Genomic DNA, 41,549 nt, shown 5'->3' with positions numbered 1-41,549 from the left:
CGGACGGCTCGGACGGCTCGGACGGCTCGGACGGCTCGGACGGCTCGGACGGCTCGGACGGCTCGGACGGCTCGGACGGCTCGGACGGCTCAGCGAGCTGGTCCTGGAGGGGCTTGGTCAACGGTTCGTCCAATCCAGGGCGCTGTCGAGGTACCGGGCGCCCGCCACCAGTGACCGGGTGTACGGGTGGCGCGGCGCGTTCACGATCTCCCTGACAGTTCCCGACTCGACGGCCTCGCCGTCCTTGAGGACGAGGACGCGGTCGGTGATCCCGGAGACGACCGCGAGGTCGTGGCCGATGAACAGCAGGGCCATGCCCCGGGCGGTGACCAGGTCGCCCAGCAGGGCGAGCACCTCCGCCTGGACCGTCACGTCGAGGGCCGTGGTCGGCTCGTCGGCGATGAGCAGCGCGGGCTCGCAGGCCAGGGCCATCGCGATGGCGACGCGCTGGCGCTGCCCGCCGGAGATCTCGTGCGGGTACGCTCGCGCGACCCGGCCGGGTTCGGCGATCCGTACCTCCTGGAGCGCGGCGGCCACGGCGGCGCGCAGGGCGGCTCCGCGCAGGCCCCGCCTGCGCCTGATGGGCTCGGCGAGCTGGCGCCCGACCCTCATGAGCGGGTCGAGTGCCGTCAGGGGCTCCTGGAAGACGACCGACACCGCCCGGCCGCGCAACCCGTTCAGCCGCCGCTCGGGGGCGCCGACGACCTCGGACGGGCCCGTTCCCGGCGGGTCCAGCACGACGCTGCCGGAGGCGGTCATGCCGGACGGCAACAGGCCCATGATCGCGAGGGCGGTGAGCGACTTGCCGGACCCGGACTCGCCGATCAGGCCGAGCCGCTCGCCGGGACCGATCGCGAAGGACAGATCCCTGACGAGGTCGCGGCCCTCGGCGGAGCGCACGCGCAGTCCCGTGACGTCGAGCAGGCTCATCGCGTCCTCCGCCGGGTCGGATCGGCCACATCTCTAAGACCGTCGGCGGAGCACACGCGCAGCCCCACGAAGTCGAGCAGGCTCATCGCATCCTCCGCCGGGTCGGATCCGCCACGTCCCTGAGGCCGTCGGCGATCAGGTTCACCCCGATGACGAGCACGACCAGCAGCACGCCGGGGGCGACGGCGCCGAGCGGCGCGGTGAGCACGGTCGCCTGGGCCTCCTGCAGCATGCGTCCCCAGGAGGCGTTCGGCGGGGGCGGGCCGAGCCCCAGGTAGGACAGGGACGCCTCGGCCAGCACGGCGAGCCCGAGCTGGAGCGCGAGGTTGACCAGCAGCGTCGGCCAGATGTTCGGCAGGACGTGCTCGGTCACCACGCGCGGCCAGGAGGTTCCCGAGGTACGCGAGGCCGTGACGAAGTCCTGGGCCAGCACGCGCTTGACGAGCACCCGGGTCAGCCTCGCCACGATCGCGGACATGCCCAGCCCGATCGCGAGGACCGCCGAGCCGAGCGACGCCGAGCGCACCGCGACGACGAGCATGGCCAGCAGCAGGGTGGGGAAGGCGATGAGGATGTCGAGCAGCGCCGAGACCGTGTCGTCGAGCCACCGGGTGGCGAACCCGGCCGCGAGACCGGCGAGCAGGCCGAGGACACCGCCGAGCAGGACCGACCCGACCCCGACCGTCAGCGCGATCCGCGCGCCGATCATCAGCTGGGTGAGCAGGTCCCGGCCGAGCTTGTCGGTCCCCAGCGGGTGGGCGGCCCCCGGGGGCATCAGCCGGTCTCCCGAGGTGTCGTCCGGGGCGTACGGGAGCCAGAGGAGGGAGACGACCGCGACGGCGAGGACCAGTCCGGCGAGCACGCATCCGACCACGAGCGTCGCGGACCGCCGCGACCGGGCGGGAGCGTCCGGTACGGGGGCTTTCGGCGAGGAGACCACGGTGTTCATCGGGGACCTCCGGAGAGGGTGCCGCGCAGCCGGGGGTCGATGAGCCGCTGGGCGAGGTCGGCGGCGAAGCCGATCAGCAGGACCGCGAATGTGCTGACGAACAGGATGCCCTGGATCACCGGGTAGTCGTGCTGGGCGATCCCCTTGACCAGCATGCCGCCGAGACCGGGCAGGGCGAACACGCTCTCGACGACGACCGCGCCGAGGAAGGTCGTGGCCAGCTCGATCCCGAGGATGGAGACGACGGGCACCGCCGCGTTGCGCAGGCCGTGCCGCCACATCGCCCCGGTGAAGGAGGAGCCGAGCGCCCTGAAGGTACGCAGGTGATCGCTACCGAGTACGTCCAGGGTGGCGGAGCGGACGTAGCGGATGAGCGAGGCCGACATGACGAGGGCGATCGTGACGACGGGCAGCGCCAGCGAGGTGAGGGCCGCGACCGGGTCGGCCCAGTCGTCCCTCGGGAAACCTCCGGCGGGGAACATCCTCAGCCGCAGCGCGAACACCGTGACCAGCAGCATTCCCACCCAGAAGGCAGGGACCGCGATGCCCAGCTGGGACAGCCCGCTGAGCAGGGACCCGTACCAGGTGCCCGCGCGGTGGGCGGCGACGAAGCCGACCGGTACGGCGACGGCCACGGCCAGCAGGAAGGACAGCAGGGTCAGCGGGACGGTGACGACCAGCCGGGAGGCGATCTCCGGGCCGACCGGGAGGGTGCTGACGAACGACTCGCCCAGGTCGAGGGTGACGAGCTGGCCGAGCCAGGTGGCGAACTGCTCGGGCAGCGGGCGGTCGGAGCCGATCCGCTCGCGGGCGGCCTCGACCTGCTCGGGGGTGGCCCCGACCGACAGCAGCGCGTTGGCGGGGTCACCGGGCAGCAGGCGCAGCAGCAGGAACAGCACGACACAGGCCAGCAGGAGCGAGACGACGAGGAACGCCGCCCGCCGCAACAGGTAGGTGACCATGGGCCACGCTCGGCCCGCCACACGGAACGGCGAGCCAGGCGGGTCAGGCGGACCGGACGGACCGGACGGACCGGATGGACCAAGAGGTGGGCCGGGTGGCAGGCCCGACGGACCGAGCGCCGGGCCGGGCGGCAAGCCAGACGAGCCGGACGAGCCAAACGGGCCAGGCGGCGAACCGGGTGCGCCAGGCAGGCCCGGCGGACCGAGCGGCGAGCTGGACGAACCAAACGAGCCAGGCGAGCCGGACGGATCAGGCGGCGAGCCAAGCGGGCCGGACGAGCCAAACGGGCCAGGCGGCGGGCCGGACGGGGCAGGCGGGCCCGGTGTGATGCCGGGCATCAGCCCTTCTTGATGCCGTAGGCGTGGAACTGCGAGTTGAGGCCGTTGACCGGGTAGCCCGACAGTGACGACGAGGCCACCACGATCTGCGGGTAGAGGTAGAGCCAGTCGCTGGCCGCGTCCTCGGCGATCTTCCGGTTGGCCTGCTTGAGCAGCTCGGCCTGGCTCTCGACGGTGTCGGCCTTCTCCGCGTCGTCGACCAGCTTGGTCACCTCGGGGTTGTCGTAGCCCCAGTAGAAGTCGGGGTTGCCGTACCAGACGACGTCGCGGTCGTTGACGTGCTCCTGGAGCGTGGCGGTGAAGTCGCGGTTCTTGAACACCTTGGTGTACCACTCGTCGGCGGTGATGACGTTGATCGTCACGTTGACGCCGATCTTGGCCAGCTCGCCCTTGATGAACGTGGCCGCGGTGGGGTGCGGGTCGTAGTTCGGGGTGTCGAGCGTGACGTCGAACCCGTTCGCGAACCCCGCCTCGGCGAGCTGCCTCTTGGCCAGTTCCACGTCGTAGGGGTCGACCGAGGTGAGGTCCTCGTACCAGGGATCGGTGGGCGGGACCATCGAGCCGATCGGCGTGCCGTAGCCGCCCCAGATGGAGTCGAGCAGCTTGCGGTCGTCGATGGCGGAGGCGACGGCCTTGCGGACGAGCTTGTTGTCGAACGGCTTGACCTTGTCGTTGAAGGCCAGCAGGAGCTTGGTCGTCGACCGGCCGTCGTTGACCTTGTAGTTCGGGTTGTTCTTGAACTGCTCCAGCGCGTCCGGGCTCTGCTCGCTGGTCACGACGTCGACGGCGTCGGTCAGCAGCGCGTTGTTGAGCGCGGTCGCCGAGGTGAAGTAGTGGAACACCACGCCCTTGTTCGTCGGGGCGGTGCCCCAGTAGCCGTCGAACGGCGTCAGGCTCAGCGTGGCGCCGCGCCTCCACTCGCCGAGCCGGTACGGGCCGGTGCCGTCCTCGGACGTCGCCAGGTCCTTCGCCGCGTCGTTGACGATCCAGACGTAGCTGAGGTTGTAGACGAACGAGATCGACTTGTCCTTCAGCTTCACGACGACCGTGCCGTCGTCGGGCGTCTCGATGTCCTTGACGACGGCGAAGCTGCTCTTGCGGGCCGACTGCGACTCCTTCGCGGTGACCCGTTCGATGCTGCTCTTCACGTCGGCTGAGGTGAGGGGGTCGCCGGAGTGGAACTTCACGCCGTCGCGCAGGGTGAAGGTGTAGGTGAGGCCGTCGGGGCTGACCTCGTGGCTCTCGGCGAGCAGGTTCTCGACCTTGCCCTCGTCGGTGAGCCTGAACAGGCCCTCGTAGACGTTGCCGTTGAACGCCTCCGTCGTGCCCTGCCCGCCGCCGCCGGTGTTGTCGAGGTTCTGCGGCTCGTAGAGCGAGCCGACCTCGATCGTCGCGGCCGGGTCGAAGGCGGCGGCCGTCCCCGAGGGCGCCGCGCTCCCCCCGGAGCCGGAGTCCTGGCCCGAGCCCGAGCCGCATCCGGCGAGGACCAGCGCGGCCGCGATCACGGCTCCGATGAACGGCGTCGTCTTCCTGTTCACTGTCTCTCCTGCTGAGTGTCCGCGCCACCGGGCCATACGGGCCGCGCGAGAGACGCGGGACCATTGCGGGCCTGGTTTCGGACAGCTCATTTCGTCGCGGTCGGCGAGGGCTCGCCGGGAGGGTTTCGTACGGTACGTAGCCGACGACAGGCTGGAAACACGTCGTCAGCGCCTTCTCAGCTAACCCTACAGAAATAGTAGGCTTTGTCCAATTTCGGACAAAAAATCGGCTTTACGGACGGCCCCCTACCGGTGAAGTGGTCCGCAGGGCGGACGCGAAACCGGGCGACATCCAGGAGGGGAGAGGAGCCCTCCGTCTTCGACCTCAGCTTCTCAAGGAGGTGGTCGGACACGCGGACGGGCTCGTACGAGACCTCGGCGAGGGGGTCGCACTCGTAGAAGTAGATGAGCGAGACGAGCTCCTCGCCGGGAGCCGGGGGGGCGGGCGGGAGCACGCGGTGCCGTGGAACCAGATGATCGGGGCTGACTTCACTCCTCTCCGATGTCCTCGTTCCACAGGGCGGGGTTGGCGGCGATGAAGGCCGCCATCAGCTCGACGCACTCGGGCGAGTCGAGGACGAGGACGTCCACGCCGTGCCCGGCGAGCCATTCGTGCTGGCCGGTGAAGGTCCGGCTCTCGCCGACGATCAAGCCGGTGATGCCGAACTGGCGGATCAGGCCGCTGCAGTACCAGCAGGGCGACAGGGTCGTCACCATGGTGGTTCCCCGGTAGGTCCGCTGGCGGCCCGCGTTCCTGAAGGCGGCGGTCTCGCCGTGGGCGGACGGGTCGCCGTCCTGGACGCGGCGGTTGCGGCCCCGGCCGAGCAGCCCGCCGTCGGCCGCGAACAGCGCGGCGCCGATGGGGACGCCCCCTTCGGCGTATCCCCGTACGGCCTCTTCGAGCGCCACGCCGAGCATCGCGGCCGGGCTGACAACGTCGCTGGTCATGTCCCCACTATCCCCTTCGGGGGGAGGTTCGGGAACGGGCGGGCCGTCCGCGGGGGGCTCGTGCAAGTGCCGTCGAACCCGCTCTCGCCCGACGCGGCACACCTCGAAAAGCACGGCTCAGCTCACAGGGGCAGGACGCCGCCGGGCTTGAGGCTCACAGGGACAGGCTCAGAGGGGCAGGACGCCGCCGGGTTTGAGGGCTTTCATGGCGATCTGAGAGGTGAGCTTGTCGAGACCGGGCAGGCGGCCGAGCCTCTCCAGGCAGAGCTGGCTGTAGGCGTCCATGTCGGGCACCGCCACCCGCAGCACGTAGTCGGGGCGGCCGAACATGCGCAGGCACTCGACCACGTCGTCGATCTCCATGACGGCGGCCTCGAAGGCGGTGACCGTCTCGGCGTCCTGGCCCTCCAGCTCGACGTAGGCGACGACCTGGAAGCCCCGCCCCACGGCCACCGGGTCGATCACGGCACGGTAGCCGGTGATCACTCCGGTCTCCTCCAGGTTGCGGACCCGGCGCAGGCACGGCGAGGGCGTGAGCCGCACCCGCTCGGCCAGCTCCAGGTTGCTCAACCGCCCCTCCACCTGCAGGAGACCAAGAATTGCGCGATCTGTCACATCCATGACATCGGATGCTAACGAGGGGCGTCGTCCTCGAAAAGATTGACATCGAATTTTGTTCTACCTGGCATAACCTTGCGGCAACGCAGGAGCGCCGACGACGGGACGGAACCATGACGATCTTCGCAGACGCCCGTGAGGTCTCCCCCGACGACCGCTACCTGCTCGACGAGGGTCAGGTCTTCATGACCGGCACTCAAGCCCTGGTCCGGGTGATCATCGACCAGATGCGCGCCGACAGGGCCGCGGGCCTGCGTACCGGCACGATGGTGTCCGGCTACCCTGGTTCCCCGCTCGGCGGCTTCGACCAGGAGCTGGCCCGCTCCCGGCGGCACACCGAGCCGCTCGGCGTGGTGCACCGCCCCGGGCAGAACGAGGAGCTCGGCGCCACCTCCGTCTGGGGCAGCCAGCTCGTGCCCGCGCTCCCCCGCCCGCGCATCTCAGGCGTCCTGGGCGTCTGGTACGGCAAGGCGCCCGGCGTCGACCGCGCGGCCGACGCGTTCCGGCACGGCAACTTCGTCGGCGCCCACCCCGAGGGCGGCCTGATCGCGCTCTGCGGCGACGACCCGACCTGCAAGTCCTCCACCCTCCCCTCGGCGACCGAGGGCACGCTCGCCACGCTGGGCATGCCGATCATCCATCCCGGCAGCGTCCAGGAGTTGCTCGACCTGGGGCGCCACGCGATCGCGGCGTCCCGGGCCAGCGGCCTGTGGGTCGCGGTGAAGGCCGTCTCCAACGTCGTGGACGGCACCGGCACCGTGAACGTCGGGCATGACCGGGTCGTCCCGGTCATGCCCGTCGTCGAATACCAGGGCGGGCCGTACCGCCACGTGCCCGACGCCACGCTGCTCACCCCGTGGTCGCTGGAGATGGAGCGCACGCTCGTCGGCCCGCGTCTCGACCTGGCCCGCGCCTACGCCCGCGAGAACGGGCTCAACCGCGTCACCGCCGACCCCCGCGACGCCTGGCTGGGCATCGTCGCCTCGGGAACCGCCTACTACGACGTCCGCGAGGGCTTCCGCAAGCTCGGCGTCACGCCGGAGGAGGCCGGTGTCCGCCTCCTGAAGATCGGCATGCTCTGGCCGCTGGACCCGGAGATCGTCCGGACCTTCGCCCGGGGGCTGTCGGAGATCCTCGTCGTGGAGGAGAAGGCCCCGCTGCTGGAGACCTCGGTCAAGGACATCCTGTACGGGACCGCCGACGCCCCCCGCGTGCTGGGCAAGCTCGACGAGAACGGCGCGCGGCTCATCCCCCGGCACGGAGCCGTCGACGCCGACCTGGCCGCCAAGGCCGTCGCCTTCCGGCTGCGCCGCCGGGGCGTGACCGGCCCGAACGACCCGACCGGCCTGAACGGCCTCGGCGAGCGGGTGGCGAAGGGGCTCTCCGCCATCTCGCGCCCGGCGCCGCTGACGCTGCTCACTCCCAAGCGGACCCCCTTCTTCTGCTCGGGCTGCCCGCACAACCGTTCCACCGCCGTCCCCGACAACGCGCCCGTCGGCGCCGGGATCGGCTGCCACACGATGGTGGTGCTCAACCGCGAGGGCAAGGGCACGCTCACCGGCCTGACCCAGATGGGCGGCGAGGGGGCGCAGTGGATCGGCCAGGCGCCGTTCACCGACACCCCGCACATCTTCCAGAACCTCGGGGACGGCACCTTCCACCACAGCGGCTCGCTCGCGGTGAGGGCCGCGGTCGGAGCGGGCGTCAACATCACCTACAAGCTGCTCTACAACAGCGCGGTCGCGATGACCGGGGGCCAGACGATCACCCCGGCCCTGTCGGTGCCCGACCTGACCCGCTGGCTGGAGACCGAGGGCGTACGCAGGGTCGTCGTCACCACCGACGAGCCCGAACGCTACCGGGGCGTCAAGCTCGCGGGCATCGCCGAGGTCCGCGACCGGTCGGCGCTGGAGGACGCCCAGCGCGAGCTGGCCGCGATCCCCGGCGTGACCGTGCTCGTCCACGACCAGCAGTGCGCGGCCGAGAAGCGGCGGCTGCGCAAGAAGGGCGACCTGCCCGACCCCGTCAGGCGGGTGGCGATCAACCAGCGGGTCTGCGAGGGCTGCGGCGACTGCGGGCAGAAGTCCGAGTGCCTGTCCGTGCTGCCGGTGGAGACCGAGTTCGGCCGCAAGACCGAGATCCACCAGTCGTCCTGTAACAAGGACTACTCGTGCGTGGAGGGCGACTGCCCGTCCTTCCTCACCGTCCTGCCCGCCAAGGGCAAGGCGTCCGCGAAGAGGCGCGCCCCGCTGCCCGCGCCGCCGGAGATGCCCCTTCCCGAGGCGCGCACCGGGGAGACCTCGATCAGGCTGGTCGGCATCGGCGGCACCGGCGTGGTGTCGGTCGCGCAGATCCTCGGCACCGCCGCGATGCTCGACGGCAGGCGCTCGCGGGGACTCGACCAGACCGGCCTGGCCCAGAAGGGCGGCACGGTCGTCTCCGACATCCTCATCTTCGACGGTGACGGCGACCGGTCGGCGCGGGGCGGCGCGGCCAGCGTGGACGCCTACCTGGCGCTGGACCTGATCGGCGCGACCGACCCCGCCCACCTGGCCGCCGCCGACCGCGACCGTACGGTGGCGGTGGTCTCCACCAGCCTGGTGCCGACCGGTTCGATGGTGCTCGACCCGTCCACCCACCTGACCGACGCGGGCTCGCCGATCGGCGCGCTGGAGTCGCGGACCCGGCGCGAGCTGAACGTCTACCTCGACGCGGAGGAGATGGCCCAGGCGCTGTTCGGCGACCACATGCCGGCCAACACGATCATCGTCGGGGCCGCCTGGCAGCGCGGGCTCATCCCGCTCGGCCTGGAGTCGATCGAGCGGGCGATCCGCGCGGGCGGTGGCGGGGGCGCCGAACGGACCGTCGCCGCCTTCCACTGGGGCCGCGCGGTGGTCGCCGCCCCCGAGGCCGTGGCGGCGGCGACCCGCCCGGCCGCCCCGGCCGCGCCGCTCCCCGGCCCCGAGGCGGTACGCCTGGCCGGAGCGGTCGCCGAACCCGGCACCGAGCTGCACCGGATCCTCACCGTCCGGGTGCCCGACCTCGTCGCGTACCAGGACGCGCGCTACGCCGCCCGGTACGCCGACGCGGTCCGCGCGGTCCTCGTCAGGGAGCGGGAGGTCTCGCCGGGGAGCACCGCCGTCACCGAGGTCTACGCCCGGCAGCTGCACCGGCTGATGGCGTACAAGGACGAGTACGAAGTGGCGCGCCTGCACCTCGACCCGGCCGAGCGGGCGCGGATCGCCGCCGAGTTCGGGCCCGGCGCGAGGGTCTCCTACAACCTGCACCCGCCGTTCCTGCGTGCCCTGGGCATGAGGCGCAAGCTGCGCCTCGGCCCCTGGTTCGACCCGGCCTTCCGCCTGCTGTACGGCATGCGCGCGCTGCGCGGCACCCGCCTGGACCCGTTCGGCCTGGGCGGGGTGCGCGGGACCGAGCGGAGGCTCGTCGCCGAGTACACCCGAGACGTGCACCGCGCGCTGGACCACCTGCGCCCGGAGACCAGGGAGCGGGTCCGCGAGGTGGCCGATCTGCCCGACGTGGTCCGCGGGTACGAGCACGTGAAGCTGCGCAACGTGGCCGCCTACCGCGAGCGCGTGGCCGCGCTCCTCGACGACCTGCGCGAGGGCTGACGGCGCCCGCGGCGCCGGGGCACGGCCGTCACGGTGGATCCGTTTCCCGCACCGAGCGGACCGGCCGGGGTCAGCGGCTGACCAGGGGGCCGGAGCCGGTCGAGCGGCGGACGACGAGCTCGGGCTGGAACATCAGCTCGACGTGTTTGGCGCGGACCCCGTTGATCTCCTCAAGGAGGGTCGCCACCGCCGCCGAGGCCATCGCGCCGATGGGCTTGCGCACGGTGGTGAGCGGCGGGTCGGTGAACGCGATCAGCGGCGAGTCGTCGAACCCGACCACCGACACCTCGCCGGGAACCGACAGTCCCCGGTCGCGGCAGGCCCGGATCGCGCCCAGCGCCATCAGGTCCGACGCGCACACGATGCCTGTGCAACCGCGCGCCAGCAGTTGCGCGGCGGCGGCCTGGCCGCCCTCCACCGAGAACAGCGAGTGCGAGATCAGCTCGTCGGCGTCGGTGACGCCGAGCAGCTGGGACATGGCCTGCCGGTAGCCCTCGATCTTCCTGATCACCGGGACGAACCGGCGCGGCCCGACGGCCAGGCCGATGCGCTCGTGGCCGAGGTCGGCGAGATGCTGCACGGCGAGCCGGGCCGCGGCCCGGTCGTCCGGGGAGATGAACGGCGCCTCGACCCGCTCGCTGTAGCCGTCGAGCAGGACGATCGGCAGCCCGCGTTCGATCAGGCGGGTGTAACGGTCCATCTTGGCCGTGGTGTCGGCGTGCAGCCCGGAGACGAAGACGATGCCGCTGACCCCGCGGTCCATCAGGAGTTCGGTGAACTCGTCCTCGGGGGCGCCCCCGGGCAGCTGGGTGCAGAGCACCGGGGTGTAGCCGTGCTGGGTGAGCGCCTTCTCGATGGCCTGGGCGAACGCGGGAAAGATCGGGTTGTCCAGCTCCGGGGTGACCAGGCCGACCAGCCCGTTGCTGCGCTGGCGCAGCCGCTGCGGGCGTTCGTACCCCATCAGGTCCAGGGCCGTCAGCACCGCCTGCCTGGTCGACTGCGACACGCTGGGCTTGCCGTTGAGCACCCGGCTGACGGTGGCCTCGCTCACCCCGGCCTGCGCGGCGATGTCGGCCAGCCGGATCGTCGTCCCGTCGGAGCGGGAGCGCGAGGTCTGCGCGAGCTCACCGTCCATCAAGCAGTCACCCCACCATGCGACTGAACACCATGCGGCTGAACCGGGCACATACCGATCGGCATCCGGCATCCTCTATGAAATTCGTTTCTGCAACTTTTCGCAAATTGTAACATTTCAACCTTCGTCCTGGCGTTCCGGTAAAGGCTCGATGTCACGACTGACCGTCACATCCGGGAACGGGAAAGTAACCATTAGATGAGCAATTTCTAACGACACCTATGGACACGCGGGCAAGTGTCGCGATGTACTACCTCATCAATCACACGGCTGGGATCCGGGCGGGGGCGTCCGGGAGGAACGAGCGCGCATGAGTACCGTCGTCCTCGACAACGTGAGCAAGGTATACCCGGGTGGATACCTCGCGGTCGACCGCATGAGCCTGCGCGCGGAAAACGGCGAGTTTCTCGTACTCCTAGGCCCCTCCGGCTGCGGTAAGTCCACTTTGCTCAGGATGATCGCGGGCCTGGAGGAGGTCACCGACGGGGACCTGTGGCTGGGAGGCACGCTCGCCAACGAACTCGCCCCCCGCGACCGCGACGTGGCCATGGTGTTCCAGAACGGCGCGCTCTACCCGCACCGGACGGTACGCGGCAACATCGCCTTCCCCCTGGAGATCGCGAAGGCCGACCCCGCCCTGGTCAGAGAGCGGGTGACGGAGCTGTCCAAGGCGTTGCACATCGACGAGACCCTGGACCGGCGCCCTGGAACGCTCTCCGGCGGCCAGCGCCAGCGGGTGGCGATGGGCCGCGCGATCGTCCGCCAGCCCTCCCTCTTCCTGATGGACGAGCCGCTCTCCAACCTGGACGCGGGCATGCGCACCGAGCTGCGGATGGAGATCTCGTCGCTGGTCCGCTCCCTCGGGGTGACCACGATCTACGTGACGCACGACCAGGTCGAGGCCCTCACCCTGGCCGACCGGATCGCCATCATGAACCGCGGCGTCCTGCAGGACGTCGGCACCCCCGCGCAGGTCTACAACGACCCCGCGACCGCCTTCACCGCGGCCTTCCTCAGCTCCCAGCAGATCAACCTGCTCGCGGCCACCGTCCGCACCCCGCAGAACCAGTTCATCCTGCTGGACTTCGGCCCGCACCAGATCATGATTCCCTGGACCGATCCCAGGGCGTACGTCATCTCCCAGCACGTGGGCAACCAGATCATCGTCGGCCTGCGCCCCGACTGCCTGGCCCCGGTTCCCGACAGCTTCGAGGGGCCGACCTTCCTCGGCCGCGTCCGCGCCCTGGAGTACCACGGCCACGAGTGGCTCGCCTACGTCGAGAGCGGGCTCGCCTCCGTGGCCGTCCCCGAGCCCCCCGACCCCCGGCGCAAGGCCAACGGCCTGGGCGTCCCCCTGGTCGGCGGGCGGGTCCGCTCGATGCTGCGGCGGCTGATGCCCAGCACCGTGTTCGACGAGGACGCCGAGCCGCAGCAGGAGCAGGAGCAGTCCGGTGGCCACCACCGCAGGGCCGACCTCATCGTCCGCCTGGGCTCCCGCCCGGTCTGGCGGGCCGGGGAGCCCGCCCGGGTGGGGGTCGACGTCACCCGCCTGATGCTCTTCACCATGGACGGCGCCCGCATCGACCCGCCGCAGCGGTGACGCGGCACCGCCCACCGTGGGTCGTACGGGCCGGTCAGACCGGCCGGATCGTCTCGCCGATCCGGTCGAACAGCTCCTGCTTGCCCTCCGTGTCGGTGCTGAGCGTGACGATGCAGGTCCTGTTCTCGACCGGCACGTAGTACTGGGTGCCCCGGACGTCGACGCCGTTGGTCGCGAACGAGTAGACGATCCGCGCCGCCTCCCTGGAGCCGATCGGCACCTTCCTCGCCTCGATGACCTTGGCGTTGAGCTGTTCCAGCTGGGCCCTGGTCTCCTTGATCAGCTGTTCCGCCGGGATCTGCCGTCCGGCCTGGCAGAAGGCGTTGAGGTTGGTGGGGAACCCGTTCGCGGACGTCTTCGCGGATCCGGCGTCCGACGCCCACAGGCCGTTGTTGTCGACCAGGGTCTGCAGGCTCTTCTTGGCCTGGTCCAGCGTGGGGCCCGACAGGCCGCTGTTCCTCAGCCCGCTGTCGAGGTCGTCCTTGGTCAGGTCGAGCGCGACCCAGTCCTTCGGGACCGCGACGACGACGCCGTTGGCGGTGCCCCCGATCTGCTTGAACCCCTCGGGCACGGGCGCGGCGCTCTCCGTGGAACCGGCACCGGGAGTCGTGCTCGCGCCGGGCCCGGCGCTCTGCGCGGGACCGGGGCTTCGCGCGAGGTCGGCACCTCGCACCGGGACCGCGGGAGCGGCGTCCGTGATGATCGGGTTCCCGCTCCCGCAGGCCGTACTCGCTCCCAGACAGAGCCCCAGCAGGCTCGTCGTCACGACGTGGTGGCGCTTAGGCATCAGGCTGCCCTCCTCGCGGACCCCCGGGGGTCCGGTACCGATACGACCTGCGGCGTCTATCGGGGGGAGATCTGATGCTGGTGTGCGTGACGGTCACCGTCCCGCCGGGCGGGCCCGGCCGCCCGTGATGGGCGGGACCGGGCGGGAAGGCACGGTCACGGGAGTGGCGCCAAGCCACTCCCCGCCTTCCTACCCCATAACCGACATATCGGAAACGCTGGAACTCGGGAGATCAGGAGATACGTCCCATGATGGAGACGACCTCCAGGACGCGGATGGCACGGTCCAGCTCCGCGCGGTGGAAGGGCGGGCCGTCGGTCCTGGCCAGGACCAGGTGCCCGTTCGCCCCCGGCACCGGGAGGCTCATCAGCTGGTGCCGCCCGGAACCGAGGACGGCGGGCCGCAGCGTGGCGAGGTCGGCGGCCTTGACGCCGACGAGACCCCCCGTCTCGTCGAAGGTCTCCGGGGCCTGCCAGCTGCGGTGCACGATCTCTCCGCTCTCCGGCGACACGATCACCGCCCACTCGGCGCTCACCAGGTCGGGCACGGCGTCCACGAGGGTGGCGAGGGCCCTGCCCGGATCGGCGGCGACGTGCTTCAGCAGGTCGTAGTCGGGCGCGGCGCCGGGGATCTCGCGGGTGGGCCAGACGCCCTCGACGCGCATCCCCGGGACGCCGGAGAGGCGGTCCCTGACCGTCTCCGCGTCCACGGTGCCGGGCCAGGAGACCGTGAAGTCGTCCACCGCCCGGCCGACCTCGCGTTCCAGGACCGTCACCTGGAGGATGTCGGCACCCAGCGTGCCGAGCACCCTGGCCGCCTGGCCCAGGGCGCCGGGCCTGTCAGGGAAGGAAACACGTAGCCGCAACATCATGCCGATCACCTCGCTCTGCGCACCAGACTGTCCTAGCCAGGTTTCACGAAGGTTCCGGGGAGATGTCCAGAATAAGACCCAAAATACGTAAAAATCAGGGCTGATAGGCCCCGGCGGCGGGGGCCGCGGACAGCGCGGCGCCGGAGAGGTCGCGGGCGAGGCCCGCCCCTCCGTACCAGGTGGGGCCGAGTCTGACGCCGCGGCCGAGCGCCGGGGAGCCGGGGCTCAGGCGCAGGTCCGTCCGGCTCCTGAAGCGGGGGTCGGCCACGATCGACCGGGGGCCGAGCTTGAACTTGAGGGAGCGGCCCTTGTAGACGCCCGCGTCCTCGTCGGCCCCCTTGCCGTCCTCGAAGCCCACCTCGCCGCCGACCACGATGACGTTGTTGCGCAGCTTCAGGATTCCCGGGGAGCAGCCGTCGTGGCAGGCCCAGCCGAGGGTCTTGCGGGCGGGCAGGTAGACCGAGTTGTGGACCGCGACGGTGCCCTTCACCGGCCCGACCACGTGACCGGCGCCCCGGGTGATCAGGAAGGAGCCCCTGCGCGAGGAGGTGACCACGTTGTGGGCGAAGACGTTGTTCCCGGCGGTCTTGCCCTTCTCCGCGCCCAGCTCGACGAAGGTCTCGTTGTTCCTGGCGACGTTGTGGGTGACCCGGTTGCGGTCACCGTTGAACACCTCGACGGCGGCGCCGTCGGTGCCGTAGTCCTTGCTGCTCGCGGAGCTGCCGGTGATCGTGTTTCCGGTGACGAGGTTGTCGTCGCCGTTGAGCAGCACGCCGAAGGCGCCGGAGTCGTCGTCACCGCCCTCGTCGTTGACGCTCATGCGGTTGTTGTCGCTCAGGACGCTGTTCTTGACGACGTTGCGCGCGCCCTCGAAGAGGACCCCGGCGATGTTGCGGTCGGCGATGACGCGGTCGAGCTCATTACGGCTGCCGACGACCTCGAAACCGGCCCACAGGCAGTTGCTGGCCCGCACCCCCACCACCCGCACGTAGGAACCCGAGATCACCACGCAGGCCGTGTCCCTGCCGCTGATCCTCGGGGCCGCGCCCTTGCCGTACGGCTCGACCGAGATGGGGCTGGCGGCGGTGCCACGGCCCGACAGCGTGAGCGTGCCCGGCCAGCTGCCGCCGCGCTTGAGGCGCACGGTGTCGCCGGGGCTCAGGGTGGCGGCGTTGACGTTGTCCAGGCTGCGCCAGGCCACCGCGGCCGAGGTCCCGGCGGCGGCGTCGTCACCGGACCTGGAGTCGACGTAGTAGACGGTGCCCGCCGTGGCCGCGGTCGCTCCGGGCACGGCGACGAGCACGCCTCCCGCCATGAAAACCCCCGCCACAGGAGCGGCCCACGGCCTCGTCGAGTTCATTCTGGTACGCTCCATCGCCTTCACCGCCGGTACGTCAGCGCAGATCCTCGCACACCCGGAGGTCACTCAGCGATACGAGTGAAGGACGTACAGCTGACCGTTACACACGGTTCGTTTTCGCGGGCGCGGAGGGCGGCGCGCGGGGTCGGAAGGGCCCGTCCCCGGGGCGCCGCCCGCGCGGCTCACCGCCTGGTGGCGACGGTCAGGAAGTGGGCCGGGGAACGCGTCAGAGCGTACTTCCTCGGTTCGTGACACCCGGCCTCGGCGAGCCACCCGGTGATCGTCTCCGGGGAGTACAGCCGCCCGCCCTGGGTGTGGTGCAGGTTGAGCTCGAAGAGCGGGGTGAAGGCCCGCGCCGCCGCGTCCCCCGGATGGCCCGGATCCCTGTCGAGCACCAGCGCCACCCCGCCGGGGCGCAGCGTGCGCGCCGCGGCCCGCAGCAGGGCCGAGGCCCGCTCCTCACCGAAGCCGTGCAGCAGGTTGAACAGCAGCACGGCGTCCTGGTCCCGGTACGGGAGATCGCCCAGGATGTCCCCGTCGAGGAGGGTGACCCGACCGGCCATTCCCTCCGAGGCCACCGCCGAGCGGCCCGCCTCGATCCCCGAGGGCAGGTCGACGACGGTGGCGCTCAGGTCCGGCCGGTCGCGGCAGTAGGCGATGCTGTAGCGGGCGTGCCCGCCGCCCAGGTCGAGCAGCCGGGAGGCGCCGTCCGGCAGGGGAACGACGGCGGCGATCTCCTCCCCCAGCCACCCCGCCTGGTCCTGGAGCATCCGCTGGAAGCGGGCCAGCACCTCGGGACGCCCGGCGAGCCAGGTGTAGAAGTCGGCGCCGCGCTCGCCGGAGCGCACCGACTCCTCCAGCCCGCCCCAGAGCCCGGCCAGGACCTCCTGCCAGAACAGCAGCATGTTGCCGTACCCGCCGAGCAGCGGGCGGGACACGGCGGTGAGGGCGTACCCGCCGGGCTCCGGCGTCACGTACCCGGTCGCGGCGAGCGCGCCGAGCAGGACGCGCAGGCCGTTCCGGTCGGCGCCGAGCCCGGCGGCCAGCTCGGGCAGGTCCCTGGGCCCGTCCGCCAGGGCCTCGAACAGGCCGAGCCGCAGCCCGGCCGCGGCGGCGTGCGCCGACATGGCGCCGATCACGTCGAGATGGGGACCGGGCGCCTCCCCGCTCTCCAGGTAGCGGTGGGCGTCCTCGGGTGTCAGGTGCAGCGGCATCGGACCTCGTTCGTCGTTCGTCGTTCGTGAGGGTTTGGAGAGGTCAGGAGACCGGGGCGGGGGTGGCGTCCGCCCTGGGCGCGTCGGGGATCTCGCGCTCCAGGCGGCGGAGCCTGGGCAGGACGAACGTCGTGACCGCGAGGACGACGAGCAGGAACCCGTCGATCAGGTAGATCAGGGCGGTCCCCCTGCCGGGGCCCGTCCCGATCAGTTCCCCGACGCTCCCGGCGAGCGCGCCGCCCGGCATCAGCAGGGGGCCGGTGAGGTGCTCCGCGGCGGGCGCGGCGCTCAGGAAGGCGATGGGCACCGCGCACTGTCCCAGGGTGCGGGCCGTGGCGAGGACCCGGCCGAGCGCCCCGGCCTCCGTCTTGACCTGAAGGACCGTCATCACGGAGCCGTTGACCACCGGCAGGATGAACAGGAACGCGGGGGCGACCACCGCGATGAGCGCCACCGAGGGAGCCAGGCCGTGCGCGGCCAGGGCGATCCCGCCCACGCCCATGAAGAGGCTCATCCCGGTGATCCTGCGGCGCGGCCCTCCCCACAGGCCCATGACCAGGCTTCCCGCGAACAGCCCCGCCCCACCGGCGAACACCAGCACCCCGAGCGTGGCGGGCCCGGTGAACGACAGGATGAGCGGGCGGATCAGCACCCCCGCGACGGCGAATACGAGGTTGAACGCGGCGAAGACCGCCACCAGGGGGAGCAGCCCGTGGGAGCGCAGGTGCCGCAGCCCGAAGAGCAGGTCGGTGCCGAGCGAGGGCGGGCTCGCGACGGTCTCGGGCCGGGTGACCGACCGGGGCAGCCGGGTCGCCAGGACCACGACCGTCGCGACAGCGAACGACAGGAGGTCCATCAGGAGCACCCCGCGCAGTCCGATCACCTCCAGCAGGCTCCCCGCCACCACCGGGGCCGCGATCTGCAGCCCCCAGCTGGCCTGCATCAGCCCGTTGGCCCGCCCCAGGTGGCGTTCGGGGACCAGCAGCGGCGTCATCGCCTGGTAGACGGTGAGGTGGAAGGTCCCGCAGATCGCGCCGACCGCGGTGGCGACGTAGACGTGCCACACGGCCAGGCTCTGCGCCTGGACGATCAGCAGCAGCGCGGCCGTCGACAGCGCCGCCCCGCAGTCGCTCAGTACGAGCACCCACTTCCTGTCGAAGCGGTCGACGATCACCCCGGTGAAGGGGGTGATGAGGATGCCGGGCAGGGTGGCGCAGAGCATGGTGAGCGCGAACTGGGTTTCGGATCCGGACTCCTGGTAGACCCAGACGCTGAGTACGAAGCCGGTGAGACTGGAACCGATCACCGACACCAGCTCGGCGGACCAGATACCGGCGAACCTGAGCGCGTCGGCTCTCAACGGAGCCCTCCTTCCGCGGACATTTCGGCAGACGTTGAAGGGGACGCCTCGGCAGAGGTCCCGATGGACGTCTCGGTGGGCTTCCCGACGGGCGTCCCGATGGAGGTCCCTGTGGGCTTCTCGGTGGATGTCCCGGTGGGCCCGGCGCCAGGGGTTCCGGCGGGCCCATCGGCAGAGGGCTCGACGGGTGTCCCCGGAGGCGCTCCGGAAGAGATCCCCGGGGACGACGCTTCGAGGAAGGCCAGATAGCGGCCAATCAGGGCGGAGCCGGGCGGCGGGCAGGTGAACGAGCAGTCGAACCGTGGCCCGCGCGGCCCCGGCGGCTCCTCGCCCAGATCGGCGGCGAACGGCCCCATCGCGACCGGCTCACCCCCGGCGGAGCGCCGCAGGATCTCCGCCCGCCAGCGCTCCCAGGGAACCGGCTCGACGTCGTACCCGTGGTCGAGCAGGGCCGCCGCCATCTGCCGGTAGGTGATCCCCTGAGCGTCGAAGTAGTGGAAGTCACGCCCCGCCGAACCCGGGTCCAGGAGCCTGGCGACGATGGCGGCGGCGAGGTGGTCGACGGGGATGACGTCCTCGGTGACCGGTATGTCGGGCACCATGCGGAGCTGGACGAACGTGGTGAGCAGCCGGTTGAAGTAGTCTCCGGGGTCGCCCCGGCCGGTGAGGCTGTGGCCGCCGACCCTCGCGGGCCGGTGGACCGTCACGGGCAGGCCGTGCTCGCGGGCCTCCCGCGCCGCCGCGTCGGCGACCCACCTGCTCTGGTAGTACGGGGAGCCCAGCCCGGCGGGGTCGTCCGGGGCCTCGTCCTCGGTGATCGGGCGGTCCCGGCCCGCCCAGCCGAGATACACGCCGAGGGTGGAGACGGTGTGCAGCGGGGTCGGCCCCCGGTGCGCGGCGAGCCGGACCATCTCGACGGTCCCGCCGACGTTCACGGGCCCGAGCATCCGGTACGGCTGGACGAAGTTGACGATCCGCCCGGTATGACAGATCAGGTCGCTCCCCTCCGCCACGGCGTCGTAGACACCGGGCTCCAGCCCCAGCCGGGGCGCCGCCAGGTCCCCCGCCAGACCGGTGACCCTGTCCCGGTAGCCGGGCCTCCAGAGGCCGTGCCGGGTCAGGGTCTCGCGGACCCGGTCGGCGGCGGCCTGCTCGTCCCCCGCTCTGACCAGGCACATCACCTCGGCAACGCCCCGGTCGAGCAGCGCTGCCAGCAGGTGCGCCCCGAGGAGACCCGTCGCCCCCGTCAACAGCACCCGTCCGGGCCACCTCGCCGTCCCACCCGGCACCCCGCCCGGCGCGGAAGCGGCCGGGCCGGAAACACCGCGCGCACCGGACACGCCAAGCGCGTCTCTCCGTACGCCGGACGCGGGACCGGAGGCGCCACGCGCGCCCTCCGGCACACCAGGCACCGCACCGGACGCGCCGCGCACGCCCTCCGGCACACCGGACGCGTCTCTTCGTACGCCGGGCGCGGAGCCCGTGTCATGCGCGTTCCCGGGTACGCCGGACGTACCGGGCGCGTCCCCCGGTGCGCCGCGCATCGCGCCGAGGGTGTCGCGTACCTCGGCGGGCAGCGCCGCCAGCGCCCTCAGGTCGTCGTCGCCGAGGACCGGTTCCGGCGTGGCCGCGGAGGCCGCGAGTTCCGCGAGGTCGGCCGCCTCGAAGAGACCGCTCAGGGTGATCTCGATCCCGGCCTCCTCCCGGATCTCGCCGAGCACCCTGGCGGCCAGCAGCGAGGACCCGCCGAGGGCGAAGAAGTTGTCGTGGCGTCCCACCCGGGGAAGGTCGAGCAGCCGGGCCCACACCCCGGCCAGCGCCGTCTCCAGCGGACCTCGCGGCGGGACGTATCCGGGCGCGTCCCGCGAGGCGGCCGGGAGCCGTCCGGTGTCGATCTTCCCGTGCGGGGTGCGCGGGATCTCGTCGAGCGGTACGAGCACGGCGGGCACCATGTGCCGGGGCAGCCGCTCGCGCAGGAAGCCCCGCAGTTCCTCGGAGTCGGCGGTGCGCGGCGCCACGTAGCCGATGAGCCGGTCCCCCTCCGGGGAGGCCACGACGGCCGCGTCCCGCACCTCCGGGTGCGCCACGACGGCGGACTCGATCTCGGCGGGCTCGATCCGGTAGCCGTTGACCTTCAGTTGCCGGTCGACCCGCCCGAGGAACTCCAGCGTCCCGTCGGGCAGGTATCTGGCCAGGTCACCGGTCCGGTACATGCGAGCCCCCTCGCGCCCGGCGTGGGGGTCGCGGACGAACCGCGCCGAGGTCTCCTCCGGCCGGGCGACATAGCCCCGGGCCAGGCAGTCACCGCCCAGGTGGAGCTCGCCCGGCGTGCCGGTGGGGGCCAGGCCACCCCTGCGGTCGACGACGTACGCGCGGACGTGCGGCAGGGGGCGCCCGATCGGCAGGTGTTCCCGCCCGGCCGCCTCGGCGCCGTCGCGGGTACGGTGCACCGTGGCGCACACGGTCGCCTCGGTCGGGCCGTAGTGGTTGAACAGCTCGACCCGGCCGCCGGTGGCGGCGGCCCAGGCGCGGACCGCCCAGAGCGGTACCCGCTCCCCTCCGACCATCATCGTGGTGACCGGCCAGCCGTCGGGCACCGTCCCGGGCGCCAGCGTGGCCGCCCACCCGCGCCACAGGGAGGCCGCGGTGTCGACTGCCGTCACGCCGTGCCGCGCGCAGAAGCGCACCAGCTCCGGCCCGTCCAGCAGGGCGGGATCGGGGTGCAGCACGATGGCGGCCCCCGAGCACAGGGCGGGGAACACGTCCCCCACCGAGGCGTCGAAGGTCAGCGGCGGCAGCATCAGCACCCGCCCGCCTGGCCCGAACCCGTGGACGACGCGGAACGACTCGGTCAGCCGGGCGAGGGTCCCGTGGGTCACCATCACCCCCTTGGGCCGCCCCGTGGACCCCGACGTGTAGATCACGTACGCGAGGTCCTCCGGTCCCACGGGCGGCACCTCACCAAGGCCACCCATGTCACCGGAGGCGTGCGTGCCACCCGTGCCACCCGTGCCAACCGCGTCACCGGGGCCGTCCGCGAGACGCCCGGAGCCCAGGACGGCCCCGTGCTCCTCGGCATCGCCGACATCGCCGACGTACCCGGCCTCTCCCACCGCCTCCACGGTAAGAACCGTGCCGGGATAGCCCGCGAGCACGTCCCGGTGCCCGCCGGAGGTGACGGCGGCGACCGCCCCGGCCTCCAGGAGTATCCCGGCGATCCTGTCCGGCGGGTCGGCCGGGCTGAGCGGCAGGTAGGCGGCGCCCGCCCTCAGCGCGGCGAGCAGGGCGACGACGGCGTCCTCGCCGTTCGGCAGGACGACGGCGACGACGGACTCGCGCCCCGCCCCCGCCTCCCGCAGCCGGACCGCCAGCCGTGCCGAACGGCGTTCCAGCTCGCCGTAGCCGATCGTCCCCGCCTCCGAGACCAGCGCGGGAGCGGCGGGGTCCTCGGCCGCCCATCGGACAACAAGATCGTGAACCGCCGTGAAGCCCCCGGCGGGATCGTGGCCCGCCGTGAAGTCCCTGGCGGGATCGTGGCCTGCCGTGAAGTCCCCGGCGGTCCGGAGATCGCGGGCCTCCGGCCCGCCGCCGGACGTACTTCCATCCAGGGGCCGCTCGCTCCCCGAAAAACCTCCGTCGGACGCGCCCCCGTCCAAGGGCCGCTCTGAGAGGCCACCGCCGGACGTGCTTCCCCCCAGAGACCGCTCTGGGAAACCGCCGTCGGACATGCCCTCGCCAAGGGGCCGCTCGCCCCCCGAAAGGCCGTCGTACGAAACGGGGGTGTCCGCGAGGTGGATCTGGTCGTGGAGCGGGATCTCCCAGACCCGCAGGTCCGGTGTGGTGGTGAAAGCCTTCAGGAAGACGACGACGTGCCGCAGGAACCGGTCGACGGTGCCCTCGTCGTAGAGGTCGGCGGAGTAGTCGGCGTGCAGCTCGAACCCTCTGTCGCTCACGCTCACGACGAGGGTCAGGTCGAACCGGGCGCCGGGGGACGACTCGTCGAGCTCCCACGTCTCCACGGCGATGTCCGACGCCCGTTCGACGGACCGCCCGCCCTCCCCCATGACGAGCAGCGTCTGGAAGACGGGGTTCCTGCGCAGGTCCCGGGGAGCCCCGGCCAGGTCGGCGATCTCCTCGAACGGCGTCGCCTGGTGGCCGAGTCCCCTGATGACCGAGCCCCGCACGGCGCGCAGGAGCTCGGCCAGGGTGGGGTCGGCCCGCAGGTCCGTCCGTATGGGCATGAGGTTGATGTAGCAGCCGACCGACCCCTCCAGCTCGACCAGGTGCCGGTTGACCAGGGCGGTCCCGACGACCACGTCCTCCTCGTCGGAGTGCCTGGCCAGGGTGGCGGTCATCGCCGACATCGCGATGACGAACAGGGTGACGCGCCGCGCCTTGACCAGGGCGTACAGGTCCGACACCAGGTCGGCGGGCAGGCGCAGGGAGCGGCGGGCCCCGCCCAGTACGGGTTCGCGGGGCCGGGCCCGGTCCTGCGGGAGGGTGGTGACGGCGGGCGCGCCGGACAGGTGCTCGCGCCAGTGGGCGAGTCCCGCCTCGCGCCCCTCCGCCCCCTGCCCGGCGAGCCAGGCGGCGTAGTCGGGGAACTGGACGGACGACACCGGCCCCGGCGGTTCCGCCCCGTCGACCAGGACCCGGTAGTGGGCCCAGAGGTCCTCCTCCAGGATCCCGAGCGAGGGCGCGTCGCACATGATGTGGTGCAGGCACCAGCTCAGGATGTGCTCCCCGGCCGCGAGCCTGATCAGTACGGCCCGGTGCAGCGGGGCTCCGTCGAGGGTGAACCTGCGCGAGAGCACGTCCCTGACGATGTCGCGCGCCCGCTCCTCGTCGGGCGCTTCCACCACCCGCAGTTCAGGCCCGCTCTCCCGTACGACCTGGGCGGGGCCCTCGACGATGACGAGGCGCAGCGCCTCGTGGCGGCCCACGACGGCGGTGAAGGCCGCGCGCAGCGCGTCGGTGTCGAGCGGGCCGGTGAGGCGCTGGAAGGTCCAGCAGACGTAGGACGCCCCGCCGGGCCCGGCCCGGTCGAGGAACCACAGGCGTGCCTGGGCGGGGGTGAGCGGGATGGGCGCCGCGGGGTCGCGGCGCGCGGTCGGCGTCATTCCACCCCTTCCATGATGGTCTCCATGACGATCTCCCGCAGGTGGGCGGGCACCCTGCCCTCGAACCGGGTCAGGTACGCGCGGCGGTGGGCCGGGTCCCCCCACAGGAAGGGCAGGTCCGTGGCGACCATGTGGCGGATCGCGAGCAGCGGCACGGGACCGGCCAGGGGACGCAGCGACGGGTTCCACAGCCCCGGCTTGTCTGGTGGCCCGTCGTGGAACTCCCCGATCATCAGGCCCTCCTCGACGAACGCGTCCTTCAGCGCGTTCTGGGCGCCGTCGACGAGCGCCAGGCGGTCGCCGAGGCCGGGAAGGAGCAGCAGGATCGTGGTGAACACGGCCTCGGGGCCGTCCAGCGGCGCGAGCGCGGTGAACCAGGCCCGGTAGGGCTCCACCGCGGCGACGACATCCTCAAGGGTCTCTCCAGAGCGAGGTACCGCGAGATAGAACCTGTTTCGGCTCAGCGAACCCTGGGCGTACGGGCAGACCGGGCCGTTGCGGCCGAGGTCGGGGTGGGGGCGGCACAGGTAGGTCCCGGCCCAGTCCACGACGGCCCGCAGCGCGTCCCGGTGGGCGAGGACCTCGGGCGGCGGTGCCGGGGCGTCGAGGTCCGTGACCTCGATCAGGCGGAGCGACGGGTCGTCGGGGTGCACGATCACGGGGACGTCCTCCGCGCGGAAGAGCCGATCCGTACGGCCGCCAGGGCGGCTCCCGCGGCCAGCGCCACGCCCGACCAGCGCAGCACCCGGTCCTGCCGGTGGGCTCGGCGCAACGCCTCGCCGTACGGCATGTCGGTGTGCGAGACCATGGTGTAGAGCGGTCGCCACAGGTCCGGGAAGGCGCGGTTCAGCGCGAGGTCGGCCTGCCTGCGGGCCAGCCGCAGCGGCGACCGGGTGCCGTCGCGCAGGTCGGCGAAGTTCCGCTCGGACAGGTCGGCCAGGATGTCGGTGTGCGGTTTGCGCAGCCGTTGGTACTCCTTGAACGCGGACGCGCGGTCGTCGGGGCGCCGGGCGAGGCAGCCGTCGAGCACCAGGCAGTCCTCCAGGGCCGAGTTCATGCCCTGGCCGTAGAAAGGGTAGACCGCGTGGGCCGCGTCGCCCGCCAGGACCACCCGGTCGGCGTGCCGCCAGCGCGAGGTGCGGATGGTCACCAGGTTCCCCACCGGGTTGGCGGCGTACTGCGCGGCCAGGTCGGGAACGAGGTCGACCAGGCCGGGGAACACCCGCTGGAAGAAGCGGGTGACGTCCCGCTCTCTGGAGAGTTCGGCGAAGCCCGGGGCGCCGGAGTGTGGCAGGAAGAGCGTCGCGGTCAGCGAGCCGTCCACGTTGGGGTGGGCGACGACCAGGGCGTTCTCACCGGGCCAGACGTGCAGCGCCTCCAGCGGGACGCGGGAGCTGCCACCGGGGGCCGAGGGGATCGTGAGTTCCTTGTACCCCCATTCGAGGAACTCATGGCGGTAGTCGGCGGCGAGCCCCCGCTGCATGGCGGCGCGTACGGCGGAGAACGCTCCATCCGCGCCGACCACGAAGTCCGCGCGGGCCTCGCGCGTCTCCCCGGTGATCGCGTCGGCCAGGGTCAGGGTCCCGCTCTCGCGGTCGACTCCCGCGCAACGAACGCCGAAGAGGTGCCTGACCCCCTCGTGACCTGCGGCGCGCTCGACGAGGAGGGTGGTCAGCTCGTCCCGGCTGACCGAGTAGAGGATCTCCCCCGGGTCGGTGCCGTACGCCTGGAAGGCCGCGGACCTGCCCGGACGGTGGATCATGCGGCCCCGCATGGGCACGAGCCTGTCCGTGAGAGCGTTCCACAGGCCGACGTGCCGCAGGGCGCGGATGCCTCGGGCCGACAGGCCCAGGTTGATCGAGCGTCCCTCGCCGTCGCCCTTGCCGTCGCGCGGGTCGGGGCGCATGTCGTAGACGTCGACCGGGTGGCCTCGGCGGGCGAGGAGGATGGCGAGCAGCGATCCCGCAGGACCCGCCCCGACGACCGCGGCCCTGTCCTCGGAGGCGGGGTGGGGCTCGTGGCGGTACGGGCCGCCGGATAAGCCGGGTAAGTGGGATGCGTCCGTCACGGCGTCTCCTCCGGTCCTGCGGCGCGGCACGAGGGCGTGCTCGCGCGGTCGCGGATCGGGACGGTGGGCCGGGAAGAATTGGCGGTCATGGCGATCTGGGCGAGGGCGTGCACACTCAAAACCGGCCTCCTGGGGGGCGCGCGAGGTCGACGGGTCGAACGAGAGTGAGGCGCCGGGCCGTGGGCGGCCCGGATGACGCGGATGCCGAGCGGAAGAACCGGCGGCTGTGGCGGTCTTCGCGATGTTCGAGGGGACCGGCGGCTCTGGCGGCCTTCGCACTGCCCGGGAGGACCGGCGGCTACGGTCTTCGCGGTGTTCCGGAGGACCGGCGGCTGCGGCGGTCATCGCGGTGAGGATCTCGGAGTATAGAGATCGACAGGCACACCGGGGAAGCCCGTGACGGTGGCAGAAACAGATCGTCGCGAAATGTCAGCGGACGGAGACGATCACCGAACGATCATGGGCCCCGGCCGGATACCGGCACTCAAGGCGCGAACCTTCGTGCGGGACGATCACCGAACGACCTCGGACCCCGACGCTCAAACCACGAACCGCCACACGGGACGATCACCGAACGCCCCTGGCCCCCGACGCTCAAAGCGCGAACCGCCACACCGAACGGCCTCGGACCCCGACACTCAAAGCACGAACCACCACACGGGACGATCACCGCACGACCCTGGATCCCGACGCTCAAAGCGCAGGACGTTCAGCGGACGATCTTGGGTCCCGAGCCTGTCGAGCCTCGTACGATGAGTTCCGGCTGGAAGATCAGCTCGGAGTGCTGGCCGGGCGTGCCCGCGACGGCCTCCAGGAGGGTGTGCACGGCGGCGGTGACCATCGGCTGCACCGGCTGGCGCACGGTGGTGAGCGGCGGGTCGGTGAACGCGATCAGCGGCGAGTCGTCGAACCCGACCACCGACACCTCGCCGGGAACCGAGAGCCCCCGGTCGCGGCAGGCCCGGATCGCGCCCAGCGCCATCAGGTCCGACGCGCACACGATCCCCGTGCACCCCCGCGCCAGCAGCTGCGCCGCCGCGACCTGCCCGCCCTCCACCGAGAACAGCGAGTGCGAGATCAGCCCGTCGACGTCGGTGACGCCGAGCAGCTGGGACATGGCCCGCCGGTAGCCCTCGATCTTCCTGATCACCGGTACGAACCGGCCCGGCCCGACGGCCAGGCCGATGCGCTCGTGGCCGAGGTCGGCCAGGTGCTGCACGGCGAGCCGGGCCGCGGCCCGGTCGTCCGGGGAGATGAACGGGGCGGGCACGTCGGCGGCGTGCCCGTTGAGCAGGACGATCGGCACGCCCTGCCCGATCAGCTGGGTGTAGCGGTCCGAGCGCGCGGTGGTGTCGGCGTGCAGCCCGGAGACGAAGATGATGCCGCTGACCCCGCGCTCCACCAGGATCTCGGTGAACTCGTCCTCGACCGCCCCGCCGGGCAGCTGGGTGCACAGGACCGGGGTGTAGCCGTGCTGGGTGAGCGTCTTCTCGAAGGCCTGGGCGAACGCCGGGAAGATCGGGTTGTCCAGTTCCGGGGTGACCAGGCCGATCAGCCCGTTGCTGCGCTGGCGCAGTCGCTGCGGGCGTTCGTACCCCATCAGGTCCAGGGCCGTCAGCACCGCCTGCCGGGTGAGGGCGGACACGCCCGGTTTGCCGTTGAGCACCCGGCTGACGGTGGCCTCGCTCACCCCGGCCTGCGCGGCGATGTCGGTCAGCCTGGCGGTGCCGTTCCCGGGACCGCCACCAGGAGCAAGACCGGGACCGGGGCCGAGCTGTCCGGTGCTAGGCGACATCGGGTTCCCACCAGACGGCGGAGTCGGGGGCGAGCCGCACCGTGCCGCCCTCGACGGCCGTCTCCGCGCTGGCCAGCAGGACCCGTCCGAGGGCCGGGAGCTCCACCGGCTCGCCGGTGAGGTTGACCGTGCAGGCGAACCCGTCGCCCCTGGCGAAGGCCAGGGTGCCCTCCGGGGCGTCGAGCCAGGTCAGCGGGGCGTCGTCGAAGGAGCGGCGCTCGCGCCTGATCCTCAGCGCCTCCCGGTAGAGGTTCAGCGTGGAGACCGGGTCGACGAGCTGGGACGCGACGCTGAGCGGCCCCCAGGAGGGCGGCATGGGCAGCCACGTCCCCCCGGCGGCGCCGGGCAGGCTGAAGCCGAAGTGCGGCTCGTCGTCGGCCCACGGGATCGGCACCCGGCAGCCGTCGCGGCCGTCGTCGGGGTCGCGCAGGCGCTGCGGGTCGCGCTGGAACTCCTCCGGCAGGTCGAGGACCTCGGGCAGCCCGAGTTCCTCGCCCTGGTAGACGTACGCCGAGCCGGGCAGGGAGAGCGTGAGCAGGGCCGCGGCGCGGGAGCGGCGCAGGCCGACCTCGCCGCCTCCGTACCGGGTGAGGTGGCGCTTGACGTCGTGGTTGGACAGCACCCAGGTGCAGGGCGCACCGACCAGCCCGGCCGTCGTCAGCGACTCCTGGATGACCGTACGGAACGCGGCGGCCTCCCAGGGGGCGACGAGGAACTGGAAGTTGAACGCCTGGTGCATCTCGTCGGGGCGGACGTAGTTGGCCAGCCTCTGAGAGGACGGCGCCCACGCCTCGGCGACGCCGATCCGCTCCCCGGGGTAGGAGTCGAGCAGTTTGCGCCAGGCGCGGTGGATCTCGTGCACGCCGTCCTGGTCGAAGAACGGCACCACCTCGGTGCCGATCATCCGGACCTGGTCGGCGTGGCCGACGTCGGGCAGGCCGTCGGCCTTCACCATGCCGTGGGCGACGTCGACGCGGAAGCCGTCCACGCCCATGTCGAGCCAGAACCGCAGGATCGACTCGAACTCCGCGTGGACCTCGGGGTTCTCCCAGTTCAGGTCGGGCTGCTCGGGGGCGAACAGGTGGAGGTACCACTCGCCGCCGGGCAGCCGGGTCCACGCGGGGCCGCCGAAGACCGACTCCCAGTCGTTGGGCGGCAGCTCCCCGCCGTCACCCCGGCCCGGACGGAAGATGTAGCGCTCCCGCGCGGGGTCTCCGGGGGGCGCCGCCAGGGCCTCCAGGAACCAGGCGTGCCGGTCGGAGGTGTGGTTGGGCACCACGTCCACGATGACCCGCAGGCCGTGCCGGTGCGCGTCGTCGATCAGCGCCCCGGCGTCGGCGAGCGACCCGAAGATCGGGTCCACGTCCCGGTAGTCGGCCACGTCGTAACCGAAGTCGGCCATCGGCGAGGTGAAGAACGGGGTGAGCCAGACCGCGTCGACCCCGAGGTCCGCCAGGTACGGGAGCCTGCCGCGCACGCCGGGCAGGTCCCCCACCCCGTCGCCGTTGCCGTCGGCGAAGCTGCGCACGTAGACCTGGTAGATCACCGCGTCGCGCCACCATCGGGTGACGGTCCCGGCACCGCGGTCCGCCCCGGCAAGCTCGGTCATATTAAATCCCCCGATCAGATGACATATCAGGACGTAATAGCACGACGGTGTTACGACTTCGTGGCACCGGCGGTAAGCCCGGCCACCAAGTGCCGCTGGACGAGCAGGAAGACGACCGCCGCCGGGACCGCGATCAGCACCGCCGCGGCCGTGAGCAGGCCCCAGTCCGACCAGTGCTGGCCGACGAACTGCTGGAGCCCGATGCCGAGCGTGCGCTTCTCCTCCTGCGACATGAACACGGTGGCGTAGGCCACCTCGCCCCAGGCGGTCATGAACGAGTAGAACGCGGTGACCGCGAGGCTCGGCCTGGCCAGCGGCAGGATGACCCGCCAGAACGCGCCGAACGGCGTCAGGCCGTCGACCAGCCCTGCCTGGTCGATCTCGCGCGGGATGGAGTCGAAGTAGCTCTTCATCATCCACGCGCAGAACGGCACCGCCACCGTCATGTAGGCGATGACCAGGCCGGGGATCTGGTTGAGCAGCCCGAGCCCCGCCATCAGGTTGTAGAGGGGGACGATCAGGATCGCCACCGGGAACATCTGGATGACGAGCAGCGTCCACATCACCCCCCGGTAGCCGGGGAAGCGGAAGCGGCTGACCGCGTACCCGGTCGTGGAGGCCAGGAAGACGCCGATGACCGTGGTCAGCCCGGCGACGATCACCGAGTTGAGCAGCCAGGTCGGGAACTCCGTCTCGGTGAGCACCCGCGCGTAGTTGTCCAGCGAGGGCTGGTTGAAGATCTCCAGCTCGCTGGAGATCCAGCCGTCGCGCGGCTTGAGCGAGGTCAGGAACAGCCAGACGATCGGGAACAGCGAGACGACGACGGCGGCGACCAGGGTCGCGTGCAGCAGGATCGACCGCCCCACGCCGCGTTCCCCGCGCCCCCGGGCGCGCCCGGTGGTGGTGACGCTCACCAGACCTCCCCTTGCTTGCGCAGCGAGCGCCGGTAGACCACGGCCAGCACGACGAGGAGCAGGAGGATGATCACTCCCCACGCCGCGGAGTTGGAGTAGTTGCGGACGCCGGTGAAGGCCTCGCGGAAGGCGTAGGTGACCAGGATCTCGGTGGAGCTGCCCGGCCCTCCCCCGCTGATCAGGTAGATCACCGGGAACATGTTGAACGTCCAGATCGTGCCCAGAAGGACAACCGTGCTCGACACGGTACGCAGGCCGGGAATCGTAATGAAGCGGAAGCGCTGCCACGGCGTGGCGCCGTCCACCTCCGCCGCCTCGTACAGCTCACCGGGGATCGACTGGAGCCCGCCCAGCACGGCGACCATCATGAACGGCACGCCCATCCAGACGTTGACCGCGATGACCGCGATCTTCGCCGTGGTCGGGTCGTCGAGCCAGCCGACCGCTCCCAGGCCCGCGGCCCTGAGCATCGCGTTGATCACGCCGAAGTCGCTGTTGTAGAGGTAGCGCCAGATGAACGCCGAGACGAAGCCCGGGATCGCCCACGGCAGGATGAGCAGCAGCCGGTAGGCCGAGCGGAACCTGACCCTGCGGTTGAGCAGCATGGCCAGGCCGAGCCCGAGCCCGTAGTGCAAGGCCACGCAGGCGACGGTCCACCCGACCGTCCAGGTCAGCTTCTCCCAGAACAGCCCGCTGGTCAGGATCGCGACGTAGTTGTCGAACCAGACGAACTCGTACGTCGAGGGGATGACGTTGACGCCGATCGTCCGGCCGATGTTGGCCTCGGTGGCGTCGGTCAGCGACAGGTAGACGCCCCTGGCCAGCGGCCAGCCGACCAGCAGGGCGGTGACCAGGATCACCGGGGCGACCATGGCCCAGGCGTACCAGTGCCTGCCCAGCGCCTGCCGGAACGGGCCGCCCGGGGGACGGCCCCGGCCGCGGGCGCCGTCGGCACCCGCGGCCCGGTCCCTGGCCGTGCTGTTCACACGCCCAGTCGAGAGCGCCACGGGTCAGCTCCAGTCCTTGAAGATGCCTCGGTACTGGCCGTCGACCTTCTTGAGCATGTCCTCGGGGGTCGCCGTGCCGCCGACCAGCGACTGGTAGCCCTCAAGGAGCGGCTGGAAGAGCTGGCCGCCCTCGGGGATCCACGGCCGCGCGGTCGCGGTCTCCATGATGGGCTTGAAGATGGCGACGTCCTTGTTGGCCTGCACGTCGGGGTTGTCGTACGCCGAGACGCGGGTCGGCAGGAGGCTGATCTCCTTGGCGACCTTGGCCTGGGACTCGGGGGTGCTCATGAAGCGGACGAACTCGTAGGAGGCGTCCAGGTTCTTGGAACCGGCGTAGATGGCCAGGTTCCAGCCGCCGGTGGGGGCCCCGGCCTTGACCGAGCCCGCCGGGACGGGCGCGATGCCCAGGTTCTCCCTGTCCTTGAACTCCTTGCCCTGGTAGATCTCCGACAGCGCCCACGGGCCGTTGTAGATCATCGCGGTCTTGCCGTCCTTGAGGGCGGTCATCGCGTTGGCGTAGCTGTCCTGGATCGCGGGCTTGGGCGCGGCACCGGAGGTGATCAGGTCGGAGACGGCGGCCATCGCCTTCACGTTCGCCGGGGAGTTGACGGTGATCTTCTTGTTCTGCACGTCGAGGAGGTCACCGCCCTCGCCGTACATGAAGGGCAGCAGGAAGTAGGAGTCGACGTTGAGCGCGAGGCCGCTCACGCCGGTCTTCTCCTTGACGTCGAGCGCGGCCTGCTTGAGCTCCTCGACCGTGGCGGGGGCCTTCTCGTGCCCGGCCTCCTTGAGCAGCCGCTTGTTGTAGATGAGCGCGAGGGTGTCGGTGACCTGCGGGACGGCGTACGTCTTGCCGTTGTACTTGGTGCTGCTCAGCGGTCCCGGCAGGAAGTCCGTCTCGTTCTCCACGGCGCGGGTGCCCTCCAGCGGCTGGAGGTAGCCGAGCGAGGCGAACTGGGAGGTCCAGGCGACCTCGGAGCGGATCACGTCCGGCGCCCCCGCGCCCGCCTGCGCCGCCGTCTGGAACTGGTTCTGCGCCTGGTCGGAGGGGACGTTGACGTACTTGACCTTGATGCCCGGGTACTTGGCCTGGAACTCCTTGATGAGCGCCTGGAACGTCGGGCCCTCGCTGTCGGGCCTGACGGTGTCCCACCAGGTGATCTCACCGGTGATCTTCGACGGGTCCGTCGCCGCGGGCTGGGTGGGGGCCGCCGTTCCGGCGTCACCGCCACCGCAGGCGGAGACCGCCAGGGCGAGGGCCGCGACAATCGCCGCGGCCGAGAAGGCTCGCCGCATGTTCTTCTCCTCGTGTTCAAGGGGGCGGCCGGAACCGAAGAGCCGTCCGGCCGGATTTGGAGTACGCCGGACGTTACGCCGACGTGAATCCCATTGGAAGAAGTTTCTGCAAGAGTCTGCAAAGTCGTTACAAAGCCCCCCAAAGCTAAGGAGTCAGACCATCCTCCAGCCAAACAACGAGCGGCGATATCGCCGCCTCAAGGACGATAAATCATCTTTTGTACGTTTTGGGCTGTCGATTGGGCCCCTTCCGGACGACCCCGAATTACCGGGATTCAGAAAATTGCCGCAAGGGATTGCACAGACCATTCCTAGTGAGTAACTTCCGGGCAATACCCTCGAAACAACTCCCGTGGAGGCCCCCCGTGGTCTGGCCGCTCCCCCCGCGGCGCGCGAGAACGACCCTTCTGACGGGCGCCGCGCTCGCGGCAGCCCTGGTCACCGCCCCCCTCGCCGCCGTCCCGCTCCCCGCCGCCGCGTCCGCGCCCCTCTCCGCACCGGTCTCCACAACCCTCGTACCGAGCCCCGTGGTGTCCGCGCTCAGCCGCACCGCCGAGCCCTCCGACAGGGACCTCGCCCGCGACGCGCTCCGCACCGACCTGAGCCGCGAGCGCTTCTACTTCGCGATGACCGACCGGTTCGCCAACGGCGACACCGGCAACGACCGGGGCGGCCTGTCCGGCGACCGGCTCACCACCGGCTTCGACCCGACGCACAAGGGCTTCTACCAGGGCGGCGACCTCAAGGGCCTGCTCGGCAAACTCGACTACGTCAAGAACCTGGGCAGCACCGCGATCTGGATCACCCCGGCGTTCGTGAACCGTCCCGTGCAGGGCACCGGCGCGAACGTCTCGGCCGGATACCACGGCTACTGGATCACCGACTTCACCAGGATCGACCCGCACCTGGGCACCAACGCCCAGATGAAGGAGCTGGTGCGCGAGGCCCACCGGCGCGGGATGAGGGTCTTCTTCGACATCATCACCAACCACACCGCCGACGTGGTCGACTACGCGGAGAAGACGTACTCCTATCGCTCCAAGGGCGCCTACCCCTACGTCGACACGGGCGGCGTGCCGTTCGACGACCGCGACCACGCGGGCAAGGACACCTTCCCGAAGGTGGACACCGGCTCGTTCCCGTACACACCGGTCGCGCCGAGGAACGTCAAGACCCCGTCCTGGCTGAACGACCCGACGATGTACCACAACCGGGGCGACTCCACCTTCAGCGGCGGCGAGAACGACGAGTACGGCGACTTCTTCGGCCTCGACGACCTGTGGACCGAGCGCCCCGAGGTCGTCAGGGGCATGACCGACATCTACCAGACCTGGGTGCGCGACACCGGCCTCGACGGCTTCCGCATCGACACCGCCAAGCACGTGAACATGGAGTTCTGGGAGAAGTTCTCCCCCGCGCTGCGCGGCTACGCGGCCCAGCAGGGCAACAAGCGGTTCTTCATGTTCGGCGAGGTCTACTCCGGCGAGCCGTCCTTCACCAGCCGCTACTCCACCCGGGGCGCGATGAACGCCACCCTGGACTTCCCGTTCCAGGAGGCCGCCCGCTCCTTCGGCGGCGGCACCGCGGACGCCTCCCGGCTGGCCCGGCTGTACGCGGGCGACGACTACCACACCGACGCCGACGGCAACGCGTCGTCGCTGCCGACCTTCCTCGGCAACCACGACATGGGCCGCATCGGCCGTTTCGTCGCCCAGGACAACCCGGGCGCCCCCGACTCCGAGCTGCTGCGCAGGGACCTGCTCGCCCACGAGCTGATGTACCTCACCCGGGGCCAGCCGGTCGTCTACTACGGCGACGAGCAGGGCTTCACCGGCAAGGGCGGCGACCAGGACGCCCGCGCGTCCATGTTCGCCTCCAGAACCGAGAGCTACCTGGGCGACGACCTGATCGGCACCGACTCCACCCACGCCCGGGACAACTTCGTCCCCTCCCACCCGCTCTACCGGGGCATCGCCGCCCTGGCCGCGCTGCGCGACGCCCACCCGGCCCTCGCCGACGGCGCCCAGATCGAGCGGCTGGCCTCCGGCGGCGTCTACGCCTTCTCCAGGATCGACGCCACCCGGCAGGTCGAGTACCTGGTCGCGGTCAACAACGCCGAACAGCCCGCGACCGCGAGCGCGCCCACCTTCTCGGCGGGCGCGGCCTTCACGAAGGTGTACGGCGAGGGCGCCGCCACGCTCACCACCGGCACCGACACGAAGCTGGCGCTCACCGTCCCCGCCCTGTCGGCGGTGGTCTACAAGGCGCCCGCCAAGCTCGCCGCCCCGGCGTCGGCCCCGGCCGTCTCGATCACCCTGCCCGGGACCGAGATCAGGGGCACCGCCGAGGACGGCCGGATCCCGGTCACCGCGACCGTGCCGGGCACCGGCTTCGACCAGGTCACCTTCGCCGCCAAGGTCGGTGAAGGCCCCTGGAAGGCGATCGGCACCGACGACGCCCCGTCAGGCCGTACGTTCAGGGTCTTCCACGACCTGCGGGGTATCGCGGCGGGCACGAGGATCTCGTACAAGGCCGTGGTGAAGGACTCCGCGGGCCGGTTCGCCTCGGCGGGCGCGCGGGCGACCGTCGGCGCCGAGCCCGCCCCCGAGGAGCCCGGCACGGTCAGACGCGACTGGCTGGTCGTGCACTACCAGCGGGAGAACGCCGCCGACTACGACGGCTGGGGCCTGCACGTCTGGGGCGACGTGGAGAACCCGACCGAGTGGGCGACCCCGCTCCCGCTGACCGGCGAGGACTCCTACGGCCGCTTCGCCTGGATCAGGCTCAAGCCGGGCGCCACCAGCGTCGGGATCATCGCCCACAAGGGCGACGAGAAGGACGGCGGCGACCGCCTGGTGAACCCCGCCAGGAACGGCGAGGTCTGGCTGGCGAAGGGGAAACCGGAGACCCACCCGTCCCGCGCGGCGGCCCAGGGGTACGCGACCGTCCACTACAACCGGCCGGACGGCAACTACGACGGCTGGGGACTGCACCTGTGGGGCGACGGGCTCGCCGACGGGGTGCCCACCGACTGGGCCGCGCCGCGCCCGCCGGACGGCACCGACTCCTACGGCGCGTTCTGGAAGGTGCCGCTGAAGGACGCCTCCCTTCCGGCGAACTTCATCGTGCACAAGGGTGACACCAAGGACCCCGGGCCCGACCAGTCGTTCACCCCGGCGTCGCAGCCAGACGCCTACGTCGCCTCGGGCGTGGCGAAGGCCCACCCGACCCGGGCGGCGGCCGAGAACGTCGCGATCCTGCATTACCACCGGCCGGACGGGAACTACGACGGCTGGGGACTGCACCTGTGGGGCGACGTGGCGAATCCCACCGAGTGGGGGGCGCCGCTCCAGCCCGCGGGTGAGGACGGGTTCGGCGTGCACTTCCGCGTCCCCCTGACCGAGGGGGCCAAGACCGTGAACTACATCATCCACAAGGGCGACACCAAGGACCTGCCCGACAACCAGTCGCTGGACCTGACCGCGACCGGCCACGAGATATGGCGGATCGCGGCCACCGAGGGCCACCTGCTGCCCCAGCCCTCGGCACGCGGCGCCGACGCCGACCTGTCGAAGTCGTCGGCGCACTGGATCGACCGCGCCACCGTCGCCTGGAAGATCGACACCTCCACCGCGAACCGCTACTCCCTCGCCTTCTCCGCCAAGGGCGGCATCGCCTACGACAAGGGGGACCTGACCGGCGACCTCAGGCTGATCCGCCTCTCACCCGGCGCGCTGACCGAGGCGCAGAGGAAGAAGTGGCCGCACCTGGCCGGGCACGCCGCGTTCACCGTCGACCCGCGCGACGCCGACCTGGTCCGCGAGGCCACCCGAGGCCAGATCGTCGCCGTCGAGCGCGACGCCTCGGGCGCGCTGCTGACCGCCACCGGCGTACAGCTGCCCGGCGTGCTCGACGACCTGTACCCCGGGGCGGCGACCGCCGACCTCGGGCCCTCGTGGAACGGCGGCACGCCCCGGCTGTCGGTCTGGGCGCCGACCGCGGGCAAGGTCGAGCTGGCGCTCCACCGGAGCTCCTCCGGCGGTGGCCGCACCGTCCACCCCATGCGCCGCGACGACGCCACCGGCGTCTGGTCGGTACGGGGACAGCGAGACTGGAAGGACCGCTACTACACCTTCCTTGTGACGGTCTACGCGCCTTCTGAGGGGAAGGTCGTCGTCAACGAGGTGACCGACCCGTACAGCCTGTCGCTGTCGGCCGGGTCGGGCCGCAGCCAGCTCGCCGACCTGTCCGACCGGGCGCTGCGGCCCGACGGCTGGTCGTCCCTGGCCAAGCCGAAGGCGGTCCCCCAGCAGAAGGCGTCGATCTACGAGCTGCACGTGCGTGACTTCTCCGCCTCCGACACGACCGTCCCGGCGGCGAAGCGCGGCACGTACGCCGCGTTCACCGGCGACTCGGCGGGGATGCGGGAGCTGCGCGGGCTGGCGAGGGACGGGCTGACCCACGTGCACCTGCTGCCCGTCTTCGACATGGCGACCGTCCCAGAGAAGAAGGCCGACCGGACCGAGCCCGCCTGCGACCTGGCCTCGATGCCCCCCGACTCCGAGGAACAACAGGCCTGCGTCGCGAGGACGGCGGCCACCGACTCCTTCAACTGGGGCTACGACCCGCTGCACTACACCGTGCCCGAGGGCTCCTACGCCTCCGACCCCGACGGGCCGACGCGGATCAGGGAGTTCCGCGACATGGTCGGCGGGCTGAACGGCGCCGGGCTGCGGGTGGTGATGGACGTGGTCTACAACCACACCCACGCCTCCGGCCAGGACCCCACCTCGGTGCTCGACCGCCTCGTGCCCGGCTACTACCACCGGCTGCTCGACGACGGCACGGTGGCCACCTCCACCTGCTGCGCCAACACCGCGCCCGAGCACGCCATGATGGGCAGGCTCGTCGTCGACTCCATCGTCACCTGGGCCCGCGAGTACAAGGTGGACGGCTTCAGGTTCGACCTGATGGGCCACCACCCGAAGGCGAACATGGTCGCGGTCCGCGCGGCCCTGGACAGGCTCACCGTCGCCCGCGACGGCGTCGACGGAAAGTCGATCATCCTGTACGGGGAGGGCTGGAACTTCGGGGAGGTGGCCGACAACGCCCGCTTCGAGCAGGCGAGCCAGGCCAACCTGGCGGGCACCGGGATCGGCACCTTCAGCGACCGGCTGCGCGACGCGGTGCGCGGCGGCGGCCCGTTCGACGCCGACCCCCGGGTGCAGGGCTTCGGCTCGGGGCTGGCCGGGGCGCCCAACGGCTCACCGGCCAACGGCGACGAGGGCCAGCGGCGGGCCCGGCTGCTGAACTACCACGACCTGATCAAGGTCGGGCTCGCCGGGAACCTGCGCGACTACACCTTCACCGCCTCCGACGGCAGGCTCGTCAAGGGCTCGGAGGTGAGCTACAACGGCTCCCCCGCCGGGTACGCCGCCGCACCGGGCGAGATCGTCACCTACGTGGACGCCCACGACAACGAGACGCTGTTCGACGCGCTGGCGTACAAGCTGCCACCGGCGACCGCGATGGCCGACCGGGTGCGCATGCAGTCGCTCTCGCTGGCCACGGCCCTCCTCGGGCAGGGCACCGCGTTCACGCACGCGGGCAGCGAACGGCTCCGCTCCAAGTCGCTCGACCGCAACTCCTACGACTCCGGCGACTGGTTCAACCGGCTGCTGTGGGACTGCTCGGCGGGCAACGGCTTCGGCGCCGGGCTCCCCCCGAAGGCCGACAACGAGGACAAGTGGCAGTACGCCAGGCCGCTGCTCGGCGACCCGGCGCTGAAGCCGGACTGCGCGGCGATCGGCGCGGCCCGCGCCCGGTACGGGGAGCTGCTGCGGATCCGCTCCTCCTCGCCGGTCTTCGGCCTCGCCACCCTCGCCGAGGTGCAGAAACGCGTCACCTTCCCGACCGGCGGCACCTCGGAGACCCCGGGGGTCGTGACCATGCACCTGGACGCCACCGGGATCGACCCGCGCTGGAAGTCGGTCACCGTCGTCCTCAACGCGACCCCCGAGGCGCATCCGCAGACCGTGGACGTGCTGAAGAGCACCCGGGTGACGCTCCACCCCGTCCAGACGGCTGGCGACGACGCCGTCGTGAAGCGGTCGACCTTCGACTCAGCCACGGGCACGCTGACCGTACCGGCCCGCACGGTCGCCGTCTTCGTCCAGCCCTAGCGGCGGAGCGGCCCCGCTTTGTCCAGTCCCAGCGGCGGAGCGGCCCGCTTCGTCCAGCCCCAGTGGCAGAACAGCCCCGCAAGACCGCCGGGCCGGGTGTTGCAGCACCCGGCCCGGCCAGGGAACCCGTCCATCGATCCTGGAGGCCCCACTCGTGAAACCCTACAGAGTCGTCGTCGCCACGGCGCTGGGCGCTCTGGTGAGCGCCGCCGTGCTGGTGCCCGGCGTGCTGAGCGCCCCGGCCCAGGCGGCGCCGCCCACCCCCGGCCCGATCGTCAAGCTGTGGAACTGGAACTGGAACTCCGTCGCCAGGGAGTGCGTCGACGTCCTCGGCCCGGCCGGGTACGCCGCCGTGCAGGTCTCCCCGCCGAGCGACTCGATGTCCCGGGGCGGCGCGGTCTGGTGGGACATCTACCAGCCCGCCCGCTACACCCTCACCAGCAAGTTCGGCGACGAGAACGCGTTCAGGAACATGGTGAACGCCTGCCACTCCGCCGGGCTCAAGGTCCACACCGACGCGGTCGTCAACCACATGACCGGCCAGGGCAGCACCAGCTACGGCGGCTACACCTTCGGCAAGTACAACTACCCCGGCCTCTACTCGGCCGCCGACTTCCACTCCCCCACCTGCGGGATCAACGGCTCCGACTACGTCAACGACGGCTGGCGGGTGCAGAACTGCGAGCTGGTCGGCCTGTCCGACCTCAACACCGGCTCCGAGTACGTCCGTAACCAGATCGCGGGCTACCTCAACAGGCTCACCTCCCTGGGCGTGGACGGCTTCCGCGTCGACGCCGCCAAGCACATCAACCCCGGCGACCTGGCCGCGATCAAGGGCAAGCTGACCGGCTCGCCGTACATCCACCAGGAGGTCATCCAGGGCGACGGCGAGGCGATCAGCCCGAGCCAGTACACCGGGATCGGCGACGTGCACGAGTTCGTGTACGGGCGCAAGCTCAAGGAGCAGTTCAACGGCGGCCAGATCAGGAACCTGCAGTCCTTCGGGCAGAGCTGGGGCCTGTCGGTGCCCAGCGACAAGGCCGTGGTGTTCATCGACAACCACGACACCGAACGCAACGGCTCGACCATGAACTACAAGTACGGCGACGCCTACCGGCTGGCCAACGTCTTCATGCTCGCCTGGCCGTACGGAACGCCGAGGGTCTACTCCGGGTTCACCTGGAGCAACGGCGAGGCCGGTCCGCCGTCGGCCAACGGCGGCTTCGCCACGGACGCCAACTGCGGCAACGGCCAGTGGACCTGCTTCCACCGCCAGATGAACGGCATGGTCGGCTTCAACCGCGCCGTCCAGGGCACCACGGTCGGCAACTGGTACGACAACGGCAACAACGTGATCGCCTTCAGCCGGGGCGCCAAGGGCTGGGTCGCGATCAACAACGAGGGCGGGAGCGTCACCCGTACCTTCTCCACCGGCCTGCCCGCCGGGACCTACGCCAACGTCGCGGGCGGCGGCTCGGTGACCGTCGGCGCGGGCGGCTCGGCCTCGGTGACCGTCCCGGCCAGGGGCGCGGTCGCCGTCCACACCGGCGCCACCGGCCCCGTCGACCCTGGCCAGGTCGCCACCACGTTCAACGCGAACGTGACGACGAACTGGGGCCAGAACGTCTTCGTCGTCGGTAACGTCGCCCAGCTCGGCTCCTGGAACCCGGCGAACGCCGTCGCCCTGTCGTCGGCCGCGTACCCGGTCTGGAGGGCCACGGTGAACCTGCCGTCCGGCACGGCGATCCAGTACAAGTACATCAAGAAGAACCCCGACGGCTCGGTGACCTGGGAGAGCGACCCCAACCGCTCCTTCACCACCCCCTCCGGCGGCACCGCCACCCGCACCGACTCCTGGCGCTGACCCACGCGCGCCGTCCCCCTGGCCCGCGCGGGCCAGGGGGACGGCGCCTCTAAAGCCTCACCGAGATTTCCAGCGGGAACGCCGTCGCCGAGGCCGGGCGCGTGAACCCGCTCATGATCCTTCTTCCTCCGCCACGGGACGCGACGGGTCCGAAGGCCAGTTCTCCAGCAGGAGATGGAGGCCGTCCAGGGCCCGCTCCCAGGACTTCCGCACGTCGCGGGAATGGCTGAACCCGCCGTTCGCCTCCAGCGTGATGTAGCCGTGGAAGGCACTGCGCAGTAGACGTCCGGCGTCGGTCAGGTCCGGCTCGACCAGCCTGTACGCGCGCAGCATCGCGTGGGTCAGCTCGATGGTGCGGAGGTAGACGGTGGAGCGGGCGAGGACGGCGGGGTCCATCTGGACCGCCTGGGTCGCCGCGTAGCGGCCGGGGTGGGCGAGCGCGTAGTCCCGGTAGGCGTTGGCGAACGCGACCATGGCCTCCTTCCCCGCCCGGCCCGCGACCGCCTCGGCGATGCGGTCGGCCAGCTCCTCCGCGGCCAGCAGCGCGACCCGTTCCCGCAGGTCCCGCAGGTTTCTGACGTGCGAGTACAGGCTGGCGTCCTTGACCTTGAAGCTCCGCGCCAGCGCGGACACGGTGATGTTCTCGAACCCGACGGCGTCCGCCAGTTCGGCCGCCGCCTCCGTCACGCGCTCGGATGTCAGTCCCGCACGGGCCACGCCCACCTCCACCTTGCCTAGGGCTCACGGTATTTGCCTAATATACCTAGGCAATGTAGCGTTCGGCGCCACGAAGGCCGCGAGCGAGCGGGAAACCCGGCGACGCGCCGAGGGGAAGCCGAGAGAAAGAAGATCGCCATGGAGCACAGCGGACTCGCCGACGAACGGTTCGGAGCGGTCGCGGACGCCTTCTCCCGTAACTTCGGCGAACACGGCGAACTCGGCGCGGCCGTCACCGTGTTCGTCGGCGGGCGCAAGGTCGTGGACCTGTGGGGCGGGATCGCGGACGAGGAGACCGGCCGTCCATGGACACAGGACACGGTCGTACCGGTCTTCTCCTGCGCCAAGGGCCTCGTCGGCGTCTGCGCCCACCTCCTCGCGCAGGAGGGACGGCTGGACCTCGACGCCCCGGTGAGCCGGTACTGGCCCGAGTTCGCGCGGCACGGCAAGGAGGCCGTCACGTGTCGCATGGTCCTCGGACACCGGGCGGGGATCCCCGCCCTCGACCCGGCGCTCGGCTTCGAGGAGATCGCCACCTGGACGCCGGTGATCCACGCCATCGAGGAGCAGGAACCGCTGTGGGAACCGGACACGGCGTACGAGTACCACGGCCACGTCTTCGGGTTCCTCATCGGCGAGGTCATCCGGCGCGTCACCGGGCTCACCCCCGGCGCGTACTTCCGCCGTGCCGTGGGAGATCCGCTGGGGCTGCGGGCCTGGATCGGCCTGCCCGCCGA

27 protein-coding genes (1 of these 27 only partly in view) are annotated in these 41,549 nt (G+C 71.5%); 5 read left to right on the top strand and 22 right to left on the bottom strand.

The features are described from left to right. Window positions 1–117: 117 nt before the first annotated feature. The 6 genes from ACW9TB_RS31060 to ACW9TB_RS31035 all read right to left on the bottom strand — a co-directional run bounded on the left by ACW9TB_RS31060 (window position 118) and on the right by ACW9TB_RS31035 (window position 6,287). On the bottom strand, window positions 118–930 hold the full coding sequence (locus ACW9TB_RS31060) for an ATP-binding cassette domain-containing protein (protein ID WP_472751648.1): 813 nt from the start codon (window positions 928–930) through the stop codon (window positions 118–120). A gap of 82 nt (window positions 931–1,012) precedes the next feature. Then, on the bottom strand, window positions 1,013–1,879 hold the full coding sequence (locus ACW9TB_RS31055; RefSeq protein WP_472751647.1) for an ABC transporter permease: 867 nt from the start codon (window positions 1,877–1,879) through the stop codon (window positions 1,013–1,015). Beyond that, a complete protein-coding gene (locus ACW9TB_RS31050) occupies window positions 1,876–2,841 on the bottom strand; it encodes an ABC transporter permease (protein WP_472751646.1) in 966 nt (321 codons plus the stop codon). The genes ACW9TB_RS31055 and ACW9TB_RS31050 overlap by 4 nt, the downstream gene beginning before the upstream one ends. 338 nt (window positions 2,842–3,179) lie before the next feature. Beyond that, window positions 3,180–4,718: an ABC transporter substrate-binding protein gene (locus tag ACW9TB_RS31045; protein WP_472751645.1), complete on the bottom strand. Its 1,539-nt coding sequence runs from the start codon at window positions 4,716–4,718 to the stop codon at window positions 3,180–3,182. 489 nt (window positions 4,719–5,207) lie between these two features. Beyond that, window positions 5,208–5,666: a nucleoside deaminase gene (locus ACW9TB_RS31040; protein ID WP_472751644.1), complete on the bottom strand. Its 459-nt coding sequence runs from the start codon at window positions 5,664–5,666 to the stop codon at window positions 5,208–5,210. A 168-nt stretch (window positions 5,667–5,834) separates the two neighbouring features. After that, window positions 5,835–6,287, bottom strand: coding sequence for an Lrp/AsnC family transcriptional regulator (locus tag ACW9TB_RS31035; protein ID WP_472751643.1), 453 nt, complete (start codon window positions 6,285–6,287; stop codon window positions 5,835–5,837). Between the two features lie 110 nt (window positions 6,288–6,397). Here ACW9TB_RS31035 and ACW9TB_RS31030 point away from each other — a divergent pair, with 110 nt between their 5' ends. Next, window positions 6,398–9,913 (top strand): indolepyruvate ferredoxin oxidoreductase family protein, encoded by a 3,516-nt coding sequence (locus tag ACW9TB_RS31030; protein WP_472751642.1) that lies wholly within the window; start codon window positions 6,398–6,400, stop codon window positions 9,911–9,913. A 70-nt stretch (window positions 9,914–9,983) separates the two neighbouring features. On the opposite strand, the gene ACW9TB_RS31025 is transcribed toward ACW9TB_RS31030, so the two are convergent. Then, window positions 9,984–11,048 (bottom strand): LacI family DNA-binding transcriptional regulator, encoded by a 1,065-nt coding sequence (locus tag ACW9TB_RS31025; protein WP_472751641.1) that lies wholly within the window; start codon window positions 11,046–11,048, stop codon window positions 9,984–9,986. A 310-nt stretch (window positions 11,049–11,358) separates the two neighbouring features. On the opposite strand from ACW9TB_RS31025, the gene ACW9TB_RS31020 reads away from it, so the two are divergent. Next, the gene (locus ACW9TB_RS31020; protein WP_472751640.1) at window positions 11,359–12,648 is read left to right on the top strand and encodes an ABC transporter ATP-binding protein; all 1,290 of its coding nucleotides are present in this window, start codon (window positions 11,359–11,361) and stop codon (window positions 12,646–12,648) included. 34 nt (window positions 12,649–12,682) lie between these two features. On the opposite strand, the gene ACW9TB_RS31015 is transcribed toward ACW9TB_RS31020, so the two are convergent. The 14 genes from ACW9TB_RS31015 to ACW9TB_RS30950 form a co-directional block, all read right to left on the bottom strand. Beyond that, entirely contained in the window at window positions 12,683–13,435 is a 753-nt protein-coding gene (locus ACW9TB_RS31015; protein ID WP_472751639.1) for a hypothetical protein, read from the bottom strand. A 232-nt stretch (window positions 13,436–13,667) separates the two neighbouring features. Further along, complete coding sequence (locus ACW9TB_RS31010) at window positions 13,668–14,306, bottom strand: ACT domain-containing protein (protein ID WP_472751638.1); 639 nt, start codon at window positions 14,304–14,306, stop codon at window positions 13,668–13,670. 94 nt (window positions 14,307–14,400) lie between these two features. Further along, a complete protein-coding gene (locus ACW9TB_RS31005) occupies window positions 14,401–15,666 on the bottom strand; it encodes a right-handed parallel beta-helix repeat-containing protein (RefSeq protein WP_472751637.1) in 1,266 nt (421 codons plus the stop codon). 182 nt (window positions 15,667–15,848) lie between these two features. Then, window positions 15,849–16,880 carry a methyltransferase gene (locus tag ACW9TB_RS31000; protein WP_472751636.1) on the bottom strand — a complete coding sequence of 344 codons (1,032 nt, stop codon included), beginning with the start codon at window positions 16,878–16,880 and terminating at the stop codon, window positions 15,849–15,851. Between the two features lie 43 nt (window positions 16,881–16,923). After that, window positions 16,924–18,240: an MFS transporter gene (locus ACW9TB_RS30995; protein ID WP_472751635.1), complete on the bottom strand. Its 1,317-nt coding sequence runs from the start codon at window positions 18,238–18,240 to the stop codon at window positions 16,924–16,926. After that, window positions 18,237–23,360, bottom strand: a complete 5,124-nt coding sequence (locus tag ACW9TB_RS30990) for a non-ribosomal peptide synthetase family protein (RefSeq protein ID WP_472751634.1) — start codon at window positions 23,358–23,360, stop codon at window positions 18,237–18,239. Before ACW9TB_RS30990 ends, ACW9TB_RS30995 begins: the two co-directional genes overlap by 4 nt. Further along, on the bottom strand, window positions 23,357–24,019 hold the full coding sequence (locus ACW9TB_RS30985) for a DUF6875 domain-containing protein (RefSeq protein ID WP_472751633.1): 663 nt from the start codon (window positions 24,017–24,019) through the stop codon (window positions 23,357–23,359). The genes ACW9TB_RS30990 and ACW9TB_RS30985 overlap by 4 nt, the downstream gene beginning before the upstream one ends. Next, entirely contained in the window at window positions 24,016–25,428 is a 1,413-nt protein-coding gene (locus ACW9TB_RS30980; RefSeq protein ID WP_472751632.1) for an FAD-dependent oxidoreductase, read from the bottom strand. Before ACW9TB_RS30980 ends, ACW9TB_RS30985 begins: the two co-directional genes overlap by 4 nt. After that, window positions 25,425–25,547, bottom strand: a complete 123-nt coding sequence (locus ACW9TB_RS30975; RefSeq protein WP_472751631.1) for a hypothetical protein — start codon at window positions 25,545–25,547, stop codon at window positions 25,425–25,427. Before ACW9TB_RS30975 ends, ACW9TB_RS30980 begins: the two co-directional genes overlap by 4 nt. A 590-nt stretch (window positions 25,548–26,137) precedes the next feature. Then, window positions 26,138–27,223 carry a LacI family DNA-binding transcriptional regulator gene (locus ACW9TB_RS30970; protein ID WP_472751630.1) on the bottom strand — a complete coding sequence of 362 codons (1,086 nt, stop codon included), beginning with the start codon at window positions 27,221–27,223 and terminating at the stop codon, window positions 26,138–26,140. After that, on the bottom strand, window positions 27,213–28,832 hold the full coding sequence (locus ACW9TB_RS30965) for a glycoside hydrolase family 13 protein (protein WP_472751629.1): 1,620 nt from the start codon (window positions 28,830–28,832) through the stop codon (window positions 27,213–27,215). Before ACW9TB_RS30965 ends, ACW9TB_RS30970 begins: the two co-directional genes overlap by 11 nt. Before the next feature lie 50 nt (window positions 28,833–28,882). Further along, complete coding sequence (locus ACW9TB_RS30960; protein ID WP_472751628.1) at window positions 28,883–29,746, bottom strand: sugar ABC transporter permease; 864 nt, start codon at window positions 29,744–29,746, stop codon at window positions 28,883–28,885. Further along, on the bottom strand, window positions 29,743–30,732 hold the full coding sequence (locus ACW9TB_RS30955) for a carbohydrate ABC transporter permease (RefSeq protein WP_472751627.1): 990 nt from the start codon (window positions 30,730–30,732) through the stop codon (window positions 29,743–29,745). The genes ACW9TB_RS30960 and ACW9TB_RS30955 overlap by 4 nt, the downstream gene beginning before the upstream one ends. 24 nt (window positions 30,733–30,756) lie before the next feature. Next, a complete protein-coding gene (locus ACW9TB_RS30950; RefSeq protein ID WP_472751626.1) occupies window positions 30,757–32,049 on the bottom strand; it encodes an extracellular solute-binding protein in 1,293 nt (430 codons plus the stop codon). 365 nt (window positions 32,050–32,414) lie between these two features. On the opposite strand from ACW9TB_RS30950, the gene pulA reads away from it, so the two are divergent. Together pulA and ACW9TB_RS30940 are read left to right on the top strand one after the other, a co-directional pair. Continuing rightward, window positions 32,415–38,231: a pullulanase-type alpha-1,6-glucosidase gene (gene pulA / locus ACW9TB_RS30945; RefSeq protein ID WP_472751625.1), complete on the top strand. Its 5,817-nt coding sequence runs from the start codon at window positions 32,415–32,417 to the stop codon at window positions 38,229–38,231. Window positions 38,232–38,385: 154 nt separating this feature from the next. Then, entirely contained in the window at window positions 38,386–40,095 is a 1,710-nt protein-coding gene (locus ACW9TB_RS30940; RefSeq protein ID WP_472751624.1) for a carbohydrate-binding module family 20 domain-containing protein, read from the top strand. Window positions 40,096–40,206: 111 nt separating this feature from the next. On the opposite strand, the gene ACW9TB_RS30935 is transcribed toward ACW9TB_RS30940, so the two are convergent. Next, window positions 40,207–40,812, bottom strand: coding sequence for a TetR/AcrR family transcriptional regulator (locus tag ACW9TB_RS30935; protein WP_472751623.1), 606 nt, complete (start codon window positions 40,810–40,812; stop codon window positions 40,207–40,209). A 138-nt stretch (window positions 40,813–40,950) separates the two neighbouring features. Between ACW9TB_RS30935 and ACW9TB_RS30930 the strand changes: the two genes are divergently transcribed. Next, window positions 40,951–41,549 carry the 5' portion of a serine hydrolase domain-containing protein gene (locus tag ACW9TB_RS30930; protein WP_472751622.1) on the top strand. 544 nt of this gene lie beyond the right edge of the window, so the window shows 599 of its 1,143 coding nt (coding positions 1–599); it begins with the start codon at window positions 40,951–40,953; its stop codon lies off the right edge, out of view.

The sequence above is a fragment of the Streptosporangium sp. H13245 genome, assembly GCF_055690525.1.
The sequence above is the reverse complement of the archived record's forward strand: the minus strand, read 5'-3'. Positions and strand labels throughout refer to the sequence as shown.

Coding starts and splice junctions, on each gene's coding strand:
- ACW9TB_RS31015 (WP_472751639.1), bottom strand. CDS start 13,435: ATGCCTAAGCGCCACCACGTCGTGACGACGAGCCTGCTGGGGCTCTGT.
- ACW9TB_RS31050 (WP_472751646.1), bottom strand. CDS start 2,841: ATGGTCACCTACCTGTTGCGGCGGGCGGCGTTCCTCGTCGTCTCGCTC.
- ACW9TB_RS31030 (WP_472751642.1), top strand. CDS start 6,398: ATGACGATCTTCGCAGACGCCCGTGAGGTCTCCCCCGACGACCGCTAC.
- ACW9TB_RS31035 (WP_472751643.1), bottom strand. CDS start 6,287: ATGGATGTGACAGATCGCGCAATTCTTGGTCTCCTGCAGGTGGAGGGG.
- ACW9TB_RS30965 (WP_472751629.1), bottom strand. CDS start 28,832: ATGACCGAGCTTGCCGGGGCGGACCGCGGTGCCGGGACCGTCACCCGA.
- ACW9TB_RS31020 (WP_472751640.1), top strand. CDS start 11,359: ATGAGTACCGTCGTCCTCGACAACGTGAGCAAGGTATACCCGGGTGGA.
- ACW9TB_RS30950 (WP_472751626.1), bottom strand. CDS start 32,049: ATGCGGCGAGCCTTCTCGGCCGCGGCGATTGTCGCGGCCCTCGCCCTG.
- ACW9TB_RS30970 (WP_472751630.1), bottom strand. CDS start 27,223: ATGTCGCCTAGCACCGGACAGCTCGGCCCCGGTCCCGGTCTTGCTCCT.
- ACW9TB_RS31055 (WP_472751647.1), bottom strand. CDS start 1,879: ATGAACACCGTGGTCTCCTCGCCGAAAGCCCCCGTACCGGACGCTCCC.
- ACW9TB_RS31000 (WP_472751636.1), bottom strand. CDS start 16,880: ATGCCGCTGCACCTGACACCCGAGGACGCCCACCGCTACCTGGAGAGC.
- ACW9TB_RS31025 (WP_472751641.1), bottom strand. CDS start 11,048: ATGGACGGTGAGCTCGCGCAGACCTCGCGCTCCCGCTCCGACGGGACG.
- ACW9TB_RS30990 (WP_472751634.1), bottom strand. CDS start 23,360: ATGACGCCGACCGCGCGCCGCGACCCCGCGGCGCCCATCCCGCTCACC.
- ACW9TB_RS31040 (WP_472751644.1), bottom strand. CDS start 5,666: ATGACCAGCGACGTTGTCAGCCCGGCCGCGATGCTCGGCGTGGCGCTC.
- ACW9TB_RS31005 (WP_472751637.1), bottom strand. CDS start 15,666: ATGAACTCGACGAGGCCGTGGGCCGCTCCTGTGGCGGGGGTTTTCATG.
- ACW9TB_RS31060 (WP_472751648.1), bottom strand. CDS start 930: ATGAGCCTGCTCGACGTCACGGGACTGCGCGTGCGCTCCGCCGAGGGC.
- ACW9TB_RS31010 (WP_472751638.1), bottom strand. CDS start 14,306: ATGATGTTGCGGCTACGTGTTTCCTTCCCTGACAGGCCCGGCGCCCTG.